At 67.3% G+C, this 56292-nt stretch carries 51 protein-coding genes (2 of these 51 running past the window's edge); 40 read left to right on the top strand and 11 right to left on the bottom strand.

Annotation, left to right across the window (positions count from 1 at the left end; all coding sequences use genetic code 11):
* A protein-coding gene (ku, locus tag AC2FAN_RS24365) for a non-homologous end joining protein Ku (RefSeq protein WP_485176685.1) crosses the window boundary here: on the top strand, positions 1–475 show its 3' portion. The gene continues 398 nt to the left of window position 1, outside the view; the window shows 475 of its 873 coding nt (coding positions 399–873); its start codon lies beyond the left edge, outside the window; it ends in the stop codon at positions 473–475.
* Between the two features lie 28 nt (positions 476–503).
* Positions 504–3023 (top strand): DNA ligase D, encoded by a 2520-nt coding sequence (ligD, locus tag AC2FAN_RS24360; protein ID WP_485176684.1) that lies wholly within the window; start codon positions 504–506, stop codon positions 3021–3023.
* On the opposite strand, the gene AC2FAN_RS24355 is transcribed toward ligD, so the two are convergent.
* Complete coding sequence (locus AC2FAN_RS24355; RefSeq protein ID WP_265050947.1) at positions 3010–3408, bottom strand: winged helix-turn-helix transcriptional regulator; 399 nt, start codon at positions 3406–3408, stop codon at positions 3010–3012. The two genes, ligD and AC2FAN_RS24355, sit on opposite strands and share 14 nt — an antisense overlap.
* A 124-nt stretch (positions 3409–3532) precedes the next feature.
* Here AC2FAN_RS24355 and AC2FAN_RS24350 point away from each other — a divergent pair, with 124 nt between their 5' ends.
* A complete protein-coding gene (locus AC2FAN_RS24350; protein WP_485176683.1) occupies positions 3533–4144 on the top strand; it encodes an NAD(P)-dependent oxidoreductase in 612 nt (203 codons plus the stop codon).
* 80 nt (positions 4145–4224) lie between these two features.
* On the opposite strand, the gene AC2FAN_RS24345 is transcribed toward AC2FAN_RS24350, so the two are convergent.
* Together AC2FAN_RS24345 and AC2FAN_RS24340 are read right to left on the bottom strand one after the other, a co-directional pair.
* Positions 4225–4575: an Atu4866 domain-containing protein gene (locus AC2FAN_RS24345; RefSeq protein WP_485176682.1), complete on the bottom strand. Its 351-nt coding sequence runs from the start codon at positions 4573–4575 to the stop codon at positions 4225–4227.
* Between the two features lie 314 nt (positions 4576–4889).
* The gene (locus AC2FAN_RS24340) at positions 4890–7043 is read right to left on the bottom strand and encodes a methyl-accepting chemotaxis protein (protein ID WP_485176681.1); all 2154 of its coding nucleotides are present in this window, start codon (positions 7041–7043) and stop codon (positions 4890–4892) included.
* A 376-nt stretch (positions 7044–7419) separates the two neighbouring features.
* Here AC2FAN_RS24340 and hslV point away from each other — a divergent pair, with 376 nt between their 5' ends.
* The 20 genes from hslV to trmB all read left to right on the top strand — a co-directional run bounded on the left by hslV (position 7420) and on the right by trmB (position 25892).
* The gene (gene hslV / locus AC2FAN_RS24335; protein WP_485176680.1) at positions 7420–7989 is read left to right on the top strand and encodes an ATP-dependent protease subunit HslV; all 570 of its coding nucleotides are present in this window, start codon (positions 7420–7422) and stop codon (positions 7987–7989) included.
* A complete protein-coding gene (locus AC2FAN_RS24330; RefSeq protein WP_476805984.1) occupies positions 7986–9047 on the top strand; it encodes a hypothetical protein in 1062 nt (353 codons plus the stop codon). The genes hslV and AC2FAN_RS24330 overlap by 4 nt, the downstream gene beginning before the upstream one ends.
* Positions 9048–9078: 31 nt before the next feature.
* The gene (gene hslU, locus AC2FAN_RS24325; RefSeq protein WP_265050951.1) at positions 9079–10389 is read left to right on the top strand and encodes an ATP-dependent protease ATPase subunit HslU; all 1311 of its coding nucleotides are present in this window, start codon (positions 9079–9081) and stop codon (positions 10387–10389) included.
* 76 nt (positions 10390–10465) lie between these two features.
* On the top strand, positions 10466–10726 hold the full coding sequence (locus AC2FAN_RS24320; RefSeq protein WP_485176679.1) for a ribbon-helix-helix domain-containing protein: 261 nt from the start codon (positions 10466–10468) through the stop codon (positions 10724–10726).
* Positions 10723–11037, top strand: coding sequence for a type II toxin-antitoxin system RelE/ParE family toxin (locus AC2FAN_RS24315; RefSeq protein WP_485176678.1), 315 nt, complete (start codon positions 10723–10725; stop codon positions 11035–11037). Before AC2FAN_RS24320 ends, AC2FAN_RS24315 begins: the two co-directional genes overlap by 4 nt.
* 15 nt (positions 11038–11052) lie before the next feature.
* Positions 11053–12615, top strand: a complete 1563-nt coding sequence (gene murJ, locus AC2FAN_RS24310; protein ID WP_485176677.1) for a murein biosynthesis integral membrane protein MurJ — start codon at positions 11053–11055, stop codon at positions 12613–12615.
* 47 nt (positions 12616–12662) lie between these two features.
* Complete coding sequence (trpS, locus tag AC2FAN_RS24305) at positions 12663–13709, top strand: tryptophan--tRNA ligase (RefSeq protein ID WP_485176676.1); 1047 nt, start codon at positions 12663–12665, stop codon at positions 13707–13709.
* An 86-nt stretch (positions 13710–13795) separates the two neighbouring features.
* Complete coding sequence (locus AC2FAN_RS24300) at positions 13796–14290, top strand: universal stress protein (protein ID WP_265050956.1); 495 nt, start codon at positions 13796–13798, stop codon at positions 14288–14290.
* A 109-nt stretch (positions 14291–14399) separates the two neighbouring features.
* Positions 14400–14960 carry a NifU family protein gene (locus AC2FAN_RS24295; protein ID WP_265050957.1) on the top strand — a complete coding sequence of 187 codons (561 nt, stop codon included), beginning with the start codon at positions 14400–14402 and terminating at the stop codon, positions 14958–14960.
* Between the two features lie 57 nt (positions 14961–15017).
* Positions 15018–15701 (top strand): tRNA (adenosine(37)-N6)-threonylcarbamoyltransferase complex dimerization subunit type 1 TsaB, encoded by a 684-nt coding sequence (gene tsaB, locus AC2FAN_RS24290; RefSeq protein ID WP_265050958.1) that lies wholly within the window; start codon positions 15018–15020, stop codon positions 15699–15701.
* A gap of 53 nt (positions 15702–15754) precedes the next feature.
* Entirely contained in the window at positions 15755–16249 is a 495-nt protein-coding gene (locus tag AC2FAN_RS24285) for a GNAT family N-acetyltransferase (protein ID WP_265050959.1), read from the top strand.
* Positions 16250–16331: 82 nt separating this feature from the next.
* Entirely contained in the window at positions 16332–17132 is an 801-nt protein-coding gene (locus AC2FAN_RS24280; RefSeq protein ID WP_265050960.1) for a lysophospholipid acyltransferase family protein, read from the top strand.
* A gap of 104 nt (positions 17133–17236) precedes the next feature.
* Positions 17237–18607, top strand: a complete 1371-nt coding sequence (gene miaB / locus AC2FAN_RS24275; RefSeq protein ID WP_485176675.1) for a tRNA (N6-isopentenyl adenosine(37)-C2)-methylthiotransferase MiaB — start codon at positions 17237–17239, stop codon at positions 18605–18607.
* A gap of 195 nt (positions 18608–18802) precedes the next feature.
* The gene (locus AC2FAN_RS24270) at positions 18803–19921 is read left to right on the top strand and encodes a PhoH family protein (RefSeq protein ID WP_265054951.1); all 1119 of its coding nucleotides are present in this window, start codon (positions 18803–18805) and stop codon (positions 19919–19921) included.
* Positions 19918–20499 carry an rRNA maturation RNase YbeY gene (gene ybeY, locus AC2FAN_RS24265; protein ID WP_485176673.1) on the top strand — a complete coding sequence of 194 codons (582 nt, stop codon included), beginning with the start codon at positions 19918–19920 and terminating at the stop codon, positions 20497–20499. The genes AC2FAN_RS24270 and ybeY overlap by 4 nt, the downstream gene beginning before the upstream one ends.
* Positions 20496–21485 carry a hemolysin family protein gene (locus AC2FAN_RS24260; protein ID WP_485176672.1) on the top strand — a complete coding sequence of 330 codons (990 nt, stop codon included), beginning with the start codon at positions 20496–20498 and terminating at the stop codon, positions 21483–21485. Before ybeY ends, AC2FAN_RS24260 begins: the two co-directional genes overlap by 4 nt.
* Positions 21485–23077 (top strand): apolipoprotein N-acyltransferase, encoded by a 1593-nt coding sequence (lnt, locus tag AC2FAN_RS24255; RefSeq protein WP_485176671.1) that lies wholly within the window; start codon positions 21485–21487, stop codon positions 23075–23077. Before AC2FAN_RS24260 ends, lnt begins: the two co-directional genes overlap by 1 nt.
* Before the next feature lie 132 nt (positions 23078–23209).
* Positions 23210–23620 (top strand): helix-turn-helix domain-containing protein, encoded by a 411-nt coding sequence (locus AC2FAN_RS24250; protein ID WP_265054952.1) that lies wholly within the window; start codon positions 23210–23212, stop codon positions 23618–23620.
* Positions 23621–23776: 156 nt separating this feature from the next.
* Positions 23777–24982, top strand: a complete 1206-nt coding sequence (gene metK, locus AC2FAN_RS24245; protein ID WP_265050965.1) for a methionine adenosyltransferase — start codon at positions 23777–23779, stop codon at positions 24980–24982.
* Between the two features lie 214 nt (positions 24983–25196).
* The gene (trmB, locus tag AC2FAN_RS24240; protein WP_485176670.1) at positions 25197–25892 is read left to right on the top strand and encodes a tRNA (guanine(46)-N(7))-methyltransferase TrmB; all 696 of its coding nucleotides are present in this window, start codon (positions 25197–25199) and stop codon (positions 25890–25892) included.
* Here trmB and AC2FAN_RS24235 read toward each other — a convergent pair.
* Positions 25867–26955, bottom strand: a complete 1089-nt coding sequence (locus AC2FAN_RS24235; RefSeq protein ID WP_485176668.1) for a DUF2336 domain-containing protein — start codon at positions 26953–26955, stop codon at positions 25867–25869. The two genes, trmB and AC2FAN_RS24235, sit on opposite strands and share 26 nt — an antisense overlap.
* A 217-nt stretch (positions 26956–27172) precedes the next feature.
* Here AC2FAN_RS24235 and rimP point away from each other — a divergent pair, with 217 nt between their 5' ends.
* The 6 genes from rimP to truB all read left to right on the top strand — a co-directional run bounded on the left by rimP (position 27173) and on the right by truB (position 34465).
* On the top strand, positions 27173–27865 hold the full coding sequence (gene rimP / locus AC2FAN_RS24230) for a ribosome maturation factor RimP (protein ID WP_265050968.1): 693 nt from the start codon (positions 27173–27175) through the stop codon (positions 27863–27865).
* A 5-nt stretch (positions 27866–27870) separates the two neighbouring features.
* Positions 27871–29463 carry a transcription termination factor NusA gene (gene nusA, locus AC2FAN_RS24225; RefSeq protein WP_476805977.1) on the top strand — a complete coding sequence of 531 codons (1593 nt, stop codon included), beginning with the start codon at positions 27871–27873 and terminating at the stop codon, positions 29461–29463.
* A gap of 14 nt (positions 29464–29477) precedes the next feature.
* Positions 29478–30167: an RNA-binding protein gene (locus AC2FAN_RS24220; protein WP_485176667.1), complete on the top strand. Its 690-nt coding sequence runs from the start codon at positions 29478–29480 to the stop codon at positions 30165–30167.
* Positions 30164–32983 carry a translation initiation factor IF-2 gene (gene infB, locus AC2FAN_RS24215; protein ID WP_485176666.1) on the top strand — a complete coding sequence of 940 codons (2820 nt, stop codon included), beginning with the start codon at positions 30164–30166 and terminating at the stop codon, positions 32981–32983. Before AC2FAN_RS24220 ends, infB begins: the two co-directional genes overlap by 4 nt.
* A gap of 101 nt (positions 32984–33084) precedes the next feature.
* A complete protein-coding gene (gene rbfA / locus AC2FAN_RS24210) occupies positions 33085–33528 on the top strand; it encodes a 30S ribosome-binding factor RbfA (RefSeq protein WP_265050972.1) in 444 nt (147 codons plus the stop codon).
* A complete protein-coding gene (gene truB / locus AC2FAN_RS24205) occupies positions 33518–34465 on the top strand; it encodes a tRNA pseudouridine(55) synthase TruB (protein ID WP_265054953.1) in 948 nt (315 codons plus the stop codon). The genes rbfA and truB overlap by 11 nt, the downstream gene beginning before the upstream one ends.
* A gap of 126 nt (positions 34466–34591) precedes the next feature.
* On the opposite strand, the gene hemA is transcribed toward truB, so the two are convergent.
* From hemA to AC2FAN_RS24190, 3 genes are all read right to left on the bottom strand, one after another.
* Positions 34592–35803: a 5-aminolevulinate synthase gene (gene hemA, locus AC2FAN_RS24200; protein WP_485176665.1), complete on the bottom strand. Its 1212-nt coding sequence runs from the start codon at positions 35801–35803 to the stop codon at positions 34592–34594.
* 81 nt (positions 35804–35884) lie between these two features.
* Entirely contained in the window at positions 35885–37135 is a 1251-nt protein-coding gene (locus AC2FAN_RS24195; RefSeq protein ID WP_485176664.1) for an allantoate amidohydrolase, read from the bottom strand.
* Between the two features lie 106 nt (positions 37136–37241).
* Complete coding sequence (locus tag AC2FAN_RS24190) at positions 37242–37988, bottom strand: SDR family NAD(P)-dependent oxidoreductase (RefSeq protein ID WP_485176662.1); 747 nt, start codon at positions 37986–37988, stop codon at positions 37242–37244.
* A gap of 371 nt (positions 37989–38359) precedes the next feature.
* Between AC2FAN_RS24190 and AC2FAN_RS24185 the strand changes: the two genes are divergently transcribed.
* Positions 38360–39217, top strand: a complete 858-nt coding sequence (locus AC2FAN_RS24185; RefSeq protein ID WP_485176661.1) for a WecB/TagA/CpsF family glycosyltransferase — start codon at positions 38360–38362, stop codon at positions 39215–39217.
* A gap of 10 nt (positions 39218–39227) precedes the next feature.
* The gene (locus AC2FAN_RS24180; protein WP_485176660.1) at positions 39228–40130 is read left to right on the top strand and encodes a DUF6492 family protein; all 903 of its coding nucleotides are present in this window, start codon (positions 39228–39230) and stop codon (positions 40128–40130) included.
* On the opposite strand, the gene AC2FAN_RS24175 is transcribed toward AC2FAN_RS24180, so the two are convergent.
* Positions 40122–41363 (bottom strand): lipopolysaccharide biosynthesis protein, encoded by a 1242-nt coding sequence (locus tag AC2FAN_RS24175; RefSeq protein WP_485176659.1) that lies wholly within the window; start codon positions 41361–41363, stop codon positions 40122–40124. The genes AC2FAN_RS24180 and AC2FAN_RS24175 overlap by 9 nt on opposite strands.
* A 147-nt stretch (positions 41364–41510) precedes the next feature.
* On the opposite strand from AC2FAN_RS24175, the gene AC2FAN_RS24170 reads away from it, so the two are divergent.
* Positions 41511–42572 carry an endo-1,4-beta-xylanase gene (locus AC2FAN_RS24170; RefSeq protein WP_485176658.1) on the top strand — a complete coding sequence of 354 codons (1062 nt, stop codon included), beginning with the start codon at positions 41511–41513 and terminating at the stop codon, positions 42570–42572.
* A gap of 24 nt (positions 42573–42596) precedes the next feature.
* A complete protein-coding gene (locus tag AC2FAN_RS24165; RefSeq protein ID WP_485176657.1) occupies positions 42597–44999 on the top strand; it encodes an exopolysaccharide transport family protein in 2403 nt (800 codons plus the stop codon).
* A gap of 30 nt (positions 45000–45029) precedes the next feature.
* Here AC2FAN_RS24165 and AC2FAN_RS24160 read toward each other — a convergent pair whose 3' ends face one another.
* Positions 45030–46082: a glycosyltransferase family 2 protein gene (locus AC2FAN_RS24160; protein WP_485176656.1), complete on the bottom strand. Its 1053-nt coding sequence runs from the start codon at positions 46080–46082 to the stop codon at positions 45030–45032.
* Positions 46083–46239: 157 nt separating this feature from the next.
* Between AC2FAN_RS24160 and AC2FAN_RS24155 the strand changes: the two genes are divergently transcribed.
* The 3 genes from AC2FAN_RS24155 (at position 46240) to AC2FAN_RS24145 (ending at position 49937) form a co-directional block, all read left to right on the top strand.
* On the top strand, positions 46240–47409 hold the full coding sequence (locus tag AC2FAN_RS24155; RefSeq protein ID WP_485176655.1) for a glycosyltransferase: 1170 nt from the start codon (positions 46240–46242) through the stop codon (positions 47407–47409).
* A 323-nt stretch (positions 47410–47732) separates the two neighbouring features.
* Positions 47733–48824, top strand: a complete 1092-nt coding sequence (locus tag AC2FAN_RS24150) for a DMT family transporter (protein ID WP_485176654.1) — start codon at positions 47733–47735, stop codon at positions 48822–48824.
* 69 nt (positions 48825–48893) lie between these two features.
* Positions 48894–49937: a GMP reductase gene (locus AC2FAN_RS24145; protein WP_485176653.1), complete on the top strand. Its 1044-nt coding sequence runs from the start codon at positions 48894–48896 to the stop codon at positions 49935–49937.
* A gap of 10 nt (positions 49938–49947) precedes the next feature.
* On the opposite strand, the gene AC2FAN_RS24140 is transcribed toward AC2FAN_RS24145, so the two are convergent.
* The gene (locus tag AC2FAN_RS24140; protein WP_485176652.1) at positions 49948–51171 is read right to left on the bottom strand and encodes an MFS transporter; all 1224 of its coding nucleotides are present in this window, start codon (positions 51169–51171) and stop codon (positions 49948–49950) included.
* 96 nt (positions 51172–51267) lie between these two features.
* On the opposite strand from AC2FAN_RS24140, the gene AC2FAN_RS24135 reads away from it, so the two are divergent.
* From AC2FAN_RS24135 to AC2FAN_RS24120, 4 genes are all read left to right on the top strand, one after another.
* Positions 51268–52143, top strand: coding sequence for a LysR substrate-binding domain-containing protein (locus tag AC2FAN_RS24135; RefSeq protein ID WP_485176651.1), 876 nt, complete (start codon positions 51268–51270; stop codon positions 52141–52143).
* Positions 52144–52271: 128 nt separating this feature from the next.
* Complete coding sequence (locus AC2FAN_RS24130) at positions 52272–53303, top strand: amino acid ABC transporter substrate-binding protein (protein ID WP_485176650.1); 1032 nt, start codon at positions 52272–52274, stop codon at positions 53301–53303.
* Between the two features lie 175 nt (positions 53304–53478).
* Positions 53479–54642 (top strand): amino acid ABC transporter permease, encoded by a 1164-nt coding sequence (locus AC2FAN_RS24125; RefSeq protein ID WP_265050988.1) that lies wholly within the window; start codon positions 53479–53481, stop codon positions 54640–54642.
* Complete coding sequence (locus AC2FAN_RS24120) at positions 54639–55682, top strand: amino acid ABC transporter permease (RefSeq protein WP_485176649.1); 1044 nt, start codon at positions 54639–54641, stop codon at positions 55680–55682. The genes AC2FAN_RS24125 and AC2FAN_RS24120 overlap by 4 nt, the downstream gene beginning before the upstream one ends.
* A 189-nt stretch (positions 55683–55871) precedes the next feature.
* Here AC2FAN_RS24120 and AC2FAN_RS24115 read toward each other — a convergent pair whose 3' ends face one another.
* A protein-coding gene (locus AC2FAN_RS24115) for a GcrA family cell cycle regulator (protein ID WP_485176648.1) crosses the window boundary here: on the bottom strand, positions 55872–56292 show its 3' portion. 119 nt of this gene lie beyond the right edge of the window; the window shows 421 of its 540 coding nt (coding positions 120–540); its start codon lies beyond the right edge, outside the window — the gene reads right to left on this strand; the stop codon is at positions 55872–55874.

The following is a 56292-nucleotide window of genomic DNA, read 5'->3' as shown; positions in this document are numbered from 1 at the left end:
GGCGAAGCAGAAGAAGGCCGGCATCGCCCGCATCGTGCTCTATCGCCGGGAGCGCCCGGTGATGATCGAGCCCTTCGACAAGGGCCTGCTGCTGACGACGCTGCGCTACGACAAGACAGTCCGAAAGCCCGAGGAGATCTTCGACGGGCTCGGCAAGGAGAAGACCGATCCCGAGCTGATCGACCTCGCCACCCATATCATCGAGAAGAAGCAGGCGACGTTCGACCCGTCGAGCTTCGAAGACCATTACGAAGACGCGCTGCTGGAGCTGATCCAGGCCAAGCAGAAAGGCAAAAAGCCTCCCGTCGTTCAGGCGGCGGAGCGGCCGGCCAATGTGGTCAACCTGTTCGAGGCGCTGAAGAAAAGCCTTGCAGGCGACGATGGCGGCAAGCCGGCTTCGAAGTCCGATTCGACGCCTGCCAAATCGAAATCGACGCCGAAAAAACCCGCGGGCAAGGCGCGCAAAAGCGCTTGAAGCGCGGTCGCGACGTTGAGGAGGGCCGATGTCCACGCTCGATCTCTACCGCTCCAAACGCGATTTCACGCGCACGCGCGAGCCCAAAGGCACCGGCAAGGGAAAGAAGGGGGCAGCTGCGCAGGGCGGTGCCTTCGTCGTCCAGAAGCACGCAGCCCGGCGCCTCCATTACGATTTCAGGCTCGAATACGCCGGCGTGCTCTGGTCCTGGGCGGTGACGCGGGGCCCGAGTCTCGACCCGGACGAGAAGCGGCTTGCCGTCCATGTCGAGGACCACCCACTGGAGTACGGCAGCTTCGAAGGCACGATTCCGGCCGGCCAATATGGCGGCGGATCGGTGATCGTGTGGGACGAGGGCCGCTGGTTGCCGGAGGGTGACCCGGCGGCGGGCATGAAGAAGGGGCACCTCGTCTTCACGCTGGAAGGCCATAAGCTCCATGGCCGCTGGCATCTCGTGCGGCTGAAGCCCCGGCGTGGAGAGAAGCGGGACAACTGGCTGCTGATCAAATCCGAGGACGAGTTTGCCAGGACCGACGAGGATATTCTCGAAACGCAGCCGGATTCAGTGAAGTCCGGCGTTTCGGTCGAAGCCATCGGCAGCGATGCGGAAAAGGGCGGCGTCTGGGATACGACGAAGCCTGCGAAACGTGTCGCAGCAGCAGCGAAACCGGCCAGCAAGGCGCGTCGGAAAAGCGATGACGGCGAACTGCCGCCCTTCATCGATCCCTGTCTCGCAACGCTGCAGGAAAAGCCGCCCGCCGGCGAGAATTGGCTGCATGAGGTCAAGTTCGACGGCTATCGCTTGCAGGCGCGTATCGACCATGGCGCCGTCAAGCTGCTGACCCGCTCAGGCCTCGACTGGACCCCGCGTTTCGGCAAGGGGCTCGTCGCGGCGCTGGCGGCCCTGCCCTGCGACGAGGCGCTGATCGATGGCGAATTGGTAGCGCTCGCCGAAAGCGGCATTTCTTCTTTCTCGGCCCTGCAGGAGGCGTTGTCCGAAGGCCGCAGCGCCGGCCTCGTTTATTTCGCCTTCGATCTGCTCCATCTCGACGGTGAAGATCTGCGCAGCGAGCCGCTTCTGGCCCGCAAGGAGCGGCTGAAGCATCTGCTGCAGGGTGCGCCCGCCGAAAGTCTGGTGCGCTACAGCGAGCATTTCGTCGAACCGGGACAGACCATGCTGAACCATGCCTGCCGCATGGGGCTCGAGGGTGTCATATCGAAGCGTGCGGACGCACCCTATCGCAGCGGGCGCGGTCGCGACTGGATCAAGTCGAAATGCACCCAGCGCCAGGAATTCGTGATAGCCGGCTATGTCCCGTCCCGGGCCTCGCCACGCAAGCTCGGCTCGATCGTCACGGGCTACCACGAGGATGGCGAACTGAAGCCCGCTGGCCGCGTCGGCACCGGCTTTACCGTAAAATCGGCCGCAGTGCTGAAGGCGAAGCTCGATGCGATCGCGAGCGATGCGTCGTCCTTCTCGGGCGCCGCCGCGCGGGAGCGAGGTGTCGTCTGGGTGAAGCCGGAATTGGTTGCGGAAGTCGAATTTCGGGCCTGGACCGCCTCGAAGACCCTGCGGCACGCTTCATTCATGGGGTTGCGCGAGGACAAGCCGGCTGGCGAGATCGTCGCCGAAGTGCCGGTTAAACCGGCCGCGGAGACGAAAGCGAAAAAGGCGGGATCGGCTGCCGAAAAGGCGCCGCCTGTGAAGACGACGGTGAAGCTGTCGAGCCCCGACAAGCCGCTCTGGCCGGATATCGGCTTCACCAAGCAGGATCTGCTCGCCTATTACGCCAAGGTCTGGCCGCTGATGCAGCGCTTCGTCGTCGGCCGGCCCTTGAGCCTGGTGCGGGCGCCGAATGGCATCGAGGGCCACCGCTTCTTCCAGAAGCATGCCGGCCCGGGGATGCACGAGGCCGTCAAGCGCCGGAAGGACAAGGATGGCGAGGAGCTGATCTATATCGAGGATTTCGACGGGCTCGCTGCGCTCGTCCAGCTGGGGACGGTCGAAATCCATGTCTGGGGCGCGGCGATGGAGGCCGTCGAAACGCCCGATCAGGTCATCTTCGATCTCGATCCCGATACGGGCGTGCCGCTCGAACGGGTGCGCGACGCGGCGATGACGATCAGACGTCATCTCGAGGAGTTCGGCTTCGAGAGCTTCCTGAAGGTTTCCGGCGGCAAGGGCTTCCATGTCGTGCTGCCGCTGAAGCCGAAGGCCGGCTGGGATCGCGTCAAGGATTTCGCCCGCGACTTCGCCAAGGCGATGGAGCACGCCGAACCGAAGCTCTACACCGCGACGCTCTCGAAGAAGGCGCGGCGTGGCCGCATCTTCATCGATTATCTGCGCAATGGGCGCGGCGCGACCGCGATCGCCCCTTATTCCACTCGCGCAAGGCCGGGCGCAACGGTTGCGATGCCCGTGCCCTGGGAGGAGATCGGCGCCCTGAAGCCCGACGCCTTCACGGCGCCGGAAACCATCCGCGGTGATATGCCGGAGGATCTCTGGAACGGGTTCTTCGCCGCTGCCAAGCCGCTCACCGGCGACTGAGCGCCGGCGTTGCTGCAGGCGGCGTCAGGCCGCGGTCGTAAAGCTGCTGCGCGGCTTCGACCTCGCCGATATGGCTCTCGGCCCAGAGCGTGAGCTGGTTTACCGTCTGCGCCAGGGTGCGGCCGAGCTCGGTGAGCGAGTATTCGACGGTGACGGGCACGGTCGCGAATACTTCGCGCCGGACCAGCCCGTCGCGCTCCAGGCTTTTCAATGTCTGCGACAGCATCTTCTGCGAGATGTTCTCGATGCGCCGCCGCAATGCGTTGAAGCGCAGCGTGCCGCCATCGAGCGATATCAGGATTAGTACCGCCCAGGTATCGCCGATGCGGTCGAGCACGCGCCGTGTCGGGCAGAGCGCCTGGAAAGGGTCGGGGCGTTTCAGCATGGCGGTTTCCGGCAGGTGACCATGTCGCGTGAAAGTGCCTTCTTTACGGGGCCACACAGCGTGATCAGATAGGTTCCATTGGGATGCAGGTATCTTCTGGATACTAACATAAGGAACCCCTGTCATGAAAGTTGCCTTGATCGGAGCCAGCGGCTTCATCGGCTCGCGCCTGCTGGCCGAGCTCGCATTTCGCGGTCACGCCGTCACCGCGATCGTCCGCAATCCCGAAAAGGTTTCGGCCCTCCAAGGCGTCACGGCGGTGAAGGGCGATGTCTTCGACAAGGAGGGGCTGACAAAGCTCCTCGCCGGCCACGACGCGGTGATCAGCGCCGTGCATTTCACCGCCAGCGATCCGCAGGCCCTGCTCGCAGCAGTCAGGCAGTCGGGCGTGAAGCGTTATCTCGTCGTCGGTGGCGCCGGCAGCCTCGAGGTCGCGCCGGGCGTCAAGCTGTTCGACACGCCCGAATTCCCGGCGATCTACCTCGACGAAGCGAAGAAGGGTGGTGCCTTCCTCGACCTGCTGAAACAGGAACAGGCGCTCGACTGGACCTTCCTCTCGCCTTCGGCCCTGATCCAGCCGGGCGAGCGAACCGGCAAGTTCCGGCTCGGAGCCGACCGGCTCCTCGTCGACGACAAGGGCAATAGCGCGATCTCGGCGGAGGATTACGCGATCGCCCTCGTCGACGAGCTGGAAAAGCCGGCTCATAGCCGCCGGCGTTTCACCGTCGGTTACTGACTGGCTCTCTGATCTGCGCCGGAAACAATAAGGGCCATGCCACCGATTGGAGGCATGGCCCTTCTGCATTCAATGACGGGTCACGCCCTGCGGAAGCGCTTCTCGCCGATGCTGAGCGTGCCGCGCTTCAATTTGCCGAGCGCGACCCAGCCGGTTTCGCCCTCGAAATAGAGCTTCGAGCGGTCGACGGCATAGCGGCCGCGATGCTGGCCACCCGCGGCCGGCTTCTCTTTTTGGAACTGCCCGTCGGGCCGGAGGTCGATGAGGATCGCCCCGTCCTCCGTCGTCCAGGTGCCGATGGCGGCCTGTTCGAAGGGGCTGGGGCCATTCGTCTCGATGAAATCGATTTCGAGCGGGCGTACGGAACGGCTGCTCGGCGTGAAGCCCGAGGCGAGCTGGCCGAGAGCCTGAAGAACCTGGCTGAATGGCATGGTTCGTCTCCCTGTTGTGGTGACGGCTGAAACCGCTTGTCGCAGACATCCCCGTCGGGATCTGTCAGCAAGCGGTTTGGCATCCGCCGCTTCCGGGGAAGCGGCATGACGATCGTCACGGATCTGTTTGCGATGGCGGCGTCGTGAGGGGGCATGAAGCCCCGGCGCCTCTCGCACAGATAGGTCGATATCGGCCCGGCACAAGGCGCGGTCATGCAAAAATCTGATCGCCTGAAAGAAAACGGCGCCCTTTCAGGGCGCCGCATGGTGTCGGGATGGATCGGCCGCGTGGTCTGCGGCCGGGCTCTGCCGTCTCAGAACTCTTCCCATCCGGCATCCTGGGCGCGTCCGTTGGCGACCTTGCGCGGGGCGGGGGTGGCCTTGGACTGGGCGAAGGCGGCCTCGGCGAGCTGGCGCAGGCGCTCGGGCTCGGCTGCGGCCGGAGCCCGGGCGGATGCCGCCGGGGACGCTGCCGCAACCGCGACCGGTCGGGCCGGGGCCCGAGCCGGCGCCACGGTTTTCAGGGCGCGCGCCGCGGAGGAGGCGGCCATGACCGGCTGCGGATAGCCGCTCTGGCCGACCGCCTCGCGGCCGGTGCGGAAGGCCGCGACCAGCTCGTTGAGCTGGCCGATCCGGCCGGTCAGCGCATTGGCGGAGGCCGCGCTCTCCTCGGCCAGCGCCGCGTTCTGCTGGGTCATCTCGTCGAGATGCGCCACCGCCTGGCTCATCTCGTCGATGCCGTTGGCCTGCTCGCCCGAAGCGGCCGAGATGTCGGCGATCGTCGCCGCCACCTTCTGCGAGGCGGCGAGGATGCGCGCGAGCTGGTCGCCGGCCTGGCGCACCAGCTTCACGCCCTCGCCGACCTCGGTGTTCGAGGAGGAGATCAGCCCGGAGATGTCCTTGGCCGCCTCGCCCGAGCGCTGCGCCAGGGTGCGCACCTCGGAGGCGACGACGGCGAAGCCCTTGCCGGCCTCGCCGGCGCGGGCCGCCTCGACCGCCGCGTTGAGCGCCAGCAGGTTGGTCTGGAAGGCGATGTCGTCGATCACCCGGATGATGTCGGAGATCTTCTGCGAGGCGCTCTCGATGCGGGCCATGGCATCGACAGCCTGGCCGGCGATGGCGCCGCCGGACTGGGCGGCCTGCATGGCCTCGTCGGCGATGCGGGCGGCATCCTTCGAGGCCTGGGCCGAGGCCTTGACCGAGGCTGCGAGCTCCTCGGTGGTGGCGGCGGTCTGCTCGAGCGAGGAGGCCTGCTCCTCGGTGCGCTTCGACAGGTCGTCGGCGCCCATGTTGATCTCGCGTGCGGCCAGCCCGACATCGGCCGAGGTGGTCTGGATCGTCGCGACCGTGGCCGAGAGCCGGTCGACCGTCTCGTTGATGGCGCCCTTGAGATCGGCGAAGCGGCCGCGATAGGCGGTCTCGACCCGGTTGGTCAGATCCCCGCCCGCAATCGCCGACAAAGCCTGCGCAAACTCCGTCGTCGCAGAATCAACAACTATGTTGATCTCGTTGATGCCGGCCACCAGCCGCTTCATCTGCTCGTCGGCATCCTCGATCTGCAGCCGGGCCGAGAAGTCGCCTGCCGCCGCGGCGGCCACGACCTCGCCGACATCCGACACCACGGCCTCCATCGACTGGGCACGCGCCAGACGCGCCGCGGCTGCGGCGCGCTCCTGTTCCTGCAGCAGGGCGACCTGTTCGGTGCTCTGGCGCAGCACCGAGACGGCGCGCGCCATCGCGCCGATCTCGTCGGGACGATTGGCATGAGGGACGTCGACGCGGGTATCGCCGGCGGTCAGCTTCTCCATGACCTTGCTGAGGTCGAGGATCGGCCGCGTGATCGAGCGCTGGGCGAAGATGAGGGCGACGCCGACGGAGACCAGCAGGGTCGCCAGCAGCACGATGGGCAGGACCCACTGGACCTGGCGGGTAAAGGCGGTCGCCTCGTCGCCGACGAGGATGCCGGCTTTCTCGGTGGCCTGGCTGAAGGTGATGAGCACGTCGTTCAGCGCCTTGCGATTGGCGCGGTTCTGATCGTTGTTGCCCTGGGCGTTGGCGGCCTCGGGCGAGACGGCGCGTGCGAGGCGAACGGTTTCGCTGCGGAAGGTGACGAAGTCCTCGACCGCCTTGCCGATCTGCCCGACGGTTTCGCGCTGCTCGGTCGGCGCGATCTTCTGGAGATCGGCGACGAGCTTGCGCAGTGTCGGGAAGCGATCCTCGACGCCCTTGGCGAAAGGCTCGGCCTCCTGGGGGGTCTTCGACATGTAGATGCCGCGCGCATCCATGACCACGGCCGTGACCACGCCGTTGATCCGCTGCGTCAGGAGCGCGACATTGGCCTGGATCTCGGAGCGCGTGTTCAGATCATCGGCCCTGTGCAGGCCGTAGAGACTAATGATCGCAGACAGAATGGCCCCGCCGGCGACGATGGCGAGCATGGCGAGAATCTTCAGGCGAATGGATTTCATGATAACGGTCCCAGGACAGCCTCCTGACCGGGGAAGCCGTTTCAACAAACCGACCATTCGTCATTAAGGCTAAAAACTGCTTAAAAATTCTGTCGCCGGGTGACGTAGAATTCTGGGATGACCCTTCGGCAACAGCCAAGAGAATCGTTCACAGCTAAACATTGAATAACGCAGTCGCCGGTGCAGCTTCCATGGAAGTATTCTGTTCGTCTTGAAGAGCACAGAATAAAGCCCGACGATCGAGGCCATGTCCGCATCGCCATCGGTCGCTCGATCGTGATCGAGGGCGATGTCGCGCGGCTTCCCTCTTGATAGAGCGGCCTCGCCTGAACATGTTGGCGTCTTCCGCAGTCCAGCTTTCCGGTTCCTGATCCTCATGTCCGAACACAGCAATGCCCCGGTGATGCACGCCACCACCATCCTGATGGTGCGCAAGGGCGGGCGTGTCGTCATCGGTGGCGACGGGCAGGTCTCGCTCGGCCAGACGATCATGAAGGGCAATGCCAGGAAGGTCCGCCGCCTCGCCAAGGGCGCCGTGATCGCGGGCTTTGCCGGCGCGACTGCCGATGCCTTCACCCTGTTCGAGCGTCTGGAAAGCAAGCTCGAGCAATACCCGACGCAACTGCTGCGGGCCTGCGTCGAGCTCGCCAAGGATTGGCGGACCGATCGCTATCTGCGCCGGCTGGAGGCGATGCTGCTCGTCGCCGATAAGGAGGTCTCGCTGCTGATCTCCGGGACGGGCGACGTTCTGGAGCCGGAGGCGAGCGAGCACGGCGCGGTGATGGCGATCGGCTCCGGCGGCAACTACGCGCTCTCCGCGGCGCGCGCCTTGATCGATATCGAGCCTGATGCGGAGGCGATCGTCCGCAAGGCGATGAAGATCGCGGGCGACATCTGCGTCTACACCAACCACAGCCTCGTCATAGAGACGTTGGAGTCCGCATGATCGCTCAGGAGGATATCCAGGAGGCTGTTACCCAAGGGATCATCGACCAGGCCCAGGCTGTGCGGATCGTGCATTTGGCGCGGTTGCGGCAGGTTGCGCAACCTGCCGTCGAGGCGGAGAGCGTCGATCCTGATGACGAGCATTTCCGGCTGATCGGCGGCTTCAACGACGTCTTCGTCGGCATCGGCGTAGCGCTGCTGGCCGGCGCGTTGATCGGTCTTTCGCGTGTGCTCGGCTTCGGCAATGCTTTCGCGTTGACAGCGGCGCTCGCAGCCTGGGGGCTGAGCGAGATTTTTGCACGGCGGATGAGGCTTGCGCTTCCATCGATCCTGCTTGCGGTGATGTTCGCCGGCTCTGCGGGAGTATTCGCCAGTATCCTCGGAGGACCGCAAAGCTTCAGTTCGGGGTCCTTTCGCGCCGAGAGCAGCTACTCGACTTTTGCCTTCGCAGGCTTCGGTCTGGCGGCCGCTCTGCATTACTGGCGCTTCCGGGTCTCGATCGATCCCGCCCTGGCTGCCATCGGCGCGCTTGGAGCCATAGTCGCCGCCCTGTTCATACTCGCGCCAGACTTCATGCACAGCTTTGCCAATGCTATTTTTGTTGCGGGCGGGCTGACGATCTTCGCGGTTGCGCTGAAGCTTGACATGGCCGATCCCAACCGGCGCACGCGGCATTCGGACGCCGCCCTCTGGCTTCATTTGTTGGCGGCCGGCCTGATCGTCCATCCGATTTTCCGGGCCATCGCCTTCACGGGGCGGTTAGGTTCTGCCGAAGCGGCCCTGATCCTTTGCCTGTTCGTCATTCTCGGCATCGTTGCGCTGGTAATCGACCGGCGTGCACTGCTGGTCTCGGGGCTGAGCTATGCCGGCATCGCGCTCGGTTATCTGATCACGCGCAATGTCTCTGACAGTCTGGGCCTGCCGCTCGCCTTGCTTGGACTTGCGGTCCTCGTGCTCGCGCTATCTGCGGGTTGGCGGCGCCTGCGCGGCACGATTTTGCCCCACCTACCGCTCGGCAGCCTGCGCGAGAGGTTGCCGCCGGTCGCGCTACCGCAATGATCATGCAGTTTCACCCGGATAGTCCAGCCCAATGACCAGCTTTTCTCCCCGCGAGATCGTCTCCGAGCTCGATCGCTTCATCGTCGGCCAGAGGGATGCCAAGCGCGCCGTCGCCATCGCGCTGCGCAATCGCTGGCGCCGCCAGCAGCTCGAAGGGCCGCTGCGTGAGGAGGTTTCGCCGAAGAACATCCTGATGATCGGGCCGACCGGCTGCGGCAAGACCGAGATCGCCCGCCGCCTCGCCAAGCTCGCCAACGCGCCCTTCCTCAAGGTCGAGGCCACCAAGTTCACCGAGGTCGGCTATGTCGGCCGCGACGTCGAGTCGATCGTGCGCGACCTCGTCGAGATCGCGATCGCGCTGGTGCGAGAGAGCCGGCGCAAGGACGTGCAGGCAAAAGCCCATGTCGCGGCCGAGGAACGCGTGCTCGATGCGCTGGTGGGGGCCAATTCCAGCCAGGCGACGCGCGATTCCTTCCGCCGCAAGCTGCGCGCCAACGAACTCGACGAAAAGGAGATCGAGGTCGAGGTGGCGGCAGGCAGTGGCTCTGCCACGCCGATGTTCGAATTGCCGGGGATGCCGGGCGCCTCGATCGGCGCGATCAATCTCGGCGACATGTTCGGCAAGGCCTTTGGCCAGAAGGGCAAGCCGAAGCGCATGCAGGTCAAGGACGCCTACCAGCCGCTGCTGGCCGAGGAGAGCGACAAGCTGATCGACCAGGAGGCGATCATCCAGGCGGCGATCCGCGAGGTTGAGAACAACGGCATCGTCTTCCTCGACGAGATCGACAAGATCTGCGCCCGCGAGGGCAAGGGCGGCGCCGATGTCTCCCGCGAAGGCGTGCAGCGCGACCTGCTGCCGCTGATCGAGGGCACCACCGTCGCGACCAAGCATGGCGCGGTGAAGAGCGACCACATCCTCTTCATCGCCTCGGGCGCCTTCCACGTCTCGCGTCCCTCCGACCTGCTGCCGGAATTGCAGGGCCGCCTGCCGATCCGCGTCGAGCTCAACCCGCTCGACATCGAGGATTTCAAGCGCATCCTGACCGAGACCGAGGCGAGCCTGATCAAGCAGTCGGTCGCGCTGATGGCGACCGAGGAGGTGACGGTCGAGTTCAAGCCCGACGCCATCGACGCCATCGCCCGCATCGCGGTGGAGGTGAACTCCACGGTCGAGAACATCGGCGCGCGGCGTCTCCAGACCGTGATCGAGCGCATTCTCGACGACGTCTCCTTCACCGCGCCGGACCGCTCGGGCGAGACCGTCGTCATCGATGCGGCCTATGTCGAGATGCGCATCGGCGATCTCGCGAAGAACGCCGATCTGAGCCGGTTCATCCTCTGAAGCAGCGGAAGCCGTCTCCGGCTGTCATAGCTTCTGTCTTCAGGATTGTGTATCTTGAAGACAGAAGGAGGAAGCCATGGCCCGCACGACGACAATGACGGTCCGAATCGGCAGCGCGCTTGGCGATTTCGTGGCCCGCAATGTCGGCGAGGACGGCGTTTATGAGAATGTCAGTGAATATGTCCGGGATCTGATTCGGCGTGACAAGGAGCGTGTCGAGCAGGAGGCGTTCGAGCGGCTCAAGGCCGAGTTGACTCATGCCTTCTCCGCTCCCGACGAATCCTATCGCGCGCTGACGGCGGTCGAGGTGATCGCACGCAACAAGGCCTCGGCGTGACGGCCATCCGCGTCCAGGAAGCGGCATCGCGGCGACTGGACGAGATCTATCTCCATACGCGGGATGCCTTCGGGGCCGGCCAGGCCGAACGCTACATCGAAGGCCTGTTCGAAGCTTTCGAGAGGATCGAATCGCACGCCGTTCTGTCGCGGCCCATTCCAGCGGAATTCGGCGTCGACGGCTTCTTCTTTCGTTACGAGCGCCATGTCGTTTACTGGCGCAGGCTGGCGAACGGCGATATCGGCATCGTGACCATCTTGCATGCGCGGATGCACCAAATCAGTCGCTTCCTTGAGGATTTGGGGCTGTGACCGGGGAATGTGGCTTTGACCGCCTCCGACGCTGAGCCCTCCCGTCTTGCCCGCGATTCGGCCGTCGTCGGTGCCGCCACGGTCGCGTCGCGTCTGCTCGGCTTCGCTCGCGATGTGCTGATCGCCCGCCTGCTCGGTGGCGGTCCTGTGGCGGACGCCTATCTGGCCGCGCTGCGCCTGCCCAATCTCGTCCGCCGCGTGTTGGGCGAGGGCGGGCTCAACGCACCTTTCGTGCCGCTCTATCTCGGCATCGCCCGCGAGCGCGGGCCGGAGGAGGCGCGCCGCTTCGCCGCCGAGGCGACCGGCAACCTCGCCTTCCTGCTTCTGCTGCTGGTCGCGGTGGGGGAACTCTTCGCGCCCTGGCTGGTGCTGGGCCTCGCCGGCGGCTTTGCCGAGGAGCCGGCGACGCTGGCCTTCGCCGCGTATTACACCCGGCTGATGCTGCCTTTCCTGCTGCTGACCACCTTGGCGTCGCTGCTGGCTGCGCTGCTCAATGCCGAGAAGCGCTTCGCCGTGGCGGCGCTGGCGCCGGCGCTGATGAATGCGATCCTGCTGGCCCTGCTGCTCGGGCTGCATCTCAACGGCACGCCGCCGGAGAGCGCGGCGCGATGGCTCGCCATCTGCGTCAGCCTGACCGGCCTCGCGCATCTCGGCATGATCCTGCTGGCGCTGCGCGGCCTCGGCCTGCCGCGCCCGGTGCTGCGCTGGTCGCCCGACATGACGCGCCTTCTGCGCACCGGCGGCGCGACTTTGCTCGCGGCCTCCGCCGCGCAGCTCGTGCTGCTGGTCGCGACGCAGATTGCCTCTACCGAGCCGGGCGCCGTCGCCGCGCTCTACTATGCCGATCGCGTCTTCCAGCTCCCGCTCGGCTTCGTCGGCGTGGCGATGGGAACGGTCGTGCTGTCGGACATGGCGAGCGCAGCCGGGCGGGACGGGCCGGACGTGATGCTGGGGCACTCGCTGGCGCTGGGCCTGGCGCTCGCCTTGCCGGCCGGTACCGCCCTCGTCGCGCTGGCCGATCCGATCGTCTCCGTGCTGTTCGAGCATGGCCGCTTCGGGGTTGCCGATCGCGAACGGACGGCCGCGGCGCTCGCTGCGTTCGGCTACGGTTTGCCCTTCGCCATTGCTGCCAAGGTCTTCGGCCAGGTCTATTTCGCCCGGCACCTGCCGCGCTTGCCGCTGCTTTCGGGCTGCCTCGCGGTGCTGGTGGCGGCGCTGGCCGGTTTCGGGCTGGCCGATGGCAGCAATGCCGCGCAGATGGCGGCTTTCGCCGCGACGCTGGCTTTCGCCGTGCAGGCCACGATGCTCGGTGTCATGCTGATTCGGGACGGCATCTGGCGGCCGAGCGCGAGCAATCTGCGGCCCATCGTCGCCAGCCTTCTTGCGAGCACGATCATGCTGGGCACGCTGCCGCTGTTGCTGAGGGCGCTGGCGCCGTCGCTCGCCCTCGATCAGCCGATCCTGCAGCGTGTCGGCGCGCTGGCGCTGCTCTGCCTCGGGGGACTCTTCGTCTATGGCGGCACCGGCTGGGTGCTCGGCGCCTTCGGCGCTCTCCCCTTGCGCAAGCGGCGGGCTTGAGCCAGAAGCGCCGCTTCCTTCCTCCATCGTGACGACGGAGTGCCCCCATGTTGGGTTTTCATCAGCGCGTTTTTTCAGGCATGCAGCCGACCTCGACGCTGCATCTCGGCAACTATCTCGGCGCGCTGACCAACTGGGTGGCGATGCAGAAGACGCATGAGTGCATCTATTGCGTCGTCGACATGCACGCGATCACGATGTGGCAGGATCCGGCCGATCTGAAGCGCGCGATCCGCGAGGTCACGGCCGCCTATATCGCGGCGGGTGTCGATCCCAAGTCGAGCATTATCTTCAACCAGAGCCAGGTGCCGGGCCACGCCGAGCTTGCCTGGGTGTTCAACTGCGTCGCGCGCCTCGGCTGGCTGAACCGCATGACCCAGTTCAAGGAGAAGGCCGGCAAGGACCGCGAGAACGCCTCGGTGGGCCTGTATGCCTATCCGAACCTGATGGCGGCCGACATCCTGCTCTACAAGGCGACGCATGTGCCGGTGGGCGAGGACCAGAAGCAGCATCTCGAGCTGACCCGCGACATCGCCCAGAAGTTCAACAACGACTTCGGCCCGCAGATTGCCGAGCTCGGCCTTGGCACCGGGGAGCTCGGTTTCTTCCCGCTGCCCGAGCCGATGATCCAGGGGCCGGCGCCGCGCGTGATGAGCCTGCGCGACGGCACCAAGAAGATGTCGAAATCCGACGCCTCGGACTATTCGCGCATCAATCTGACGGATGATGCCGAGACCATCGCCCAGAAGATCCGCAAGGCGAAGACCGATCCCGATGCGCTGCCTTCCGAGGAGAAGGGGCTGGAGGGGCGGCCCGAAGCGGAGAATCTCGTCGGCATCTATGCCGGGCTCTCGGGCGCGACGAAAAGCGCGGTGCTCAAGCAGTTCGGCGGCGGCCAGTTCTCGGGATTCAAGGCGGCGCTGGTCGATCTCGCGGTCGAGAAGCTCGCGCCGATCGCCGGCGAGATGCGCCGCCTTCTGGCCGAGCCCAAGCATATCGACGCCATCCTCGGCGAGGGCGCGGCCCGCGCCGACGTCATCGCCGCGCCGATCATGCGCGAGGTCAAGGACATCGTCGGCTTCGTGCGCGGCTGAAGGCAGGGCTTTAGGGGCGGGCTTGCGCCGGGGGGCCGGCGCGGGCCACCATGGCGCTCCCTCAGGCGGCGGCAGGGGATAGTTTCATGGTCAAGAGACGGCGGTCCTACGAGACGGGCCATCGCCCCAAATTCCTCGCGGTGGTCGACGACAGCGAGGAATGCGCCAAGGCGATTCGCTTCGCCGCGCGTCGCTGCGCCCGCGTCGGCGCTGCGATCGTTCTGCTCGCCGTCGCCCCGCCGCCCGAGCACGAGACCTGGCTCGGTGTCGGAGACGTGATGCGGGCGGAAGCCGAGGCCGAAGCCGAAAAGCGACTCGACACGGCCGCAGCCGCGGTGCGGACGCTCGCCGGCCTGGAGCCGGAGCGGATCGTGCGCACCGGCGACAAGGCCGGCGAGCTGGTCAAGCTGATCGAGGAGGACGAGGATATCTCGCTCCTGGTGCTGGCTGCAGGCACCGGGCGCGACGGTCCGGGGCCGCTGGTCAGCGCTCTTGCCGGAAAATCGTCGGCGAGCTTCCCGATTCCGGTGGCCATCGTGCCCGGTCATCTGGAGGATGAGGAGATCGACGCGCTCGCCTGAGGCGGGCGCGACGACGCTTCACGCGCTTGTCGCTGGAATGATTCCAGCCCTCGGCCTATATCGGAGCCAGGAACGGCGACCTTGAATCGCCGGTACCGGAGATTGAGCCATGTTCATCCAGACCGAAGCCACGCCGAACCCGGCGACCCTCAAATTTCTTCCCGGCCGTGCCGTCATGCCTGACGGCACGCTCGATCTGCGCGATTCCGCCGACGCCGAGCGCTCCCCGCTGGCCCAGCGCCTGTTTGGCGTTTCCGGCGTTTCCGGCGTCTTCCTCGGCTCCGATTTCATCACCGTGACGAAGTCGGATGGAGAATGGCCGCATCTGAAGCCGGCCATTCTCGGCGCGATCATGGAACACTTCATGTCCGGCGCGCCGGTGCTGGCCGACGGCTCGGCCGCCGACATCATCGAGGAGGGCGAGTTCTTCGCCCCCGAGGATGCCCAGACTGTCGAGACCATCAAGGACCTGCTGGAGACCCGCATCCGCCCGGCCGTGGCCGGAGATGGCGGCGACATCACCTTCCGCGGCTATCGCGACGGCACGGTCTATCTGGCCATGAAGGGCTCCTGCTCGGGTTGCCCGTCCTCGACGGCGACGCTGAAGCACGGCATCCAGAACCTGCTGCGCCACTTCCTGCCGGATGTGCGCGAGGTCGAGGCCGTTTGAGCGGGCGTGACCTCTATCAAGTGACGACAAGCCGGGCTTTCGCGGAATGAAGATCTGATGCGCATTCTCGCGATCGACACGGCGCTTGGGGCCTGCTCCGCCTGCGTGCTCGAAGCCGGTGTTGCCGAGCCGCTGGCGCAGGAACAGCTTCTCATGGACCGCGGCCATGCCGAGGCGCTGATGCCGCTGGTCGAGCGGGTGATGAAGGCGGTCGAGGGCGGCTTTTCCTCGCTCGGGCGCGTCGCCGTCACCGTTGGGCCCGGCAGCTATACCGGCCTGCGCGTCGGCGTCAGCGCGGCGCGGGCGATCGCCTTCGCCGCCGGCATACCGGCCGTCGGCGTCACGACCGTCGCTGCCTGCGCGGCCCCGCTGATCGGGCGTGAATCCGGCCGCGTCATCGCGGCCGCCCTCGATGCCAGGCATGGGCAGGTCTGGTTCCAGGCGCTGACCTCCGAAGGCAAGCCGCTCGTCTCGCTCCGGCAGGTCAGCTACCGCGACGCGGCGCGCGCCATCGGCGCCGGCCCGGTCAGCCTCGTCGGTTCTTCGGCGCTCGCCGTCGCCAACGAGGCCTGGGCGATCGGCCTCGATGCGGTCGTCATCGACGATGCGAAGGCGCCCGATATCGCCTGGGTGGCGCGGCTCGGCCTGATCGCCGACCCGGAGAGCGCGCCGCCGCGCCCGCTTTACCTGAAGGCGCCGGAGACGACGCCGCAGGACAAAGCCCGCCTGCCGCGCCGGTGAGCTCATCCTCCAAATGGTGGTTGACCCTGCGTCAGCCCATGCGAACAAGCGGCATGGATTGGCTGCGCAAACTCCTGCACCCTGATTCGGCGCCTGCGCGCACGATGCGGCTCGACGCCGGTCACGCACGGCAGGTCGCGATCCTGCATCATCAGGGCGGTTTCGCCCGCGGCTGGGAGCCGGCCGAATGCGCCGCGTTGATCGCTGATGCCGGCGTCGCCACCGACGGCGTCTTCGGCAAGGGGGCCGAGCCCACCGGCTTCGTCATGTCCCGCAAGGCGGCCGACGAGGCGGAGATCCTGAGCATCGTGGTCGCATCGGCGCGGCGCGGTGACGGTCTCGGCCGCGCCCTGCTCTCGGCGCATCTCGCCAGGCTGGCGGAGGACGGCGTCGCGCACGTCTTTCTCGAGGTCGAGGAAGGCAATCTGCCGGCCGAGCGGCTTTACCGGCATTTCGGTTTCCGCGAGGTCGGCCGCCGCAAGGGCTACTATCCCAAGGCCGATGGCAGCCGCGCGACGGCGATCGCGATGCGGCTCGATCTCGCGTGACATCGCCGCGCAATCGCGGCATTGACCGCGTTCCGAGCCCGCTTGAGACGCCAGCCTTGCCGATGACCGGACCCGCCTGCGCATGAAGGGACTACGCGTCGGCGCGCTCGCTCGCCTGGCCCTGCTGGTGAGTGCCACGATGGGGCTCGTTTTGCTCCAGCTCGTGGTCATGCGCGTCCTGCCGAGCAGGCGCGGCGTCCTGCCGCTGCGCTTTCACCGCCTGGTCTGCTGGTGTCTCGGAGTTCGCCGCCATGTCAGGGGCACGCCGCCTCCGGCCGGGACCGGCGCGCTCATCGTCGCCAATCACGTCTCCTGGCTCGATATCGGCGTCATCGGGGCCGAGCGGCAGCTCGCCTTCGTCGCCAAGAGCGAGGTCGCCGGCTGGCCGGTGGTCGGTTTCCTCGCCGACCTCCAGCGCACCCTCTACATCGACCGGCAGCGTCGCGGCGCCACGGCCGGCGTCGCCGCCACCATGGGCGCGCGCATCGCGGCCGGCGAGGAGGTGGTGCTCTTCGCCGAGGGCACGACGGGCGATGGCACGCGCGTCCTGCCTTTCCGCTCCTCGCTGCTTGGCGCCGCGCATCAGGCGATGGGCGATGCGGCTGAGGATGTCACGGTCTATCCGCTGGCCATCACCTATACCGGCTGGCAGGGCCTGCCGGGCGGGCGGATCGAGCGTGCCGCGCTCGCCTGGTATGGCGATACCGAGCTCTGGCCGCATCTGAAGCTGATTCTGGAATGCGGGGCCGTCGATGTCGAGCTGGTCTGGGGCCAGCCCATCGTGATGGGCCACGCCACATCCCGCAAGCAGGCGACGCGGCTGGCGCAAGAAGCGGTGCGCGCGGCGCGGCGCGCGGCGGTGACGGGACGGCCCGCTGCCTGAACCTGCTGGCGCGGGGCTTGCCTGTCATGCCGCCATGGGGCGAGGCCGTTCCCAACGCCTCCGATCCGCAGTAAGAAAATGCTTTGGAGTCCTGACTCGCGACGATGAAGAAAGTCCACATCAAGTCCTTCGGCTGCCAGATGAACGTCTATGACGGGCAGCGCATGGCCGACATCCTGAGCCATCAGGGCTATGAGGAAACGGCGACGCCGGAAGGCGCGGACCTGATCCTGCTCAACACCTGCCATATCCGCGACCGCGCCGTGCAGAAGGTCTACACCGAGCTCGGAAAGCTGCGCGACATCAAGAAGGCGCAGCAGGCGGACGGCCAGGAGACCAGGATCGTGGTCGCCGGCTGCGTCGCCCAGGCCGAGGGCGGCGAGATCCAGCGGCGCCAGCCCGCCGTCGATCTCGTGGTCGGGCCGCAGGCCTATCACCGCCTGCCGGAGCTGCTGGCCGAGGCCGGCAGGAAGCGGGTCGTCGATACCGAGCTGCCGATCGAGGACAAGTTCGGTTTCCTGCCGGCTCCCAAGCCGCAGGCCATCCGCTCGCGCGGCGTCTCCGCCTTCGTCACGGTCCAGGAAGGCTGCGACAAGTTCTGCGCCTTCTGTGTCGTGCCCTATACGCGCGGCGCCGAGTTCTCGCGCCCGGTCGGGCAGATCCTGGCCGAGGTCGAGCGTCTGGCGCAGGCCGGCGTGCGCGACGTCACCCTGATCGGCCAGAACGTCAACGCCTTCCATGGCGAGGGACCGGACGGAGCGGTCTGGGGCCTCGCCCGGCTGATGCGGCGCGTCGCCGAGGTGCCGGGCATCGCCCGCATCCGCTACGCCACCAGCCATCCGCGTGACATGGACGACGACCTCATCGCCACCCATCGCGATCTGGCCGAGGCGATGCCCTTCCTGCATCTGCCGGTGCAGGCGGGTTCGGATCGCATCCTGGCGGCGATGAACCGCAAGCATACCGGCGACGATTATCGCCGCCTGATCGAGCGCATCCGCAAGGCGCGGCCCGACATTGCCCTCTCGTCCGATTTCATCGTCGGCTTCCCGGGTGAGACCGATGCCGATTTCGAGGACACGATCCGGCTCGTCGACGAGATCGGCTTCGCCTCGAGCTATTCGTTCAAGTATTCCTCGCGCCCGGGCACGCCGGCGGGCGATCTGGAGCACCAGATTCCGCGCGCCGTGATGGACGAGCGCCTCTATCGGCTGCAGGCTCGCATCGAGCACCATCGCCAGGCCTTCAACGCCGCGATGGTCGGACGGACTGTGGATGTCCTGCTGGAGCGTGTGGGCCGCCACCCCGGACAGCTTGCCGGAAAGTCGCCCTATCTGCAGGCTGTGCAGATCGAGAGCGATGCGAATCAGATCGGCGACATCGTGCGGGTGACGATCGAACGGGCGGGTTCCAATTCGCTGTTCGGCCGTCTGGCGGAGGCGGAAGTTGCAGGCGGAAAGGACATGGCCGCTTGAGCCAGCCAAGGTCCATGCCCATCTGCTCTGGATTGGAGACGGCCTGTCATCAGGCTGAGATCGTTGCGTTCGGTTATGCTGCGAGACGACCCGGTCGGGCGCTCCTGCCCGGCTGGAACCGGCGCCAGGGAGGCGACGCATTTGGCACAGGCTGATTCGACGACGCAAAGACCGGACAGGACCCCACGGCGCGACGTGCCGCCAGCTCGCCCAGAGGGCGCGGGCAGGGACGGGCTGCCGGCGACCGAGGTGGTGCTGTCCTTCGACGACAACCGCCTCGCCAGCCTCGTCTTCGGCCAATACGATCAGAACCTCGCTCATCTCGAGCGGCGGCTCGGCGTCGTGGTCAATCCCAACGGCAACCATGTCACCGTGAAGGGTCCGCGCGAGACGGCCGAGCAGGCCGGGCGCGTCCTGAAGACGCTCTATGCCCGCGCAAAGGCGGGCGCTTCCGTGACCTTGGGAGAAGTCGACGGCGCGATCGAGGAGAGCAACACCCAGCGCTCGCTCTTCCCGGCCGCCGATGTCGGCAAGGCCTCCTTCGATGCCGTGATCACCCGCAAGCGCGGGCCGGTCAGGGCGCGCAATGCGGCGCAGGACGCCTATCTGCGCCAGCTCAAGCGCCATGAGCTCGTCCTCGCCGAAGGGCCGGCGGGCACCGGCAAGACCTGGCTTGCCGTGGGGCACGCGGTCTCGCTGATCGAGCAGGGCGTGGTCGAGCGCATGGTCCTGTCCCGACCGGCGGTGGAGGCGGGCGAGCGGCTCGGCTTCCTGCCCGGCGACATGCGCGAGAAGGTCGATCCGTATCTGCGGCCGATCTACGATGCGCTCAACGATTTCATGGAGGCGCGACATGTCGAGCGCGGCCTGCAGACCGGCATGATCGAGATCGCGCCGCTCGCCTTCATGCGCGGCCGCACGTTGAGCAACGCCGTCGTGCTGCTCGACGAGGCCCAGAACGCCACCTCGATGCAGATGAAGATGTTCCTCACCCGCCTGGGCGAGGGTTCGCGCATGATCATCACCGGCGATCCCTCGCAGATCGACCTGCCGCCGGGCCAGCGCTCCGGCCTCGTCGAGGCGGTGAAGCTGCTCAAGGATGTCGACGGCGTCGGCTATGCCCGTTTCGAGGAAGGCGATGTCGTCAGGCATGAGCTGGTGCGACGCATCGTGATGGCTTATGAGACCGCGTCGCGCCATGAGCGCGCGGAGCGGGAAGAGCGCTTGCGCAATCCCGATGCGCCCGCGGATCTCCACCGCGAAGGCGAGACTGAAGGGTTGAAGCGGATGTTGGCGCGGGAGCGGCCGCGATGAACGATCGACCTCGCGGGCGGCGCTCGGCGCCGCGACCCGCGAAGATATCTCTCGATCTCGATCTGAGAGCCCAGTCGCGCCGCTGGCAATCGCTGGGCAACCTTGCGAGCCTGCGCGAGATGGTCACCGAAGCGCTCGCGGCGGGCCTCGCCGTGGCGCCGCGCAAGCCGCTGACCGGTGCGGAACTCAGCCTCCTGCTCACCGACGACCGGCGCATCCGGATCGTCAACCGCGACTGGCGCGGCTTCGACAAGGCGACGAACGTGCTCTCCTTCCCCGCCGCCCCGCCGGAGCGGATCGCCGCGAGCCCCCTGCTCGGCGACATCGTCATCGCCTACGAGACGGTGGCGCATGAGGCGCAGGCCGAGGGCAAGGACATCGCCGACCATCTGCGCCATCTCGTCATCCATGGCCTGCTGCATCTGCTCGGCGAGGACCATGAGACGGAGGCCGAAGCGCTCCGCATGGAAGCGCTCGAGGTCGAGGCGCTCGCCAGCCTCGGTATCGCCGACCCCTATGCCGATGGCGAGCTTCTCGCCGCGCCGGCCCCTTCTTCCGCACAGTCCCCGCAGCCATGAGCGACGATAGTCGACAATTCCAGTCCGATACCAATGGCCGTGGCTTCGGCCATTGGCTCGGCCAGTTCCTCGAGCGTCTCGGCCTGCGCGCCGGCGGCACCGCCCGCGAGGAGATCGTCGAGGCCCTGGCCGAGGAGAACGGCGAGCTCGCCGATATTTCCGCCCAGGAGCGCGCGATGCTCAGCAACGTGCTGAGCCTGCGCGAGCGCCGCGTCAGCGACGTCATGATCCCGCGCGCCGATATCGTCGCCGTGCCGGGGGATGCGACGCTCGACGAGCTGCTCGCGCATTTCCGGACGGCCGGCCATTCACGCCTGCCGGTCTTCGACGATACGCTCGACGATCCCCGCGGCATGGTCCACATCCGCGATTTCCTCGAATACATCGCCGAGAAGGCCCGCCCCGGCGAGAACGGGCCGCAGGAAGAAACCGGCAAGCTCGCCGTGCCGCATGATCTCGCGGTGGTGAATCTCGCGACGCCTCTCTCGGCGACCGAGCTGCTGAGGCCGGTGCTCTATGTGCCGCCCTCGATGCCGGCGATCGATCTGCTCGTCCGGATGCAGGCGACGCGGACCCATATCGCGCTGGTCATCGACGAATATGGCGGAACCGATGGCCTCGTCTCCATCGAGGACCTGATCGAGATCGTCGTCGGCAATATCGAGGACGAGCATGATCTCGAGGAAACGCCGATCGCGCCGGCCGGCGAGGGCAGCTTCACCGCCGATGCCCGCGCGACGCTCGACGAGCTCAAGCGCGCGACCGGGGTCGATCTCTCGCAGAACGAGGTCGCCGACGACATCGATACGCTGGGCGGGCTGATCGTGACCTTGGCAGGCCGCGTGCCGGCGCAGGGCGAGATCGTCGAGGGACCAGAGGGGCTGACCTTCGAAATCCTGGATTCCGACCAGCGCCGGGTGAAGCGCCTGACGATCCATCGCCGCAACCAGACGGCTCCTGAAGAAACGGCGATGGAGCCAGGCTGATGCATATGGCGCGGCTTGCGGAGGCCGTCATTCTCGCTTGGGGATGGCGCAAGCGCCTCGTCGCGCTTCTCGCAGGCGCCAGCGGCGCACTGGCCTTGCCGCCGCTCGATCTCTGGCCCCTGATCGTCGTCCCGATGACGGTCGCGGTCTGGCTCGTCGACGGTGCTGTCGGCACCAGCGCATGGCGGCGTTTCCGGGCCGCCTTCGCCGCGGGCTGGTGGTGGGGCTTCGGCTTCTTCCTCGCGGGGCTGTGGTGGCTCGGCGCCGCCTTCCTCGTCGAGGCCGACAAGTTCGCCTGGGCGATGCCGCTCGGCGTCGTCGCGCTCCCTGCCTTCCTGGCTATCTTCCCGGCACTGGGCTTCGGCCTCGCCCGCCTGTTCTGGCCGGAAGGCGCCCGGCGTATCCTCGTGCTCGCGGCCGCGCTGGCGCTGACCGAGTGGTCGCGCGGGCATGTGCTCACCGGCTTCCCCTGGAACCTCTACGGCATGATGCTGGCGGGGGAGATTCATCTCGCCCAGTTCGCGTCGCTGACGGGGCTCTACGGGCTCACCCTGCTTGCCGTGGCGATCGGTGCCGCGCCGGCAGTGATCGGCACGGCCGGGACGCCGGCTGGTCGCTGGACGGCTCCACTCATGGCGCTGGCAACCCTCGGTGGCTTGTTCGCCTTCGGTCTGTGGCGCGTCCCGTCCAGCCCCTCGCCGGTCGTCGCCGGTGTGAAGCTCAGGCTGATGCAGCCGAACCTGCCGCAGGATGCCAAATTCAACGGCCACAACGGCGAGGCCATCCTCAACCAGTACCTGGCCCTGAGCGATCGCGCGACCAGCCCGACGACGCTAGGGCTGCAATCCGTCACGCATCTGATATGGCCGGAATCCGCCTTTCCTTTCCTGCTGGGCCGCTCGCCGGGAGCGCTCTCGCGGATCGCCGCCGTGCTCCCACCCGACGTGACCTTGATCACCGGCGCGGCGAGGGCGGGCGAGATGCTGCCGGGAGAAAGCAGTCCGCCGATCTACAACGCGATCCAGGTCGTCAATGACGAGGGCGTCATCGTCGCGAGCTACGACAAGGTCCATCTCGTGCCGTTCGGCGAATATCTGCCGCCGTTCCTAGACACGCTGATCCGCCGCGTCGGCCTTTCCGAATTCGTTTCCGTTCCCGGCGGGTTCGCGGCGGGTGCGAGCCGAGCGTCTCTCGCGGTCAAGGGATTGCCCATGGCAGCGCCGCTGATCTGCTATGAGGTCGTCTTTCCGGGTGAAGTCGCTTCGCGCGGTCCCCGCGCCGGCTTCTTCCTGAATCTCACCAATGATGGCTGGTTCGGCCAGACCAGCGGCCCCTACCAGCATTTCGCCCAGGCGCGGATGCGCAGCATCGAGGAGGGGTTGCCGCTCGTCCGGGTCGCGAATACCGGCATCTCCGGCGTCGTCGACGCCTATGGCCGCGTCATCGCGAGCCTGCCTCTGGGCATGGAGGGCGTGTTGGATTCCCAGCTTCCACGTAGCGGGCCGATCACGCCCTATGCGCGGGCCGGGGATGCGATTTTTGCGGGCATGTTGCTTATTTTTATAGCATTTTCCCGCTTCAAAAACGCCTGATCATCCCATTTGGAACAAATTTTGCGAGAAAGAGTAGACCGTCCGCGGAGCCTATAATACACCACGAGTTCCATGCCGACCAGGATGGCGGCTCCTGGTCATGACAACTGACGCAAGAGCAGGCTAATCATGATCAAGAAAGTCCCCAACCCGATCGACAGGCATGTCGGCAGCCGCGTCCGTATGCGCCGAATGCTCGCCGGCATCAGCCAGGAAAAGCTCGGCGATGCGCTGGGCCTGACGTTCCAGCAGGTTCAGAAATACGAAAAGGGCTCCAACCGCATCAGCGCGAGCCGCCTGCAGCAGATCGCCAAAGAGCTCGACGTACCCGTTGCCTTCTTCTTCGACGGAGCTCCTTCGGGCGATGCGCCTTCCGGCGGTTTCGCCGATTCCGCTGCCACCGCCTATATTTCCGACTTCCTGACGACCAGCGAAGGCGTGCAGCTCACCAAGGCCTTCACCCGCATCAAGAGCGGCCGCGTTCGGCGCCGGATTATCGATCTCGTCGAGGCGTTGGCTGAGGAAGACGGCGAAAAAGCCTGATTCTGCCTCGATTTTGTTCGTCTTGACGAACAATACTTTCGATTAACGGATTTGTTGGCTTGACGGCGAACGCGTCCGCTGCGATGACGGCGTGTTCTTCAAGCTGGTGCGAGGCGCCGGCCTTTTCGATGTGCCGCTTCAGGGGGTCCTGCGACCGTGTCACGCCAGAATTATCTTTTCACCAGCGAGTCCGTCTCCGAGGGACATCCCGACAAGGTCTGCGACCGGATCTCGGACGAAATCGTCGATCTGTTCTTCAAGGAGGCGGTCAAGGCCGGCTATGAGCCGTCCAAGGTTCGCGTCGCGGCCGAGACGCTGGCGACGACCAACCGCGTCGTTATCGCCGGCGAGGTCCGTACCCATCTCGACGAGAAGCAGATCAAGTCCAAGGTGAAGTCGGCCGCCCGCAAGGCGATCCGCAACATCGGCTACGAGCAGGACGGCTTCCACTGGAAGAAGTGCAAGATCGACGTGCTGCTGCATCCGCAGTCGGCTGATATCGCCCAGGGCGTCGACGAGACCGGCAACAAGGATGTCGGCGCCGGCGACCAGGGCATCATGTTCGGCTATGCCAGCCGCGAGACGCCCGAGCTGCTGCCCGCTCCGATCTACTACGCCCACAAGATCCTCGAGACACTGACGCTCGCCCGCAAGAAGGGCGAAGGCGATGCCGCCAAGCTCGGCCCCGACGCCAAGAGCCAGGTCACGGTCAAGTACGAGAACGGCAAGCCGGTCGGCGTCACGCAGATCGTGCTCTCGACCCAGCATCTCGACGAGTCGCTGAGCTCGGCCGATGTCCGCAAGATCGTCGAGCCCTATATCCGCCAGGCCCTGCCGGAAGGCTGGATCTCCAAGGACACCGTCTGGCACATCAATCCGACCGGCAAGTTCGTGATCGGTGGTCCCGACGGCGACGCCGGCCTCACCGGCCGCAAGATCATCGTCGACACCTATGGCGGCGCGGCTCCGCATGGCGGCGGCGCCTTCTCCGGCAAGGACCCGACCAAGGTCGACCGCTCTGCGGCTTATGCAGCCCGCTACCTCGCCAAGAACATCGTTGCGGCCAAGCTCGCCGACCGCGCCACGATCCAGCTCTCCTACGCCATCGGCGTCGCCAAGCCGCTGTCGATCTATGTCGATCTGCACGGGACCGGCAAGGTCGAGGAATCGAAGCTGGAGGACGTGCTGGGCAAGCTCGTCGATCTCTCGCCGAACGGCATTCGCAACCATCTCGGCCTCAACAAGCCGATCTATGCGAAGACCTCGGCCTACGGCCATTTCGGCCGCAAGGCCGGCCGCGACGGCAGCTTCTCCTGGGAGAAGACCGACCTCGTCGATGCGCTCAAGAAGGCTGTCGCCTGAAACGACCTCGTCGGGTCATGAGCAAGAAGGCCGGGGTCCACCCGGCCTTTTTCTTTTGACTTGCTGGATAAGGCCGTTGAAACACCGCGGTGATCCGGGGCTTGACCCGGAATTCATCGGAGGGCTCTGGAGCTCCATGATGGATTCCGGATCTCCGCTTCGCTGCGTCCGGAATGACGGCGCTTGATCGGACAATGCGGTACGAACACGGATCATGACCCACGACCCCGACCACGACGAAAGGGCCTTCTACGGCCGCCGCAAGGGCAAGGCGCTGCGCGACGGCCAGAGCCACCTGATCGAACACACCCTGCCGCGCCTGCGCCTGCCGGAAGGCGAGATCGCCGATCTGAAGGCGCTGTTCCCCGAGCCGGTGGAGGCCGTGCGACTGGAGATCGGGTTCGGCGGCGGGGAGCATCTGCTGATGCGCATGCGCGAGAGCCCGCAGATCGGCTTCATCGGCGTCGAGCCGTTCATCAACGGCATGGCCAAGTTTCTCGCCGTCGCCGAGCGCGAGGGGCTGACTAATATCCGGGTCTGGGACGGCGATGCGGCCCTGTTGCTGCCGCGGCTTCCGGCCGGCAGCCTCGATGCCATCGACCTGCTTTATCCCGATCCATGGCCGAAGCGCCGCCAGCGCAAGCGCCGCTTTGTCTCCGAACGGACTCTGGCCCTGTTCGCCCGGGCTCTGAAGGCTGGAGGGCGCTTCCGCTTCGCCAGCGATATCGACGATTATGTCGGCTGGACGCTGTCGCGGCTGCTCGCCTCGCCCGATTTCGACTGGGCCGACGAGCGGCCGGGCGACTGGCGCACCCCCTATCCCGGCTGGATCCGGACGCGCTACGAGGCGAAGGCGGTGCGCGAAGGCCGCATCTCCAGCTACCTCACGGCTTGGCGTCGCGCATCCTGAGGAAGCCGAGCACGCGCTGGGCCGTGCTCTGTGCGAGATTGCGGAAGCTGTCGCGGGCGCGATCGACGGCGGCCTGCGATTTTCCGAAATCCTTGCGCAGCGAGATCAGCGCCGCCGTCGTCTCCCACGACCAGCCGAGGCCGCGCGCGACGATCAGGATCGCCTCGCGATCGGTGCCGAGAATGACCTGTTCGCTCGCCGGCAGGCTGAGCTGCGCCAGCACGGCGACGGCGCAGGTGGCGTGCTCGGTCGCGGCCTGTTGCGCGAAGCTGCGAACCTTCTCCTCGTCGAGCAGGCCGGCTTCGTTCAGTTCCCGGATCTCCACGAGCGCCGCGCTGATGGCGCCGAGCTCGCCGGGCATCTGGCCGCCGGCCGCGATGGCATCGGCGCCGCGCTCGACCGCGCCGTCGACATCCCCGGCCAGCGTCGGTTCCAGGCTTTCGCTCAGGCGACGGCGGGCGGAGCTCTTGGCGGCGGCCATGAGCTGGCCGACCAGCTCGGCCGGAATATCGCGCCGCAGGCCGAGCGTGGCCTGGAGCGCATCGTCCTGTGCCGCCCGCATCACGAGCACGCCCATGCCGTGGCGGGAAAAGCGCGCGGTCTGGTTGGCAGCGACCGCATGGGTCACGACGCGCCCGCCGCGCAGGATGAGGAAGTCGGTGACCGGCTCGCCGAGGTCCGGCCGCTCGGTGATGGCGAGCATGTGGTCGCGGCCCTTGGTTGCGGAGACCGCGACGAGGTCCTGATCGGTCAGGCGCGGCGATTGCACCAGCACCGCGCGCGCCACGGCGATCTCGTCGAGGGCAAGCTGGCGCACCACGCCGCTCGGCGCATTGGGCACGGGCGCAATGCGTTCCGACAGTTCGACGCGGGCGCGCAACTCGATCGCCCGCGACAGCCGCCCGATGACCGCGTCGAAGACGCCGACCTGCTCCTCGTCCATGTCGATCGCGGTCGCGAGGAAGAGATCCGTCAGGCGCGAGAGAACGACGGCGCGCTCGTCGCTGGAGCCGCGCGCCATCGTCGTTTCGAGGTCTCGCAGCAGCGTTGCGACCGCACTCATACTCTGTCCTCAACCACTATCACGTTTCCCACATTGGCCGGGAAGGATGACCATCGGGTTATCGCCGATGCGCGGAGCTTGCATATCGGGGCGATGCGGACTAAATAGCGCCCAACAGCTCTGGTATCGGTTAACGCCGGTGATCAAGAGCGGGCCGGCCGGCCCGCTCTTTTTTATTGGCCGCAACCCGCCGGAGGCAGACGGGACGGCCCGGGGCATGACGACAAGCGAACCGACAGCATCATCCGCTCATGAAGCCCGACTTGTTGTCGAAGGCGGCGTGGCGGCGCGTGTCGCCACGATCATCGAGCCGGCGATCGTCGATCTCGGCTACCGGCTGGTGCGTGTGCGCGTGACCGCGCAGAACGGCTGCACCGTGCAGATCATGGCCGAGCGGCCCGATGGCTCGATGACGGTCGAGGGTTGCGAGGAGATCAGCCAGGCGGTTTCGCCGGTGCTCGACGTCGACGATCCCATTCAGGCGGCCTATTATCTCGAGGTGTCGTCGCCGGGCATCGACCGGCCGCTGGTACGTGCGAGCGACTTCGAGCGCTGGGCCGGCCATCTCGCCAAGATCGACACGAGCGAGCCGGTTTCCGGCCGCAAGCGCTTCCGCGGCATCCTGCGTGGCGTGGCCGGGAAGGATGCGCTGCTGACGCGGGACGACGCCAAGAGCGAGGAAGAGCGCGACGTCGCAATTCCGATGCGCTTGATCGCCGAGGCGCGGCTGGTTCTGACCGATGCGCTCGTCACGGAATCGCTGCGCCGCGGCAAGTCCGGCCTGCCGCCGGAGATGCCGGCGGCCGAAGAGATCGCCAGCCCGAAGAAGGGCCGAGGGAAATCGCTGGGACCGCGACCGGGCAAGACCGGCAATGCGGTTCCGCAAAGCAACGATACCGAAGAGGAGTGAGCGTCATGGTCGTCAGCGCCAACAGGCTCGAACTGCTGCAGATCGCCGACGCGGTGGCGCGCGAGAAGTCGATCGATCGCCAGATCGTCGTCGATGCCATGCAGGACGCCATCGCCAAGGCCGCCCGCTCGCGCTACGGCGCCGAGACCGACGTCCATGCCGAGATCAGCACCAAGACCGGCGAGCTGCGCCTCGCCCGCCATCTCCAGGTCGTCGAGACCGTCGAGAACCCGGCGATCGAGATCACGGTCGACGAGGCCAAGCGCCACAACCCGGCCGCCCAGGTCGGCGACGTCATCGCCGATCCGCTGCCGCCCTTCGATTTCGGCCGCATCGCCGCCCAGTCGGCCAAGCAGGTCATCGTCCAGAAGGTGCGCGAGGCCGAGCGTGACCGTCAGTACGACGAGTACAAGGATCGCATCGGCGAGATCGTCAACGGTGCGGTCAAGCGCGTCGAGTACGGCAACGTCTTCGTCGATCTCGGCCGTGGCGAAGCCATCATCCGCCGCGACGAGATGATCCCGCGCGAGACCTTCAAGGTCGGTGACCGCGCCCGCGCCTATGTCTACGACGTGCGCCGCGAGCCGCGCGGCCCGCAGATCTTCCTGTCGCGAACCCATCCGCAGTTCATGGCCAAGCTCTTCGGCCAGGAAGTGCCTGAGATCTATGACGGGATCGTCGAGGTGAAGGCCGTGGCCCGCGATCCGGGTTCGCGCGCCAAGATCGCCGTGATCTCCCGCGATTCCTCGATCGATCCGGTCGGCGCCTGCGTCGGCATGCGTGGTTCGCGCGTGCAGGCCGTCGTCGGCGAGCTGCAGGGCGAGAAGATCGACATCATTCCGTGGTCGCCGGATGTCGCGACCTTCGTCGTCAACGCGCTGCAGCCGGCGGAAGTCGCGAAGGTGGTGCTCGACGAGGAAGCCGACAAGATCGAGGTCGTGGTGCCCGACGAGCAGCTCTCGCTCGCCATCGGCCGCCGCGGCCAGAACGTGCGCCTCGCCTCGCAGCTCACCGGCTGGGATATCGACATCCTGACGGAAGCCGAGGAGTCGGAGCGCCGCCAGAAGGAATTCCTGCAGCGCACCGAGATCTTCATGAACGCGCTGAACGTCGATGAGACGGTCGGCCAGCTGCTGGCTTCGGAAGGCTTCCGCAACGTCGAGGAGCTCGCCTATGTCGACCTCGCCGAGCTCGCCTCGATCGAGGGCTTCGACGAGGACACCGCCGGCGAGATCCAGAGCCGTGCGCTCGAGCATCTGGCCACCATCGAGGCCGAGCTCGACGAGAAGCGCCGCGCTCTCGGCGTCGAGGACGCCTTGCGCGAGGTCGATGGCGTCACCACTTCCATGATGGTCGCTTTCGGCGAGAACGACGTGAAGAGCGTCGAGGATCTCGCGGGCTGCGCCACGGACGACCTGATCGGCTGGACCGAGCGCAAGGACGGCGAGTCGACCCGTCACGCCGGCTATCTCGACGGCTTCGATCTCTCCCGCCAGGATGCCGAGGCCATCATCATGGCTGCGCGCGTCCACGCCGGCTGGATCGAGGCGCCGACCGAGGAGCCCGAGACCGAAGCCGACGAGGCGGCAGAGGCCTGAGCGGAGCTGTCGCGGTGAAGGCGGCGCAGAAGGATGGTCAGGAGCGGAGCTGCGTCGTCACGCGCACCGTGAAGAAGCCTGACGATCTGATCCGCTTCGTCGCCGGACCGGATGGCGTGCTCGTGCCGGATCTGCGGCGCAAGCTGCCCGGCCGCGGTGTCTGGGCCAGCTTGAGCCGCAAGACCGTGGCCGAGGCGATCAAGCGAAAAGCCTTCGAGCGCTCGCTCAAGGCGAAGGTCGCGGTTCCGGCTGATTTGCCGGATATGATCGACCGGTTGATGCATCGGGACGCGCTGCAGGCGCTGTCGATGGCCAACAAGGCCGGCCTCGTCATCGCCGGCTTTGCCAAGGTCGAGGCGCTCGTTGAATCAGGCCGCTGCCTCGCAGTCGTCGCGGCGAGCGACGGAGCCGAGGACGGCAAGCGCAAGATCGGCCAGTCGGTCCGCAGGTTGGCGGCGGCCCGCGCGGCCGAAGGGCTCAAGGCCCGGGAATTGCCCGTCGTCGCGATTTTCACGGCGGCGGATTTGGAATTGGCGTTGGGGCGGGCACATGTGATACATGCCGCGCTTGCTCCGGGACCAGCGGCCGAGGGCGTGCTCTCGCGCTGGCGTCGGCTCGTCCGTTACCGGACGGACGATACCGCCGCACCCGACCAGAACGACACTGAAGACACGACCGAACCGGCAGGACCGAACGCGGAATGACCGATACCAAAAACCCGGGCGACAAGACTCTTTCCGTCAACCCGCCCAAGACCCTGTCGCTGAAGCGGCCTGTCGAGCAGAGCACTGTTCGCCAGAGCTTCTCGCATGGGCGCTCCAAGCAGGTCGTCGTCGAGGTCAAGCGCCGCGCCGGCGGGCCGGAGGTGAAGGAACCCGTCGCGCCGCGTCCTCCGCAGGCTCCGACGCAGCAGGCCGCTCCGCAGCCCCGCCCCGCGCCCGCTCCGCAGCGTCCGGCCGGCAGCATGCTGCTGCGGACTTTGTCCGACGAGGAGAAGGATGCGCGTCAGCGCGCCCTCGCCGAAGCGCGCAGCACCGAGGCCGAGGCGCGCCGCGCCGCCGAGGAGGATGCCCGCCAGCGTGCGGCCGCCGCCGACCGCGAGCGCCAGGAGCGCGAGGCCGCCCAGGCGCGCCAGCGCCAGGAAGAGGAACGCCGTCGCCACGAAGACGAGCAGAAGCGTCGCGCCGAGAGCGTCGTGCGCCAGCGCGAGGATCACGCGCCCCGCCCGGCCGCTCCGCCCGCCGCGCCGCGCGATGCCGCTCCCCAGGCAGCGGCCCCCGCGCCGCAGCCGACCCAGTATTTTGGCCGTCCGGCCCCGTCCGGCCCGCGCGAGTTCGCGCCGCGGCAGCCGATGCGCGACACCGGTGCGCGTCCGCCGCGCCTCGATAGCCGCCCGCCGCGCTCGGATGCGCCCAGGCCGCCCCGGGTGGATGCCTCGGCCCCCGCCGAGCCCGCCATCGCGCGTCCCGCCCGTCAGGTGCCGTCCAGCGGCGCCCCGCGCAATCGCTCGGATGACGTCGACGTCAAGGCCGCGTTCCGCCGTCCCGGCGTGGGCGCCGGCGCCGGCCGTGGTCCCGCTCCGGCGGCGCCGAAGACGCCGAAGACCACCAACGACAAGCCGCGCGGCCGTCTGACGCTCGCCACCGCCACGGGCGGCGACGACGAGCGGACGCGTTCGGTCGCCTCATTCCGCCGCCGCGTGCAGCGGATGACCGGGCACCGGGCCTCCGACGCGCAGAAGGAACGCGTGATGCGCGAGGTGATCATCCCCGAGACGATCACCATCCAGGAACTGGCCAACCGCATGACGGAGCGGGCTGTCGACGTCATCCGCCTGCTGATGAAGCAGGGCGCGATGCACAAGATCACCGATGTGATCGACGCCGACACCGCTCAGCTCATCGCCGAGGAGATGGGCCACACCGTCAAGCGCGTCGCCGAATCCGACGTCGAGGAAGGCCTGTTCGATACGCCTGATATCGACGAGACCCTCGCGTCCCGCCCGGCGGTCGTGACCATCATGGGCCATGTCGACCACGGCAAGACCTCGCTGCTCGATGCGATCCGCAAGACCAAGGTCGTCACCGGCGAGGCCGGCGGCATCACCCAGCATATCGGCGCCTATCAGGTGACGACCCCGCTGGGCAGCCAGGTGACCTTCATCGACACCCCCGGCCACGCCGCCTTTACGGCGATGCGCGCCCGCGGCGCCAAGGTGACGGACGTCGTCGTGCTCGTCGTGGCCGCCGATGACGGCGTCATGCCGCAGACCGCCGAGGCGATTCATCACGCCAAGGCTGCCGGCGTGCCGCTGATCGTCGCGATCAACAAGGTCGACAAGCCCGATGCCAACCCCGACCGGGTGCGTGCCGAGCTCTTGCAGTACGAGATCCAGGTCGAATCGCTCGGCGGTGAGACCCTCGAGGTCTCGGTGTCCGCCAAGACCGGGCAGAATCTCGACAAGCTGCTCGAGGCGATCGCGCTTCAGGCCGAACTGCTCGATCTCAAGGCCAATCCCGAGCGCCCCGCCGAAGGCACGGTCATCGAGGCCAAGCTCGACCGCGGTCGTGGTCCGGTCGCGACCGTGCTCGTCCAGCGCGGCACGCTGCGCACCGGTGACATCGTCGTCGCCGGCGCCGAATGGGGCCGCGTCCGCGCCTTGATCGCCGATACCGGCGCGCAGGTGAAGGAGGCTCCGCCCTCCATGCCGGTCGAGGTTCTCGGCTTCAACGGCACGCCCGAGGCCGGCGACCGCGTCGCGGTGGTCGAGTCGGAAGCGCGTGCCCGCGAGATCACCGATTATCGCGAGCGTCAGCGTCGTGATCGCCTCGCCGCGCGCGGTGCCGCCTCCGGCGCCGGCCGTTCGCTGGCCGAGATGATGCGCGAGCTCAAGGAAGGCGCGGGCCGCAAGGAGTTCCCGCTCGTCGTCAAGGGCGACGTGCAGGGCTCTGTCGAGGCCATCGTCGGAGCGCTCGAGAAGGTCGGCAACGAGGAGGTGCGGGCTCGCGTCCTGTCCTCGGGCGTCGGCGCCATCACCGAGTCGGACGTCACGCTCGCCCAGGCTTCGGGCGCTGTCGTGGTCGGCTTCAACGTGCGCGCCCACAAGGAAGCGCGCGAGGCGGCCGACAGGGCCGGCGTCGAGATCCGCTACTACAACATCATCTACAACCTGATGGATGACGTGAAGGACGCGATGTCGGGCCTGCTGGCGCCGACGCTGCGCGAAACCATGCTCGGCAACGCGTCGATCCTCGAGATCTTCAACGTCTCGAAGGTCGGCAAGATCGCCGGTTGCCGCGTCACCGACGGTACGATCGAGCGCGGCGCCAATGTCCGCCTGATCCGCGACAACGTCGTCGTCCACGAGGGCAAGCTGGGGCAGCTCAAGCGCTTCAAGGACGATGCAAAGGAAGTCGTCGCCGGCCAGGAATGCGGCATGTCCTTCGAGAACTACCAGGACATGCGCCCTGGCGACGTGATCGAGTGCTACCGCGTCGAAGAGATCAAGCGCAGCCTCTGAGCTGCCGCGCGATCGTTCCGACCAGGACAACGATGGCCGGGCCCGAGGCCCGGCCATGACGTTCAACCGTCCGTCCGGTCCGATCCCGGAGAACGAGAACCATGGCAAAACCCATCAAGACATCCGGTCCGTCCCAGCGGCAGCTGCGCGTCGGCGAACTGATCAGGCACGCGCTGGCCGACATGCTCTCGCGCGGCGATATTCACGACGATGTGCTGGCGAAATACGTCGTCACCGTGCCGGAGGTGCGCCTCTCGCCTGATCTCAAGCTCGCCACGGCCTATATCATGCCGCTCGGTGGGCAGGATGTTAAGCCGGTGCTCAAGGCGCTCGAAGGCCACAAGCGCTATATCCGCGGCGAGATCGCCCATCGCGTGAACCTGAAATATGCGCCGGATGTCCGCTTCCGCGCCGATGAGAGCTTCGCGGAAGCCGAGCGCATCGATGCGCTGCTCGACACCGAGGAGGTCCGCCGCGACACGCTGCGCCAGCGCCTGAAGATCGACCAGGACCAAGAAGACGACGACCGTGACCATGACAACTGAGAGTACCCCCGAAGCCACCGAGAGCCGGGAGGGCAGCCCGGCCCCGCGCCCCAAGAAGCGCGACATCCATGGCTGGGTGGTGCTCGACAAGCCGGTCGGCATGACCTCGACCCATGCGGTCGCGGTGGTCAAGCGCGCCTTTTCCGCCAAGAAGGCCGGCCATGCCGGCACGCTCGATCCGCTGGCGTCCGGCCTGCTGCCGATCGCGCTCGGCGAGGCGACCAAGACCGTTCCCTTCGTCATGGACGGGCGCAAGGCCTATCAGTTCACCGTCGCCTGGGGCACGCAGACCGACACCGACGACACCGAGGGCAAGGTCATCGCGACCTCCGAGCTGCGTCCTGACGAAGCCGCCATCGCGGCCCTACTGCCGCGCTTCACCGGCACGATCCTGCAGACGCCGCCGAAGTTCTCCGCGATCAAGATCGCCGGCGAGCGCGCCTACGACCTCGCCCGCGACGGCGAGGAGGTCCAGCTCGAAGCCCGTCCGGTCGAGATCGATGCACTCTCCATCGTCAGCCATGACGGTGCCACCACCACCTTCGAGGCCGAATGCGGCAAGGGCACCTATGTCCGCGCCATCGCCCGCGATCTCGGCCTCGCGCTTGGCTGCCTCGGCCATGTCGCGCATCTGCGCCGCACCCGCGTCGGCCCCTTCGCGATCGAGGATGCGGCCGGGGTGGAAACCCTGCGCGAAAGCCCGGAGCGTGCGCTCGAGGCGCTGCTGCCGGTCAAGGCCGCCCTGACGCTGATCCCGGAAATCGTGATGCATCGCGACGCGGCTGCCCGTATCAAGCGCGGCCAGAGCGCCTTGCTGCGGGGCGCCGGAGCGCCGGTGGAGGCGCAGGCTGCCTACGCCACCTGCGGCGGAACGCTGGTCGCGACCGGCTCGGTCGAGAACGGCGAATTCGTCCCCCACCGCGTCTTCAATCTCTGAAGGCGTGACGCGGCACGCTCGGGCTCGGCCCGAGCATCTCATGCCGGAGAAGGCTCCCGGCGCGTTCTTGTCCTGAGATTCTCGGGTCTGCGCTTCGCTGCGCCCGAGAATGACGCCTCGACAGCGTTACGCCGCTCGCTTCAGCCCATCCCGCAGCCAGATCGCGCCCAGCGCCGCCACCAGCCGGTCGATATCGGCGTCGGAGTGGAAGGGCGAGGGCGTGATCCGCAGGCGCTCGGTGCCGCGCGGCACGGTCGGGTAGTTGATCGGCTGGACATAGATGTCGAAGCGCGCCAGCAGCTCGTCGCTGATCGCCTTGCAGGCCTTCGCCTCGCCGACCATCACCGGCACGATATGGCTGGGATTGCCGAGATGCGGGATACCGGCGGCATCCAGCTTTCGGCGTAGCGCCACGACGCGGTCCTGCTGGCGTTCGCGCTCCACCGCGCTTTCCTTAAGATGCCGGATCGCCGCGATCGCGCCCGCCGCCACGGCCGGCGGCAGCGAGCTCGAGAAGATGAAGCCGGAGGCGAAGCTGCGGATGAAATCGCAGAGCGCGGCCGAGCCGGTGATATAGCCGCCGATCACACCGAAGGACTTCGCCAGCGTGCCCTGGATCAGCGTCAGCCGGTCGGTCAGGCCTTCGCGCTCGGAGATGCCGCCGCCGCGCGGGCCGTAGAGCCCCACGGCATGGACCTCGTCGATATAGGTCATCGCGCCGAATTCATCGGCGATGTCGCAGAATTCCCGGATCGGCGCGATGTCGCCATCCATCGAGTAGACCGACTCGAAGGCGATCAGCTTCGGCCTGTTCGGATCGAGCGCGGCCAGCTTGCGGCGCAGGTCTGCGGGGTCGTTATGGGCGAAGATCAGCTTCTCGACACGCGAATGGCGGATGCCTTCGATCATCGAGGCGTGATTGAGCGCATCGGTCAGGATGACGCAGCCGGGGATGCGCGCGGCGAGCGTCGACAGCGACGCCCAGTTCGACATGTAGCCGGAGTTGAATAGCAGCGCCGCTTCCTTGCCGTGCAGGTCGGCGAGCTCGCGCTCCAGCAGGACGTGGTAGTGATTGGTGCCGCCGATGTTGCGGGTGCCACCGGCGCCCGCGCCGCTGCCGTCGAGCGCCTCATGCATTGCCGCGAGCACTTTCGGGTGCTGACCCATGCCGAGATAGTCGTTCGAGCACCAGACGGTGACGTCGCGCGGGCCGCCCTCGCCATGATAGGTCGCGATGGGGAAGCGGCCGGCCTGACGCTCCAGATCGGCGAAGACGCGGTAGCGGCCCTCGCGGTGCAGCCCGTCCAGTTCGCGGCGGAAGAAATTCTCGAAATCCATTGCCAGCCTCCTGCGGCGCGCCTCTCCTAAGGCTTTCGGACGCGTCGCGGAATGGTGCGCGGTGTCGCGGCTGGAATTCTTCTACTTCGACCGTCCGGCAAGTTCCAGAATCGTTTCGAGCAGAACCTTGATCGCGATGCCGGCATCGGCCTCGCTCATGTTCTCCAATGGCGAATGGCTGATGCCCTTCTCGTTGCGCACGAAGAGCATCGCGGCTGGCGCGATCGCCGCCATGGTCATGGCGTCATGCCCGGCGCCGGACGGCAGACGGCGGCCGGCGATGTTGGTGCCGCTGCGGACGATGCCGGCGGTGAAGGCGTCCTGCAGGCGCGGATCCATCGGGACGGCAGCGGCCTTGGCATAGGGCACGATCTCGAGCCCGACGCCGCGACGCGTGGCGATCTCCGCGAAGCGGCTGCGGATCTCGGTCTCCATCGCGGCCAGCGTCTCGTTCTTCGGCGCACGGTAGTCGATGGTGAATTCGGCGGCGCCGGGTACGACATTGGTCGCGCCGGGCTCAGGCCTGAGCACACCGACCGTGCCGACCGCCAGCTCGTGCCCGGTCGCGATCTGCTCCAGCGCCAATGCCATCTCGGCGGCGGCGGTGAGGGCATCCTTGCGCAGCGCCATCGGCACGGTGCCGGCATGGCCAGCTTCGCCGGTGACGCGCACCCGCGCCCGGCTCTGGGCGTTGATGGCGGTGACGATGCCGACCGGCTCGTTCTCGGCCTCCAGCACGGGCCCCTGCTCGATATGGACTTCGAGATAGGCCTGGATCGAGCCGGGCTTGCGGGCGAGAGCCGCGATGCCGCCGGGGTCTCCCCCGAAGGCGAGCAGCGCATCGCCGAGCTTCACGCCCTCGCTGTCGCGTGCGTCGAGCCAGGCCGGATCATAGGCGCCCGCCAGCGCCTCGGAGGTCGACAGATGCGTCGGGAAGCGCACGTTCTCCTCGTCGCCGAAGGCCACGACCTCGATCGCGAAGGGCAGGCTGATCCCGGCATCGCGCAGGGCTTGGACCGCGAGGATGCCGGCGACGACGCCGAGATTGCCGTCGAAGCGCCCGCCGTCCTTCACCGTGTCGATATGCGAGCCGATCAGCACGATCGGAGCTCCCGGCACCGTGCCTTCGCGCCGCCCCTGCACCGAGCCGGCGGCGTCGATGAAGGCGCTCAGCCCCGCCACTTCCATCGCGCCCTTGACCCATTCCGCCGCCTGCCGGTGCGCCGGCGAGAGGTACAGCCTCGTCAGCTTGCCCGGCTCGTCGCTGAAGCGGTTGAGGCCGGCGAGCGCGGCAAAGGCGCGGGCGCCGAGGACGGCGGCGGAGGGAAGCATCTGCGTCATCAGCGAAAGGTTAGAGCAGGGCTGGCGAAACTGCGACCGGCATTTTCGCCAAGCTGCTTGTCTCAGGCGGCATTGGTGGCGGCGCTTCCCGCTGGTTTCAGTAGGTCGCGCGCCCGCCCGACAGGTCGAACACGCCCGCCGTGGTGAAGCTGTTCTCGGCCGACGCCAGGAAGGCGACCATCGAGGCGACCTCGTCCGGCAGCAGGAAGCGCCCGCGCGGGATCTTCGCCAGCATGTAGCCGATATGCTCCTCGCTCATCTGGTCGAAGATGCGGGTGCGGGCCGCGGCCGGCGTGATGCAGTTCACGGCGATGTCCTTGTCGGCCAGCTCCTTGCCGAGCGACTTGGTCAGCGCGATCACCGCGGCCTTCGAAGCCGAATAGGCCGAGGCGTTGGGATTGCCCTCCTTGCCGGCGATCGAGGCGACCAGGACGATACGGCCGTAATTGCGCTTGAGCATGCCGGGAATGACCGCCCGGCAGCAATGCAGCGTGCCGTCGAGATTGAGCCGCATCACGCGCGCCCAGTCTTCGAGCGGATAATCCCAGGTCTTGTGGTTGGGTCCGGCGATGCCGGCGCTGGTGACGAGGATGTCGACGCTGCCATGCCTGGCTTCAAGCGCATCGCTCGCCTTCTGGACGGCATCGGCATCGGTGACGTCGACCGCAAGGCCGATCGCGCCATGGCCGATCTCCGCGGCGGCCTTCTCGGCCAGCGTTCCGTCCAGGTCCCAGATCGCGACGGTCGCGCCGCTTGCGGCGAAACGCTCGGCAACGGCCCGGCCGATCCCTTGCGCCCCGCCCGTCACGACGGCGACGCGGTTCTTTAAATCGATTTGGTTCATGCCCCTCAGCCTCCCTGTGTCGTTCGGACAAGCCTAGCCGCGCCGATCGGTACCGGCCAGAGGGCGCGTTCGTTTCGGACATTTGTGCAGACCAGCCATGCGCGGCGTTAAGGACGACGGCAGAAAATCGGTGCCGAGCGCCACGTCGAATCCGTCCCGGATCGGGACGGTCGATGGCATCGCGTCCCGCAGTGGAACGGCCCGAGGGGCGGGAAGCAGGCATGGCCGAAGTCCGAGGGAGCAATTCGTGCCGCTTCGGAACAACGCATTGTTTCTGCAAGAGTTTTGCCGTTAACGCGAACCCGCGGATTTGGGGAAGGTGCCGTTCACCTTTCGCCGGACTTTGCCTTGACCCGTGCCTTGGAACGGCCATGACATTGATGTCATCAAGCGCCAACAAGTGCCAGGGGATCGACAGCTTCGTGCCCGCAACCGTCTCCATCACGATCGCCAGGGAAGCCGCCGACCGCAAACGCTCGGGCTACGCCAAGCGCGATATCGGTGGCGTTGGCATCGCCGTGATGGATCGCGAAGCGGCGATCGCCGAGCTTGCCGACGCAATCGCCACGGGGGGCCACATCAAGCTCGCCTTCTGCAACGCCAATCTGGTCAACGTCGCCGCGAATGACGTCGCCCTGCAGCGCAGCCTCTCGACCTTTCTCGTGCTGGCGGACGGCATCGGCGTCGATATCGGCAGCTGGATGCTTTACGGGGAGCCTTTCCCGGCCAATCTCAACGGCACCGATTTCTTCCCGGCCTTCTTTGCCGGACAGCAGCGCCCGATGCGGATCGCGCTGTTGGGGGGCAAGCCCGGTGTCGCAAACCGGGCCGTCGCGCAGCTCTCGCAACGCTATCCGAACCATCGCTTCAGCGCCCTCTCGCACGGCTTCTACGCGCCGGCTGAGGAAAAGCAGCTTCTCGACCGGCTGAAGGCCGAGCGGCCCGACATGTTGCTCGTCGCCATGGGCAATCCCCTGCAGGAGCGTTTCATCGCCGAGAAGCTCGGGCCGCAGCATTGCGCTGCAGCGGCGGGCGTCGGCGCGCTGTTCGACTTTTTCGCCGGCGAGGTGTCGCGGGCGCCCGATCTGGCGCGCAAGGCGCGCCTCGAATGGGCCTACCGTCTCTGGCTCGAGCCGCGCCGGCTCTGGCGCCGCTATGTGCTGGGCAATCCGGCCTTCCTGACGCGCATGCTGTGGCAATATGCGACCGGCGGCAGGCGCAGCGGGTGAGTTCGCCGGAGTGATCACTACATTCGCCTTGGCGACGCCGAGCTATCGGGGCGATCTCGACCGCTGCCGGCTGCTCTGCGCCAGCATCGATCGTTTCGTCAGCGGCCAGGCCGTCCACTACCTGCTGGTGGAAGATCGTGACGTCCCGCTTTTTCGCGATCTCGAAGGGCCGCGCCGGCGTATCCTGCCCGAATCCCAATTGCTGCCGCGCTGGCTGAAGCCCTTTCCCGATCCGCTGAGCTTCGGCAAGCGGCGGATCTGGACGGGGCTCGGCGCCGCGGCTCGCGGCCTGCCGCCGCTGCGCGGCTGGCACGCGCAGCAATTGCGCAAGTTCGCCGTCGCCAAGGCCTGCAGCGAGGACGTCATCCTCTTCGCCGATTCCGACATGCTCTTCGTCAGGCCCTTCGAGCTCGAGAGCCTTGAGAAAGACGGGGCCATCCGCCTCTACCGCAAGCCGGACGCCATCACCGCCGACATGGCGCGCCATCGGCCATGGTGCGAGAACGCCGCAACTCCGCTCGGTCTCGGCCGGCCCAGCTATCCGGGACCAGACTACATCAACAATCTCGTGAGCTGGCGCCGCGAGCATGTATTGTCGCTGCTGGCCAGGATCGAGCGCGAGAGCGGCCGCGACTGGGTCAGCGCCATCGCGCGTGACCGCCAGTTCTCCGAGTACCTGATCTACGGCTACTACGTCGAACGCGTGCTCGGGCTGGAAGCGGCCGGGCACTGGCCGGATGCCCGCGAGCTCTGCAAGGTCTACTGGTTGAACGAGGATATGGAAGGCTTCGACCGGCTCGGTTCCTTCGAGGAGGTGCTCGAGCCCTGGCAGGTCGCGATCGGCATACAGTCCTTCATCGGCCAGCCGCTCGACCGGATCCGCGCGCTGTTCGAGCTGCAGGCCTCAGCGTGACGCAGGCCGCCCGGCCCGAGCGAGCAGCCCGTAGGTGAAGCCGGCCGAGACGAGATAGACCAGCCCGAAGACGAGGTTCATCCAGCCGGCCCAGGCCTCGCCTTCGGCAAAGCGCGACATCACGGCCGAGATCAGCGCGGCCTTCAGCGCGGTCAGCAGGCACAAAAGCGCGGTACGCGAGCCGGTCCGCTCCCGCGCATAGAGCAGCTCGGCATGGTACTCGACGAGATTGCGGAAGGCCGGGACAAGCAGCATCGGCGCGAACAGATAGGCGGCTTCGGAGACATTGCGGCCGAGCAGCCCCGGGAAAGGCTTGAGCGCGACGATGACCGCCATGAAGCCGCCGATCGAGATCAGCGCAATGCCGATCTCGAAGCAGGCGAGCCGCCTGAGGCCGCCGAGCCCGCGATCCGTCATGATCTTCTGCACCAGCATCTGGGTGAAGCTGCGCACCGGCATCGCCGTCAGGTCGATGACCCGGAGCGCGATGGCGTAGAGCCCGGCGGTGCGCTCGCCGGCGAGGCCGAGCACCAGCAGCTTGTCGAGCTCGGCCTGGATGTAGAAGACGATGTCGGCCGCACCCGCGTAGACTGCATCGGCCATGCGGCGCGGATAGAGGCTGCGCACCAGGCGCCAGCGCGATGCCGGCAGGAAGGCGGTCAGCGCGATCAGGGCGCTCGCCATCGTCGCGGCGCCATAGGCGAGGACCCAGCTTTCGAGGCTGGCATGGCCGAAGGCCATGAAGAGCAGCGCCGCGATCGTGCGCAGCCCCGAGCCGATGATGACGAGGAGCGCCGCTTGCCGGAAGCGGCGCAGGCCGTTGTTGACGATGGCGACGACCTCGACGGGCCGCCAGCCCAGCACTTCCGCGACGATGATGACCGCGAATGGTAGGATGGCGAGCCGGTCCGCGAACAACAGCGCATAGACAATGGCGGCGACAGCGGCGATCAGCGGCAGCGACAGCAGGCTGAGCGCGCTGAAGCCCGCGAGATAGGCCCCGAGCAGGCGCGGCTTCACCGTCGCGACGCGATAGAGCGGCGAGATGAATCCGAAGGCGAGCAGGCGCGACAGGATCAGCCCCGTCGAGGACGCCGCAGCGAACAATCCGAATTCGCCGAGGGTCAACGTATTCGCAACGATGAGGAAGTAGACAAGGGAGATGGTGAGCCGGCCGGCGGAGCCGCTCAGGATGGTGAGGTAGGCGGAAATGGTGGCACGATCTGGCAGCATGGTCCGTTCTCGCGGCGGCTGGCCCGGCGCGTGCCCTCTTATGGCGGCATAGCGGTTCCCTCTTAGCTGAGAGGCGTTGCGCGACCCTAAACGAAACGAAGGCGTTCCTTTTTCATGCAGGAAACCGAAGTGGTCCGGACTGGAGCGATGCCAACGCGGCGCATGGCGCTGCAGGGAGCGGCTGCTTTGGTCGCCGCCGGCGCCGCGGCCGGCTCCGGCTCGGCAACGGCTGCACCACAGCCGATCCCGCTCGGCTCGGCCGCCGAGATCGACCCGTTTCGCAAGGACCCGCGCTATCGCGAGGCGCTGACGCGCTATTGCGACGTGATCGTGCCGATGAACGACCTGAAGTGGGAGGCGCTGCGCCATGATCAGCCGCGCTTCGACTTCTCAGGTGCCGACGAGCTCGTTGCCTTCGCCGAAGCCAATCGGAAATCGCTGCGCGGCCATACGCTGCTGTGGGGAGAGGCCCTGCCGCCCTGGGCCAAGCAGATGACGACGCGGTCCGAGGCCGAGCGCGAGCTCGTCAACCACATCGAGATCGTCGTCGACCGCTACAAAGGCCGCATCGCGACCTGGGACGTGGTCAACGAGGTCATCAAATACGATCCGCAGCCCGGCGAACCCTATCGCGACACGATCTGGCAGCGCCTGCTCGGCCCGGAGCATGTCGACATCGCCTTCCGCACGGCGGCCCGGACCGACCCGAAGGCGCGCCTCGTCCTCAATGATTTCCATTTCGAGGAGCCGGTGCCGGGTGCAGCCGCCCGCCGCAAGGTCGCGCTCGATATCTGCCGGCGCCTGAAGGACAAGGGCATCCCGGTGCACGGCATCGGCATGCAGGCGCATCTTTATGCCGAAAAGGGCATCGACGTGGACGGGCTGCAGCGCTTCATGCGTGATCTCGATGCGCTCGGTCTCGATGTCGAGATCACCGAGCTCGACGTGATCGACTGGAAGCTGCCGCCCGATCCCGGCCAGCGCGACAAGACGGCGGCGGCGCTGGTCTCGACCTTCCTCGGTGCCATCTGTTCGGCGAAGCGGCCGAAGGCGATCGTCACCTGGGGTCTGACCGATCGCTATTCCTGGGTTCACGAGACCTTCCCGCGCAAGGACAGTGCCCGCGCCCGGCCCTTGCCGCTCGATGCCGACTATCGGCCAAAGCCGATGCTGGCGGTGCTCGAAGGCTATCGGCGCGGGACGGCCTGATGAGGGACAGTGAAGCGTAGCGTCATGTTCACGACCGAGCCCGCCGCAAACAGAGGACAGGAGGCACCGGATCGCCCGGAGCGGCCGTCTGCGCCCGTCTCTGCGCAGTTCGCGAAACTGGCCGATCCCGCCTGGATCGCGGCGACGCTATGGACCCGGCGCGGGCTGATCCTGCTGATGGCCCTGCTCGGCCTCGGGCTTGCCGTGGTCGCCGGCCTGCTGATGACGCCGAAATACGTCTCGACGGCGCAGCTCTTCATCGATCCGCGCGACCTGCGCGTGCTGCAGAACGACGTCTCGCCCAGTTCGGTCGGCAGCGATCCGACCTCGATCACCGGCTATCTCGAAAGCCAGGCACGGGTGATCGCCTCGGACAGCATCAAGTCGCGCGTCGTCGAGCGGCTCGGCCTCGACAGGGATCCCGATTTCGGTGGCGCCTCGCGCGGCTTCCTCTCCCGTCTGCTGGGCGGCAGCGATACCGCCCCCTCGCCGAACGCGGTGCTTTATGCGCTCGCGGCGCTCGACCGGAACGTCACCGTCCGGCGCGGCGAACGCACCTTCGTCATCGATATCGCCGTCACTGCGAGTGATCCCGACAAAGCCGCGAAGATCGCCAATGCGCTCGCCGAAGCCTATCTCGAAGACCAGGCCGCCGTCCGCTCCGAAGCGGCGCAGCGCGCGACCGCGTCGCTGACGGGCCGGCTGGAGGAGCTGCGCAACCGGCTGCGCATTGCCGAGGAGAAGGCCGAGAAATACAAGGAGGCCAACAATATCGTCGGCCTCAATGGCCGCTCGCTGAGCGAGGAGCAGCTTTCGCTCAACGCGGCTCAGCTCGTCGCGGCCCGGACGCGGACGACGGAAGCGAAGGCCAAATACGACCAGATCGCCGCGACGCGCGCGTCCAGTGTCGAGGCCGGTGCTTTTCCCGAGGCCGTCGCCTCCAACACCATGACCGCCCTGCGTGCCCAGCTCGGAGCTGCGCTCGCGCGGGAAGCCGATCTTCTCGCTTCGCTGGGTGCGCGCCACCCGGCATTGGTCGCCGCGCAGTCGCAGGTCCGCGACGCTCGTCGCCAGATCGCCGACGAGCTCACGCGTATCGCCCGCGCCGCCAAGGCGGAATACGACCGTGCCGCCGAAGCCGAGCGCCAGTTCGCCCGCCGTGTCGACCAGCTGACGACCGGCCAATACGCAGCCAGTCGCGCTTCGGTGCAGCTGCGCGAGCTCGATCGCGAGGTCGAGTCCTCGCGCGCGATCTACGATGCCTTCCTGCGGCGCGCCCGCGAAACGGGCGAGCTGGGCGGCATCGACACCACCAATGCCCGCGTCATCAGCCCGGCGATGCCGCCGCTGGAGAAGAGCGGACTCAGCCGCCGGACGCTCGCCCTGATCGGCTTGATCGGCGGTGGCGGCGCCGGAGCCGTTCTGGCGCTCGGCCTGGCGCTTTTCGCCGTACCCAAGCCGACCCCGGAGAGCGAGCGCCCGCCGCGCAAGCCGTTCTGGCGGCGTGCGCCTCGTCCTGTTGTGTCGGCCGCGCCCGAGGAGCAGCCGGAAGCAGCGCCTGTTCCTGTTCCTCCTGCGCCGCCACCGCCTCCCGCTTCGACGGCGCCACCGGACCCGCAGCCGGCAACCTCTCCCAAAGCGGGAGCATTGAGCAGGGCAGGTCTGCGCCGGCTCCTGGCAATCCAGGGCGGCCCGGCGGCCGCCAGCGTCGAGGCTCCCTTGGCGGCAGCACCAGCACCGATGCTCGGCTCGATTCCGCCGGTTCGTCACCGCCGCTGGCGCCGCGACCCTGTCGAGCTGCGCTCGGTCTTTCAGTCGCAAGCCCATCTCGTCGATGTCATCGACAAGCCGCAGGCCGGCTTCGCCAAGGCGGTCGCCGCGATCCGGGCCGAACTGGCACGGGCGGGACAGGGCCGGGAGCGGCGCATTCTCGTCCTGGGCCTGCAGCCGCAGGCGGGCACAACCACGCTGGCCCTCAACCTGGCGCTCGATGCCGCTCAATCCGGCCTGCCGGCGCTGCTCGTGGATGCCGGAGACGGCACGTTGGGCTTGACCCGTGTCTTCGCGGCCGATGCCCCGGCCGGCCTCGGCGATGTGCTCGGCGGCAGGCTTGCGCTGACGCGGGCAATCCTGAAGGACGAGGGCACGGGCCTGGCCTTCCTGCCTCGTGCCGGCGCCCTGCCCTCGTCGCTCTCCGGCGCGATCCAGAGCGAACTGTTCGGCACGGCCCGCCGCTTCGGGCCGATCATTGTGGATGGCGGCAGCCTGGGTTCGGATGGTCTCAGCCGGCGCTTTGCCGAGGCGGCGGACGACATCGTGCTGGTCGTCCGCGGGAGCAAGCCGGTCCCGGCCCAGATCGAGGAGTGGCGCAAGGAATTCGGCGCTCAGGCCGGCAAGCTGCGCGGCATCGTGCTCAACGGGGCTTGAACGCCGCGCACATGGCGCGGAGAGCCCGCGTCAATTCTTCTCGGGCTTGCGATACTGCTCGTTCGCGACGCCGAATTCCGACATCAGCCGGCCGAGCGCGACCTGTGCGTGATAAAGGCCGATGAGGCCGGAGCGGGTCTGAATGGCGAGGGCGATTCCGCGCGGCACCGACGCGCCGAGGAGTGCCAGAGACTTCGCCAGCACCCGCAACCGGCCGTGAAGGCCGGGATGCTGCCGTCGCTCGATCGCGCCGGAGATCGCGCCATTGCGCAAGCCGCGCGCCGCGACCCAGCCGAACTCGCTGCGCCGGGCCGGCATCGTCTCGCGCTGCGCCGCCTCCTGCACCCACCAGAAGCGGAAGCCGGCGGCCTTGGCACGCGTGAAAAAATCCGTATCGCCCCCGCCGGTGAAATCGAAGCTCTCGTCGAGGAAGGGGAAGCCGAGCCGCTCGAGCACCTCGCGCCGGATCAGATAGTTGGCGCTGGAATAGAGCATCGGCACCGGGCCCGAGACGCTGTAATGCGAGCGAAAGACGGGATGGGCCGAGAGCCAGCTACGCGACGCATCGGCGAAGACGGGCGTGACCGAACCGCCGAACAGCGCGGCAGGGGCGGTGGCGGCAGCCTTGAGGAAGGCATCGAGCCAGCCGGGCTCGGCCTCCTCGTCATCGTCGATACCGAGGATCTGTTCGAGAGCCGGAAAGCGCGTCAACGCGCAGCGCCAGGCGGCGTTGTAGGCCTTGCAGTTGCCCTGCCGCGGCTCGACGATCACCAGGCCTTTGAACAGTCCTGCCGCATGCAGCGCGGCCGCCCGCGCGGCGCCGGCCCGTTCGAGGCCTTCGTTCTCGACGACGATAATTGCGAAGTCGTGCCCGCCCTGCTGGCCGGCCAGCGAGCGCAGGGTCGCCTCCAGCAGGTCGGGGCGTTTGAAGGTCGGCACGCAGATGACGCTTTCGACGCCCGCAAGCGCCTCCGGCGGTGACTGCGCAATCAACGCGAAGCTTTCAGGCGTGTCGAAACGCGGCCCGCGATCCGTTCGCGAAGCCTTTTCCGCCATTGCGCCCCTGTCGTCGGCTGTCGTCATGGCCGTCAGCCTTAAGCTGTCGCGGCTTAAGGTTCGGTATGTCCGGCTGCGGAAAGAAGGCCAGATCCGGGTAGCCGGCGTTGAGCATAGCCGGCGACGACGCTTGACCCGCAAGGGCAATGGGAGGACTGAAGGCCATCGACAGACGAGCCTTTCCTTGCGCCTGGCATTCCTCACTTCCCTCATCCCCGTCGCGCGGCCGGACACCGGCTTCGAGATCGCCAATGCCGCGATCCTCTCGGCGTTGCGCGAGGCGGGCCACGAGGTGACGGCGATCGGCTTCCTGCGGCCGGGCGAGACGCCCGCCGATCCGGAGAGGGCGGTCGTCGTCGCGCAGGTCGACATCGAGAATGCCGTGGTTCCGCCCTCGACAAGGCTGCGCTGGCTCGTGTCGGCGCTCCGTTCCGGCCTGCCCGTCGCCTGCGCCAAGCTCCGGCTGGCCGGCGCCGGCAGACTTGTCGAGGCGGTGCGGGCCCAAGGCGCTTTCGACGCCATCATCCTGAATTCGGTGCTGCTGCCTGGCGCCTTTCCCGAGTTGCTGCAACTCGCCCCCTGCATCGTGGTCGAGCACAACATCGAGTATGTCTCGGCCCGCCAGAACGCCGAAACGGCGCGCGGCTCGATGATGCGCTGGCTCTTTGCACGCGAGGCGAGGCTGCTCGAAGCGATCGAGCGCAGGCTCTGGCGGCAGGCGCGCTTCATCTGGACCTTGGCGGAAGAAGATCGAGAGGCACTCGGCCCGGAATATCAGGGCAAATCGAGCGCCCTGCCGCTGCTCGGCGCAGAATCTGTCGAAGCCTCGGCCGCTCCGCTCGATGAACCGCCGGCCTTCGATATCGGCCTGATCGGGACCTGGACCTGGGAACCCAACCGGGTCGGCCTCGACTGGTTCCTGCGCGAGGTCTGCCCTTTGCTGCCGGAAGGGCTGCGCATCGCCGTCGCCGGGCGCGTGCCGCCGGAGCTGCGCACGCCGCTCAATGTCACGCTCGTCGGGCGCGTGCCGAGCGCCGCCGCCTTCCTGCGCTCCTGCCGGATCGTCGCTCTGGCGAGCCGGGCGGGCACAGGCGTCCAGCTAAAGACAGTCGAGACCATGCAGCTCGGCCTGCCGGCGGTGGCGACCTCGCTCTCCTGCCGCGGCTTCACCGACCTGCCGGCGAATTTCACGCTGGCCGACACTCCGCAGGATTTTGCCGCAGCTCTGGCGGCGCGGCTTGCCACCATCAGTGTCGATGATCGGCAGCGTATCGATGGCGCGGATTTTCTTGCTGGCCAACGCAGCGCCCTGTCGCAAGGGTTGGCGCGCGGCCTCGCCGCTGCGACGGGCTGAGCGGCCCTAGTCCGACGGGGTAGACCTTTCACGTCGGCGGCCGCGGATCAGGCTCATTTCGGTCGGTCGCACGAACAACCAGCCCGCGAGTGGGGAAACGGCTCGGCGCAGGGCCCATAGCGCGGCCTCGCGATCCTGCGACGTGCGCCCTCCCAGAACCCGTTCGAGCGGTTCCCGGGAATGCAGTCTCGGCTTCCGTCGCGCCACCGGCACAACCCGGTCATGTGACTTTATCATTGGCCGGAATGCCGCGCTTCATCAATGATTTGGCACAAGGGACGAAACGCGGGACCGGTCTTCGATGCCGGCCGGGTCGAGGGGCGATGAGCGAGGATCGGCAGACCGGTCGGCAAAGCCGATCAGGTTCGGAAGACGACGCGCCCGCCTGGCAGGAGCCGGCGGCCTCACCGGCATCCCGCCCCGATATCCAGATCGAAGCGCGCGAGCCGATCGTTTTCTCGGACGTGCCTGATGGGCCGGAGCCGGGGGCAGCCAACTGGCTCGCCCATCGCCGGCGCCGGTTGCGGCACTGGTGGCGCGGCGCGAGCCCGAATCTGCGCGGCTCCGTCTTCATGCTCTCGGCCCTGCTGGTCTATGCGGTGATGGTCGCCGGCATCAAGCATGTCGGGCAGGCCGTCCCGCTGGCGCAGATTCTGCTGATCCGGCAGGTGATCATGACGGCGATCCTGCTCGCCTTCGCGGCCGGCAGCCTGCGGCAGGCGCTGCACACCGAGCGGCTCGGCCTGCAGGTCTTCCGCAGCGTGATCACGCTGCTCTCCATGCTCTGCGGCTTCACTGCCGTTGTGAAGATACCGCTCGCCCAGGCGACCGCCATCGGCTTCAGCCAGGTGCTGTTCGTCACGATCGCCGCCGTGCTCGTGCTGAAGGAGGCGGTCGACGGTCGCCGCTGGGCCGCGACGATCATCGGCTTCATCGGCGTGCTCATCATGCTGCGGCCGAGCAGCGACGGGCTTGATACCTATGCGCTGCTCTCGCTCGCCGGCGCCATCTTCGGCGCGGGCATCACCGTCAGCGTCCGCAAGCTCGCTTCGAGCGAGCGCACCGACACGATCCTGCTCTACCAGGGCATCGTGCTGATCGCCCTGCTGGCCGTGCCGGGCTGGCTTTGGTGGCAGCCGCCGACGCCGAACCAGTGGTTCTGGCTCATCATCCTCAGCCTGTTCGGCACCGCCGGGCAGTGGCTGATCACCCGCGCCTACCAGGTCGGCGAGGCGGCGGCGCTGGCGCCGCTCGATTTCAGCCGCTTGCTGCTGGCGAGCTTCACCGGCTTCGTCTTCTTCGCGGAGATTCCGGCGATTACCACCTGGATCGGCGCCACCATCGTGATCGGGGCGACGCTCTATACCATTCGCAAGAATGCCCGGGTCGCCGCCGTTCCGCCGGCCTCGGCCTGAGCCGGACCCCGACGCGGGATTGCGCCGACGGCGAGCCAGCCGGCCGAACCGGCACCCAGAGGCCAGATCATGCGCATTGAGAACGATCCGAAGCTCGACTTTCGCGACGTCCTGATTCGCCCCAAGCGGTCGACGCTCGGCAGCCGCGCCCATGTCGATGTCGAGCGCAGCTTCCGCTTCCCGCATACCGGCAAGGATTGGAAAGGCTTCCCGCTGATCGCGGCCAATATGGACGTGGTCGGCACCATGGCGATGGCGCGCGCGCTTCTGAAGCACGGCGCGATGGTCGCCCTGCACAAGCACTACAGCGCCGAGGAGCTGATCGCCTTCTTCCGCGAGCCTGAATCGGCCAACGCCTTCTATTCGCTCGGCACCACCGATGCCGACCACGACAAGCTGAAGGCGGTCCATGTCCAGTCGCCGATCGGGAAGATCTGCCTTGATGTCGCCAATGGCTATACCGAGAAGTTCGTCGATACCGTGAAGGCGACGCGCGCCGCCTTTCCGGATGCGGCGATCATGGCCGGCAACGTCGTCACCGGCGATATGACCGAGGCGCTGCTGCTGGCTGGCGCCGATATCGTCAAGGTCGGCATCGGGCCGGGTTCGGTCTGCACCACCCGCAAGATGACCGGCGTCGGCTATCCCCAGCTCTCGGCCATCATCGAATGCGCCGATGCGGCCCATGGGCTGAAAGGCCTCGTCTGCGGCGATGGCGGCCTGACCGTGCCGGGCGATGTTGCCAAGGCCTATGGCGGCGGCGCCGATTTCGTGATGATGGGCGGCATGCTCGCCGGCCATGACGAATGCGAGGGCGAGATCCGTTATGAGGAGCACGACGGCGAGAAGGTGCCGGTTGCGATGACCTTCTACGGCATGTCCTCCGACACGGCGATGAAGAAGTATTCGGGCGGCGTCGCCAAATACCGGGCATCCGAGGGCAAGACGGTCGAGGTGCCCTATCGCGGTCCCGTCGCGGACACGATGCAGGAACTGATGGGCGGCGTGCGCTCGGCGATGACCTATATCGGCGCGGTCAGCCTCAAGGAGGTGCCCAAGCGCACCACCTTCATCATGGTCGGCAGCCAGCTCAACACGGTGTTCGGTAACTGAACCCTATGGCTCAGGCCGGAACGGGCCGGGCCTTCGGCTGCTCGCGCATCAGGAACACCATCGCGCCGGCGCCCAGCGACAAGGCGACGGCGCTGAGCCAGACCGCGTCGTAGCGCGCGCTCATGTCGACGAGATAGCCGCCCATGAAGGCGCCGGCCGCGGCGCCGATAGAATGGCCGGCCGAGATCAGGCCCATGGTCAGACCCATCACGCGCAGCCCGAGATGGCTGGCGGCGAGGCTCGCGGTGACAGGTATCGTGGCGTAGTCGACGGCGCCGAACAGCACGGCGAAGGTCACCAGCATCTCGTAATCGGCACCGACGCGCATCAGCACCAGGAAGGTGAGGGCGCGCAGGAGATAGATCGAGCCGAGCAGCGCGACGCGGTTCATCCGGTCGGTCAGCCAGCCCGCGCCGATCATGCCGGCGAGATTGACCGCCGAGAGGATGCCATAGGCCGCCGCGCTCGGGACCGGGCCGAAGCCGCAATAGGCGGCATAGGGAATGAGATGGGTCTCGATCACGCCGGCCGTGGTGTAGCCGCAGATCAGGAAGCTCCAGAACAGGATGTGGAAGGCCGGCTGGCGCAGCACGAAGCGCAGATCGGTCGATAGCGTGTGGGACTCAGGTCGACGCACCGGCGCGGCTGGAGCGTCCTTGGCCGACAGGGTCCACCACAACAGCGGCGCCAGCGCCAGGCAGGCGATGCCGATGGCCAGGAAGCTCCAGCGCCAGCTGAAGGTCGCCAGCAGCACGGCGACCAGCGGCACGATCAGGAATTGCCCGCCGGTCGCGCCCGATGTCGCGATGCCCGTGGCGAGCCCGCGCTGCGCGTCGAACAGCCGGGCGACCGCCGTCGAGACGACATGGGTCGCGACGAAGCCGAAGCCGATCGCCGCGATCCCGCTGAAGCCGAGCAGGAAGACGACCGGGCTATTGGTCGAGGCGACGAGCAGGCAGCCGATGCCGACCAGCAGCAGGCCGAAGGTGAGGGTGGCGCGCACGCCGTAGCGGTCGGCGGCATGCCCGGCAAAAGGGGCGGTCAGCGCCATGACCAGCAGGGTCGCGGCCGCGGCGCCGGAGATGAAGCTGCGCGACCAGCCGAAATCCCGCATCAGCAGCGGCATCACCAGCCCGAGCGTCGCCCGCGCCGAGAACGAGATCGCGAGCGCCAGGAAGCCGAAGCCGACGAGAAGCCAGCGCAGGAAGGGCGAAGGAGAGCGAGCGGGAGCCATGATCTGTCCTCGGATGATCCGCTAGCCATTCCGCAACGCACCTCCGCCGGCAAACGATGGTTTCACCTTCGGTGTTTAGCTGTGCTAAACAATGCCATGACCATCCGCCTCTCGCTGCTTCAGACCTTCGTCACCGTCGCTCGCTCTGGCCGGATGCGCGATGCGGCCGAGCAGATGGCATTGACGCCGGGCGCGATCAGCCAGCGCATCCGCGAGCTGGAGGAAGGCGCCGGGCGTCGCCTGTTCACGCGGACGCAGGCCGGCGTCGAACTGACGAGCGCCGGCCGCAAGCTGCTGGACACGCTCGACGGCCCGTTCCGCCGGATCGAGGAGGTCAGCCGGGAGCTGTCGGCCTCGCCGTCGCGCCGTGTCACGATCACGACGATGGCCTCCTTCGCCGCAAACTGGCTGGTGCCGCGCCTCGCCGGCTTTTCAAGGCTCCATCCCGAGATCGATATCGCGCTGGAGACCGACAACCGCGTCGTGGATCTGAAGCGGGAGCCGATCGATCTCGCGATCCGCCATGGCCTCGGAGACTATCCCGGGCTCGAAACCACCTGGCTGATGGCACCGGAGCTCATCGTGGTGGCAAGCCCCGCGCTGCTGGATGCGCATCGCGCGATCACGTCGCCGGGCGATTGCCTGGCTTTCCCGCTATTGCACGACATCGACCGCGCGGACTGGCCGCTCTGGCTCCTGGCCCAGGGCGTCGAGATGCCGCGCGAGCTGAAGGGGCCGTCCTTCTCCGACGACCATCTGCTGGTCAGGGCCGCTGCTGCCGGGCAGGGGATCGCGCTTGTCCGAGACGTCTATGCCGATGACGACCTGCGCAATGGGCGGTTGGTTCAGGCCATTTCCGTGCAGTGGCCGACGAAGCTCGCCTATTACGCCGTCGGCACGTCCGAGGCCTTGCAGAAGCCGGCCGTGCGGCGCTTCCGGGACTGGCTCGTCGCCGAGTCGCGGGCCTCCTGACAGCGTCCGGCAGGGTGCTTGCTGCCACGCCGGATCGCGGGTTCTCCGGGTGCTATCGCTTTCGGTGCGGCTGTTGCATAGTCCGGTCTCCAGCATAGAAAGCCGTCAATGGCTTCGGGGAGACGGATATGACGATCAGGATTTTGAGCGTGGCGGCGGTTCTCGCTGCCGGAGTTTCGTTCGCGCAGGCGCAGCAGCTCGCCCCGAGCCCGACACTGGATGCCGTCAAGGCGCGCGGCAATCTCGAATGCGGCGTGCATCTCGGCCTGCCCGGCTTCTCCTTCGCCAACGACAAGGGCGAATGGAGCGGCCTCGACGTCGATTACTGCAAGGCGCTGGCCGCCGCCGTCCTCGGCGATGCCACCAAGGTGAAGTACACGCCGACCTCGGTGCAGCAGCGCTGGCCGATCCTGCAATCGGGCCAGGTCGACGTGCTCTCGCGCAACTCGACCATCACCTTCTCGCGCAATGCGACGCTCGGGCTCAACTTCCAGGGCATCAACTTCTACGAGGGCCAGACCTTCGTCGTCCGCAAGTCGACGGGCGTGAAGGAAGCCGCCGGCCTCGACGGCGCCGCGGTCTGCGTCGCCGCCGGCTCGACCGAGGAGAAGAACGCCGCCGACTGGTTCCGCGAGCGCAACCTCAAGGTCACCATCACCAATTTCCAGAAGAACGACGACGCCATCACCGCCTATGATTCCGGCCGCTGCGACGCCTATACCGCCGGCGTCGGCGCCCTTGCCGGCCAGCGCGCCAAGCTCAAGAACCCCGACGAGCACGTCATCCTGACCCAGCCGATCTCGAACGATCCGCAGGGGCCCGTGACGCGCTGGGGCGACGAGCGCTGGCAGCTCATCGTCCGCTGGGTGCTGAACGGCACGATCGCGGCCGAGGCGCTCGGCGTCACCTCCAAGAACGTCGACGAGATGAAGGCCAACTCGAAGAACACCGAAGTGCGCCGCCTGCTCGGCGCCGAGGGTGGCTTCGGCGCCATGATGGGGCTGTCGAACGACTGGATGTACAATGCGATCAAGCAGGTCGGGAACTACGGCGAGAGCTACGAGCGCACCGTCGGCATGGGCTCGCAGCTGAAGCTCGAGCGCGGCCAGAACCAGCTCTGGACCAAGGGCGGCCTGCTCTTCACCCCGCCCTTCCAGTGAGAGCGGCTTGAAGAGCCTCTCCTCCACCGGATGAAACGCACCGTCATCCCGGACAAGCCGCTCTAGCGGCGCCGATCCGGGGTCCATGCCTGACCGTTCCGGCATGGATCCCGGGTCTCCGCTTCGCTGCGCCCGGGATGACCGCGCGCTCGTGAACTCTTGACTGGCAAGGCGTATGACGAAAGCCCTGTCCATCATCAACGACAAGCGCGTCCGCGACTGGATCTACCAGATCGCGGTCGTCGTCTTCCTCGTCGGCATGACCGTGTTCTTCGTGCGCAACGCCTCGGAGAACATGGTCAAGGCCGGCATCGCCTCGGGCTTCGACTTCCTCTGGCGCACTTCGGGCATCGAGGTGCCCTTCGTCCTGACCGGCTACACCCAGGCTGACAACATCCTCGGCCTATTCTGGGTCGGCGTCGCCAACACCATGCTGGTGACGGTGATCGCGATCGTGCTGGCGACGCTGCTCGGCTTCGTCGTCGGCATTGCCCGGCTGTCGACGCACTGGCTGCTGTCGACCATCGCCGGGGCCTATATCGAGTTCGTCCGCAACATCCCGCTGCTGTTCTTCGTGCTGTTCTGGTATTTCGGCATCATCGCCGCCCTGCCGGCACCGCGCCAGAGCATCAGCCTGTTCGGCGTCGCCTTCCTGAACAATCGCGGCGTGACGATCCCGCTGCCGGACGGGCTTGAGAATTTCCGCGTCGCCGGCCTCGTAATCCTCGTCAGCGTCCTCGCCTACTGGGCCTTCGCGATCTGGGCGCGCCGGCGCCAGGAGCGCACCGGGCTGCACGCGCCGACCTTGCGGGTCGGCCTCGCCCTGCTGCTCGCCGTGCCGCTGCTGGCTATCGTCTGGGCCACTCTGGCGACGCGCTGGGACGTCCCGGCGCTGCGCGGCTTCAACTATCGCGGCGGCTTCGCCGTCATCCCCGAATTCGTCGCGCTGCTCGCGGCGCTCGTCACCTATACGGCCGGCTTCATCGCCGAGATCGTCCGCGGCGGAATCCAGTCCGTCTCGCATGGGCAGACCGAGGCCGGATCGGCTCTCGGATTGCGCTCCGGCCAGATCCTGCGGCTCGTCACCATCCCCCAGGCGTTGCGCGTGATGATCCCGCCGCTGACCAACCAGTATCTCAACGTGCTGAAGAACTCCTCCTTCGGCGCGGCCATCGCCTATCCCGACGTGGTCAGCCTGTTTATGGGCTCGGCCCTCAACAACACCGGCCAGGCGATCGAGATCATCGCCATGACGCTCGCCGTCTATCTCGTCATCGGCCTCGCCGTTTCGGCGATCATGAATTGGTACAACGCCCGTATCGCCCTGGTGACGCGATGAACCGCGTCTCGTCCCTCTCCCTCTGGCGCGAGCGCCTGTTCGGCACGCCCTTCACCGGCTTCGTCAGCGTGGTGCTGGCCTTCGTCATCGCCTGGCTGGCGGTGCCGCTGATCCGCTGGGCGGTGATCGATGCGACCTGGACGGGCACGACGCGGGCGGACTGTGCGCCGGGCGGCGCCTGCTGGGTCTTCATCCGCGCGCGCTTCGGCCAGTTCATGTACGGGCTCTATCCCCCGGACCAGCGCTGGCGGGTTGATATCGCCGGCATCGCCTTCGTCATCGGCATCGCTTCGGTCGTCTTCGCCCCGCAGCGGCTCAAGCTGAAGCTCGGCATCGCCATGCTCATGCTGCTGCCGCCGCTCGGCATCTGGCTGCTCTCGGGCGGGTTCGGGCTGCGCTATATCGAGACCCGCGAATGGGGCGGGCTGATGCTCACCCTGTTCATCTCGATCTATGCGAGCCTGATCGCGATCCCGCTCGGCATTCTCTTCGCGCTCGGCCGCCAGTCGGAATTGCGCGTGATCCGGCTGATCAGCATCGTCTTCATCGAGTTCTGGCGGGGCGTGCCGATCATCGCCGTGATCTTCCTCGCCTCGCTGCTGCTGCCGCTGATCCTGCCCGGCGGCATCGGAATCGACCGGCTGGCGCGCGCCGTGATCGGGCTCGGCTTCGTCATCGCCGCCTATATGGCGGAGGCCGTGCGCGGCGGCCTGCAGGCGCTGCCCAAGGGCCAGCGCGAGGCGGCGACGGCGCTCGGCCTGAACTACTGGAAGGCGACCGGCCTGATCATCCTGCCGCAGGCGCTGCGCATCTCGCTGCCGGCGATGACCAACGAGTTCATCGCCCTGATCAAGAACACGACGCTGGTGCTGGTCGTCTCGATCCTCGACCTGCTCGGCATCGCCCAGGCCTCGCTCGCCGATCCCAACTGGGTCGGCATGAACATGGAGGCCTATGTCTTCTCCGGCTCGATCTACTGGCTGATTTGCTTCGCGCTCTCGCGCTGGAGCCGGTCTCTGGAGAACAGGCGCAGGCTCTGAGGGGTGCGACCGCTGCCGTAATTCTCGGGCGGAGCAAAGCGCAGACCCGAGAATCTCGTCCAGGTGAGGGCTCCGGAGCCCCCTTGTCATGAGATGCTCGGGTCGAGCCCGAGCATGACGCGCCTTTCGAGTAGGTAACAAAAAACCGGCCTTTCGGCCGGTTTCTTATCTCGATATCGTTGGCCCGCCTCAGGCGCGCACCTTGCTCCGGTCGCGCCGGCGGTCGGCGGCGGGCTGGTAGGCGATGCGCGAGTGGTGGCTGCAATAGGGCATGCCGGTCTGCGAGCGTGCGCCGCAGAAGCGGAACTCCGGCGTCGTCGGGTCACCCATCGGCCAGCGGCACATATACTCGCGCAGATCCATGATGGTGACGCGCTCCGAGAACGGGATCACCACATCCTCCGAGGGAGCCGGGGCTGCTTCGGTCTCGGCTTCCGGGGAGAAATCGGGCGCCAGCGCATGGGCGCCGCGCGTCGCGGTGGCCGGCCCCGCCATGGGGTGGCTCGGCGAGCGTGTCGGCGCCTTGCGGGGGGCGGCATTGCGTGGCGTGGCCGGTTGGGCCGCGCTCTTGGCCCGGCCCGAAAGGCCGAGACGGTGAACCTTTCCGATC

This window comes from Allobosea sp. RIT-PG3_2 (genome assembly GCF_057321085.1).
Note: the sequence above shows the minus strand (reverse complement) of the source record. Positions and strands in the feature narration are given on the sequence as shown.

What these genes read in the sequence shown, in the direction of transcription:
- AC2FAN_RS24185 (WP_485176661.1), top strand. Translation starts at nt 38,360, where the DNA reads ATGACATTGATGTCATCAAGCGCCAACAAGTGCCAGGGGATCGACAGC.
- trmB (WP_485176670.1), top strand. Translation starts at nt 25,197, where the DNA reads ATGACCCACGACCCCGACCACGACGAAAGGGCCTTCTACGGCCGCCGC.
- ybeY (WP_485176673.1), top strand. Translation starts at nt 19,918, where the DNA reads ATGAACGATCGACCTCGCGGGCGGCGCTCGGCGCCGCGACCCGCGAAG.
- AC2FAN_RS24140 (WP_485176652.1), bottom strand. Translation starts at nt 51,171, where the DNA reads ATGGCTCCCGCTCGCTCTCCTTCGCCCTTCCTGCGCTGGCTTCTCGTC.
- AC2FAN_RS24175 (WP_485176659.1), bottom strand. Translation starts at nt 41,363, where the DNA reads ATGCTGCCAGATCGTGCCACCATTTCCGCCTACCTCACCATCCTGAGC.
- hslV (WP_485176680.1), top strand. Translation starts at nt 7,420, where the DNA reads ATGTCCGAACACAGCAATGCCCCGGTGATGCACGCCACCACCATCCTG.
- AC2FAN_RS24300 (WP_265050956.1), top strand. Translation starts at nt 13,796, where the DNA reads ATGGTCAAGAGACGGCGGTCCTACGAGACGGGCCATCGCCCCAAATTC.
- AC2FAN_RS24135 (WP_485176651.1), top strand. Translation starts at nt 51,268, where the DNA reads ATGACCATCCGCCTCTCGCTGCTTCAGACCTTCGTCACCGTCGCTCGC.
- infB (WP_485176666.1), top strand. Translation starts at nt 30,164, where the DNA reads ATGACCGATACCAAAAACCCGGGCGACAAGACTCTTTCCGTCAACCCG.
- AC2FAN_RS24160 (WP_485176656.1), bottom strand. Translation starts at nt 46,082, where the DNA reads ATGACGACAGCCGACGACAGGGGCGCAATGGCGGAAAAGGCTTCGCGA.
- AC2FAN_RS24285 (WP_265050959.1), top strand. Translation starts at nt 15,755, where the DNA reads ATGGATTGGCTGCGCAAACTCCTGCACCCTGATTCGGCGCCTGCGCGC.
- AC2FAN_RS24150 (WP_485176654.1), top strand. Translation starts at nt 47,733, where the DNA reads ATGAGCGAGGATCGGCAGACCGGTCGGCAAAGCCGATCAGGTTCGGAA.
- AC2FAN_RS24280 (WP_265050960.1), top strand. Translation starts at nt 16,332, where the DNA reads ATGAAGGGACTACGCGTCGGCGCGCTCGCTCGCCTGGCCCTGCTGGTG.
- AC2FAN_RS24235 (WP_485176668.1), bottom strand. Translation starts at nt 26,955, where the DNA reads ATGAGTGCGGTCGCAACGCTGCTGCGAGACCTCGAAACGACGATGGCG.
- AC2FAN_RS24120 (WP_485176649.1), top strand. Translation starts at nt 54,639, where the DNA reads ATGAACCGCGTCTCGTCCCTCTCCCTCTGGCGCGAGCGCCTGTTCGGC.
- AC2FAN_RS24320 (WP_485176679.1), top strand. Translation starts at nt 10,466, where the DNA reads ATGGCCCGCACGACGACAATGACGGTCCGAATCGGCAGCGCGCTTGGC.
- AC2FAN_RS24330 (WP_476805984.1), top strand. Translation starts at nt 7,986, where the DNA reads ATGATCGCTCAGGAGGATATCCAGGAGGCTGTTACCCAAGGGATCATC.
- AC2FAN_RS24295 (WP_265050957.1), top strand. Translation starts at nt 14,400, where the DNA reads ATGTTCATCCAGACCGAAGCCACGCCGAACCCGGCGACCCTCAAATTT.
- AC2FAN_RS24125 (WP_265050988.1), top strand. Translation starts at nt 53,479, where the DNA reads ATGACGAAAGCCCTGTCCATCATCAACGACAAGCGCGTCCGCGACTGG.
- AC2FAN_RS24355 (WP_265050947.1), bottom strand. Translation starts at nt 3,408, where the DNA reads ATGCTGAAACGCCCCGACCCTTTCCAGGCGCTCTGCCCGACACGGCGC.
- trpS (WP_485176676.1), top strand. Translation starts at nt 12,663, where the DNA reads ATGTTGGGTTTTCATCAGCGCGTTTTTTCAGGCATGCAGCCGACCTCG.
- lnt (WP_485176671.1), top strand. Translation starts at nt 21,485, where the DNA reads ATGCATATGGCGCGGCTTGCGGAGGCCGTCATTCTCGCTTGGGGATGG.
- tsaB (WP_265050958.1), top strand. Translation starts at nt 15,018, where the DNA reads ATGCGCATTCTCGCGATCGACACGGCGCTTGGGGCCTGCTCCGCCTGC.
- nusA (WP_476805977.1), top strand. Translation starts at nt 27,871, where the DNA reads ATGGTCGTCAGCGCCAACAGGCTCGAACTGCTGCAGATCGCCGACGCG.
- rbfA (WP_265050972.1), top strand. Translation starts at nt 33,085, where the DNA reads ATGGCAAAACCCATCAAGACATCCGGTCCGTCCCAGCGGCAGCTGCGC.
- AC2FAN_RS24345 (WP_485176682.1), bottom strand. Translation starts at nt 4,575, where the DNA reads ATGCCATTCAGCCAGGTTCTTCAGGCTCTCGGCCAGCTCGCCTCGGGC.
- AC2FAN_RS24165 (WP_485176657.1), top strand. Translation starts at nt 42,597, where the DNA reads ATGTTCACGACCGAGCCCGCCGCAAACAGAGGACAGGAGGCACCGGAT.
- AC2FAN_RS24350 (WP_485176683.1), top strand. Translation starts at nt 3,533, where the DNA reads ATGAAAGTTGCCTTGATCGGAGCCAGCGGCTTCATCGGCTCGCGCCTG.
- rimP (WP_265050968.1), top strand. Translation starts at nt 27,173, where the DNA reads ATGACGACAAGCGAACCGACAGCATCATCCGCTCATGAAGCCCGACTT.
- AC2FAN_RS24170 (WP_485176658.1), top strand. Translation starts at nt 41,511, where the DNA reads ATGCCAACGCGGCGCATGGCGCTGCAGGGAGCGGCTGCTTTGGTCGCC.
- hemA (WP_485176665.1), bottom strand. Translation starts at nt 35,803, where the DNA reads ATGGATTTCGAGAATTTCTTCCGCCGCGAACTGGACGGGCTGCACCGC.
- ligD (WP_485176684.1), top strand. Translation starts at nt 504, where the DNA reads ATGTCCACGCTCGATCTCTACCGCTCCAAACGCGATTTCACGCGCACG.
- AC2FAN_RS24195 (WP_485176664.1), bottom strand. Translation starts at nt 37,135, where the DNA reads ATGCTTCCCTCCGCCGCCGTCCTCGGCGCCCGCGCCTTTGCCGCGCTC.
- AC2FAN_RS24190 (WP_485176662.1), bottom strand. Translation starts at nt 37,988, where the DNA reads ATGAACCAAATCGATTTAAAGAACCGCGTCGCCGTCGTGACGGGCGGG.
- AC2FAN_RS24145 (WP_485176653.1), top strand. Translation starts at nt 48,894, where the DNA reads ATGCGCATTGAGAACGATCCGAAGCTCGACTTTCGCGACGTCCTGATT.
- hslU (WP_265050951.1), top strand. Translation starts at nt 9,079, where the DNA reads ATGACCAGCTTTTCTCCCCGCGAGATCGTCTCCGAGCTCGATCGCTTC.
- truB (WP_265054953.1), top strand. Translation starts at nt 33,518, where the DNA reads ATGACAACTGAGAGTACCCCCGAAGCCACCGAGAGCCGGGAGGGCAGC.
- miaB (WP_485176675.1), top strand. Translation starts at nt 17,237, where the DNA reads ATGAAGAAAGTCCACATCAAGTCCTTCGGCTGCCAGATGAACGTCTAT.
- AC2FAN_RS24130 (WP_485176650.1), top strand. Translation starts at nt 52,272, where the DNA reads ATGACGATCAGGATTTTGAGCGTGGCGGCGGTTCTCGCTGCCGGAGTT.
- AC2FAN_RS24260 (WP_485176672.1), top strand. Translation starts at nt 20,496, where the DNA reads ATGAGCGACGATAGTCGACAATTCCAGTCCGATACCAATGGCCGTGGC.
- AC2FAN_RS24340 (WP_485176681.1), bottom strand. Translation starts at nt 7,043, where the DNA reads ATGAAATCCATTCGCCTGAAGATTCTCGCCATGCTCGCCATCGTCGCC.